This is a genomic window from Pseudomonas sp. IT-232MI5 (assembly GCF_949767845.1).
Classification (GTDB): domain Bacteria; phylum Pseudomonadota; class Gammaproteobacteria; order Pseudomonadales; family Pseudomonadaceae; genus Aquipseudomonas.
Map to the genome: position 1 here is coordinate 1 of NZ_CATKQE010000002.1, position 56918 is coordinate 56918.

Sequence of the window (56918 nt, forward strand, 5' to 3'; positions counted from 1 at the left end):
GCCGTTGCCTGTCAGGACGTTGTTGAGGTCGTTGCCTTCGAGGTTGATTGCGGCATTGCCGAGTAGCGAAGCATCCTCAATGTTCGCGCTCAGTGCGTAACTCACCGAAGACCGGACGACATCGTAGCCCTCGTTGGCCAGCTCCACGACCAGATCGCTGGCATCGTCGACGATATAGGTGTCGTTGCCCACGCCACCGATCAGCGTGTCCGCGCCGTAACCACCATCAAGTATGTTGTTGCCGATGTTGCCGGTAATGCGGTTATCGCTGTAGTTGCCTGTACCGTTCAGGTCACTCGAATCCATGAGGAAAAGGGCTTCGAGGTTAACGTCGAGCGTGAAGTTGGCCGATGAGTAGACCTGGTCATAATCGTTGGTCCAGCCTTCGACGACGACGTCGGCGGAATTGTCGACCATGTAGATGTCGTTGCCATCGCCACCGATCAGGGTGTCGGCACCCACGCCCCCGTCGAGGATGTTGTCGCCGGTATTGCCTGTCAGCACGTTATTGAGTTCGTTGCCGCTGAGATTGATGGCGGCATCGCCCAGCAGTTGACCGTCTTCCAGGTTGGCACCCAGCGTATAGGTGACATAACTGCGTACCTGGTCGCGGCCATCGTAGGCCAGTTCAACCAGCGTATCTTCCAGACCGTTGATCACGTAGGTGTCATTGCCTGCGCCGCCCGTCAGGGTGTTGGCAAATGCATTGCCGGTCAGCACGTTGTCCCGGGCGTTGCCCTGGATGTCGAACGCCCCGTTACCGTTCACGGTGACGTTTTCAAAGTTGCCCAGCGCGCTGCTGTTCAAATTGATGAGGGTGTTGCTCTGCACGCTGTAATTGAGGATCAGCGTGTCATTGCCTTCGTTCGCATTTTCTTTGGCCAGGTCCAGTTCGCCGGCCTGGTCGATGATATAGGCATCGTTACCGGCGCCGCCGATCAGGGTATCCAGGCCCGCCAGGCCATCGAGTACGTTATCACTGGCGTTGCCGGTCAGAACGTTGTCAAGGCTGTTACCCGTGGCGTTGACGTTGCCACTGCCGAGGAGTTCGAGGTTTTCCAGATTGTTGCCCAGGCCCCAGCTTACCGAGGCGCGCACAGTGTCGATCTCGCTGGCCAGGGTGCTGCTCTCGAGAATGATGTCGCCGGCGTTGTCGACCACATAGATGTCGTTACCGGTCCCGCCAATCAGCGTGTCGGCGCCACCATAACCGTCGAGCAGGTTATTGCCGGCATTACCGGTGATGACGTTTTTTCCGTCGTTGCCATAGCCATTGATGCTGGCATTGGTCAGCAGTGTGAGGTTTTCGACGTTGGTGTTGATGTAGAGGCTATAGCTGGTCGTGGAGAAAACCGAATCGACCTCACTGGCCGAGGTACCGGTTTCGTAGATCCGGTCATCCCGGTTGTCGACGTAGTAGGTGTCGTTGCCGGCACCGCCGTACATCGTGTCGACACCTGTGCCACCGTCGAGAACGTTGTCCAGGTCGTTGCCGCGCAGGATGTCGTTGAAATTCGAACCGATGGCATTTTCGATCTTGGCGCCATAGGCGATGCCCAGGCCGCTGTTGAAGACAGAGCCACCGGTGAGATTGGGCAACCCGATGGTGCTGTAGGTGCCTTCATTGAGGTTGATATCGACCTTCGCGGCCTGAGAGCTGGCATCGATCGTGTCGTTGCCGCCAGCGTCCCAGATGGTTTCGAAGACCGGTTCGTAAGCTTTCCACTTGTAGACGTTGTCGCCAGTCTGCCAACTCATGTTGGCGCCGTACAACGCCTGTATGGCGAGGATGTCCAGCACCATCGGCGTCATGGGTTGATAGGAGTAGGAGTTGTTGTAGCTCATGACCGTGAACTGGACGTCGTCCAGTGCCGGGTTGAGGATCGTCGGGTTCCCCAAGGTTCCGGAAAATGGATGCTTGAGGCCCAGTGCATGACCTATTTCGTGGATGAAGGTCATGTAGTCATAAGTACCCTTGGTGGCGTACTCGGTAGTCGGATCACCGATCCATACGTCACCGCCGCGCGGGACACTGGAGGGGGTGTACGCCCAGGCAGCTGCCTCGTTGCCCATCAAGCCATAACCACCGAACCGCAGATCGCCAACGTTGGAGATATCGTCGGTAGTCTGGGTAAAGGTGATGTTGGCGACGGCGCTCCAGGTGGCCAGCGCATTGATGATGCCGCTTTTCTGACTGTCGGACAGCTTGTAGATGGCGTTGTATTCGTTATCGGCACTGTAGTTGGTGGCGAAGTACGAAGTGCCTGGTTCGATAAAGCTGTAGGTCAGTTGGGTCGGGCCATCGAATGGCCAATTCACGCCTGCCCAATAGGTTCCTGAAAGCAAGCTGTCGAGCGCATTGACGCCTGTCAATTTGGACGAAAGGCTGAAGGTAATTCCGGTTGGGCTCGGCATGCGATTTTCCTGAGTGCTATGCGGCCCTTCCCGAATGCGACCGCTACAAGTGCGCGATTTTGCATCAGAAACGTTACGAGTGACATCACTTGGCCAGTATTTTCCGATTGGTGGCGTCATCCCCGTGACCCACGAACCCATGTGTCGGCGGGTGACGTAGAATCCTGAGTCAAACTATCTGCGCTTGCCACGCTTGTCCGTTTACCGATTCAGGATTTCGACATGACTGTTTCAGCTCCCGCCTTGATCCGCGAAACCTTCCCCGTCGGCCCTTTGCAGTGCAACTGCACCATCATTGGCGACCCGTTGACCAAGAAAGCCATCGTCGTCGACCCCGGCGGCAACCCTGATCTGATCATGGCGCGCCTTGATGCGCTGGGCCTGAAAGTCGTCAGCATCATTCACACCCACGCGCATCTGGATCACTTTCTCGCTTCCGGGCAAATGAAGGAAAAAACCGGCGCGACCCTGCACCTGCACAAGGAAGATCAATTCCTGTGGGACAACCTGGAAATGCAATGCCAGATGTTCGGTGTGCCGTATGTGCCCGTGCCGTCACCGGATCGCTGGCTGAGCGACGACGAAGAACTGGCCTGCGGCTGCGGCGTGGCGCTGCATACGCCAGGTCATACACCCGGTTCCATGAGCTTTTGGTTTTCCGAGGCTAAGCTGTTGATTGCCGGCGACACGTTGTTTCGTCGCGGCGTAGGGCGTACGGATTTGTGGGGCGGCGATCAGGCGACCATCGTGCGTTCGATCAAACAGCGGCTATATACCTTGGACGAGGACGCAATCGTGGTGACCGGACATGGGCCGGATACGCGTCTGGGGGACGAGATGCGCGAAAACCCGTTTGTGCGCGCCTAAATATTTTGTCACGAGTGCCCGGCGGAATTTTTGTGCATTGTCATGATCAAACGCCCGCGCAGGTCCATTAACCCAGTGGCCGCTGCACCACAGAATGCGAAAAACCAGGAGCTCTCCATGTTCACCAAGCGTCGTTTGATTATTGTCGCTACTGCCGTGGCCTTGCTGTCCGGCTGTGCCTCGCCTAACCCGTATGACAATCAGGGCCAGGCTGACGGTGGCTCGCAAGGCATGAGCAAAACCGCCAAGTACGGTGGCCTCGGTGCTCTGGCCGGTGCGCTCGCCGGTGCCGCCATCGACCACAACAACCGCGGCAAAGGTGCCCTGATCGGTGCGGCTGTGGTGGGTGCCTCCGCAGCCGGTTACGGTTACTACGCCGACCAGCAGGAAAAGAAACTGCGCGCGAGTATGGCCAACACCGGTGTTGAAGTGCAGCGTCAGGGCGATCAGATCAAGCTGATCATGCCGGGCAATATCACCTTCGCTACCGACTCGGCGAACATCGCTTCCAGCTTCTACCAGCCGCTGAACAACCTGGCCAACTCGTTGAAAGAATTCAACCAGAACCAGATCGAAATTGTTGGCTACACCGACAGCACCGGCAGCCGCCAGCACAACATGGACCTGTCGCAGCGTCGTGCGCAGAGCGTGGCGACCTATCTGACCTCGCAAGGTGTCAGCGGTGCCAACCTCTCGGCCCGTGGCGCCGGTCCGGATAACCCGATTGCCAGCAACGGTGATGTGAATGGCCGGGCGCAGAACCGTCGGGTTGAAGTCAACCTGAAGGCGATCCCGGGTCAGCAGTATGGTGGTCAGCAGCAACAGCAGCCGGGTACGGTTCAGCAGTATCCGTAAGCGCTAGCCTGAATGAAAAAATGCCCGGTCCAGTGATCGGACATTTTTTTGTCTGGCCTGTTATGGCCTCATGGCGAGCAGGCTCACTCCCACAGGAATTGATGATGTACACAAAAGTTGTGTTCCACACCTAACCCTGTGGGAGCGAGCTTGCTCGCGAAGGGGGCATAACAATCAGGCACAAATCATCGGATACAAAAAAGCCCCCGGACACATCGCTGTCCGGGGGCTTTTTGTTTGTCAGCGAAGGCTGATTACTTCTTCAAACCATAATGCTCATCGAGCATGCCCGGTGAGTTCGGGGTCTTCGGTGCGTAATCACGTGGTGGCTCCTGATCGCGCGGTGGCGTCAGGCGTTCACGTGGTGCGACTGCCGCATCAGCGTGCAGGGCGGCGATCAGGCGCTGGCGGGTCTGCTCGTCCAGGGCCAGACGATTGGCGCCCTCGGCGAGATGATCCTGCACTTCCTGATAGCTCTGGGTCAGCTTCTTGACCAGCATCGCGGTGCTGTTGAAGTGGGTGACCACCTCGTTTTGATAACTGTCGAAACGCTCCTGGATATCATCCAGTTGACGCTGCGTACGGCTCGGCGCGGCGTTCGGCGCAACGCGCGCGATCAGGAATCCAATGGCGACACCCACAACCAGGGCAAGAGTCGGTAACAACCAAACTAAGAGCGAGTGTTCCACGAGTCCTTCCTCTATAAACGGCTTTGCTTTACGTTAACGGCTCGAACCTGCGCTGTATACCGCGATTCACTCGCAATAGATTGGCACAGACAATTTGCTAGACGAGTCGACCTGATTCGAGGTCACGGAGTTCCTTCCTTGCTGATGCGTGAAACCCCTGTAGTGATTGACGGCCCGGTGGGTCAACTTGAGTCTCTGTACCTGGATAACGAGCAGCCAATCGGCATCGCGCTGATCTGCCATCCGAACCCGGTGCAGGGCGGCACCATGCTCAACAAGGTCGTCTCGACCCTGCAGCGCACCGCGCGCGATGCGGGCCTGATCACCTTGCGCTTCAACTATCGTGGCGTTGGTGCCAGCGAAGGTTCGCACGACATGGGCACCGGCGAGGTCGACGATGCTCAGGCTGCCGCTGCATGGCTGCGAGAAAAACACCCGGATCTGCCGCTGACCCTGTTCGGTTTTTCCTTCGGCGGATTTGTTGCAGCAAGTCTCGGCGGTCGTCTCGAAGCCCAAGGCGTGCAGCTCAAGCACCTGTTCATGGTCGCGCCGGCAGTGATGCGTCTGGGCGAGCAGGATCAACTGCCCCGGCACGGCGAACTCACCGTGATCCAGCCGGAAACCGACGAAGTCATCGATCCGCAACTGGTTTACGACTGGTCGGAAAAACTCCAGCGCCCCCATGAGCTGCTGAAAGTGGCAGAATGCGGACACTTTTTTCATGGCAAGCTGACCGATCTCAAGGATCTGATCCTGCCGCGTCTCTCGAATTGATTGCAGTCTGACAAGCGATTACCCATGACGAACCGTACCCGTATCCTCACCGGCATCACCACCACCGGCACGCCGCACCTGGGCAACTACGCCGGCGCCATCCGCCCGGCGATCCTCGCCAGCCGCGACAGCAATGCCGATTCGTTCTACTTCCTGGCCGACTACCACGCCCTGATCAAATGCGATGACCCGCTGCGCATCCAGCGCTCGCGTCTGGAAATCGCCGCGACCTGGCTGGCCGGTGGCCTCGATGTCGACCGCGTGACGTTCTACCGTCAGTCCGACATTCCGGAAATCCCTGAGCTGACCTGGCTGCTGACCTGCGTTGCCGCCAAGGGCCTGCTCAACCGTGCGCACGCTTACAAGGCGTCGGTGGACAAGAACATCGAAACCGGTGAAGACCCGGACGCCGGCATCACCATGGGCCTCTACAGCTACCCGGTGCTGATGGCGGCGGACATCCTGATGTTCAATGCGCACAAAGTACCGGTCGGTCGTGACCAGATCCAGCACGTGGAAATGGCCCGCGACATCGGTCAGCGCTTCAACCACCTGTTCGGTCAGGGCAAAGAATTCTTCACCATGCCTGAAGCGCTGATCGAAGAAAGCGTAGCGACGTTGCCGGGCCTCGACGGTCGCAAGATGTCGAAGAGCTACGACAACACCATCCCGTTGTTCTCCAGCGCCAAAGAGATGAAGGACGCGATCTCCCGCATCGTCACCGACTCCAAAGCGCCAGGCGAAGCCAAGGATCCTGACAACTCGCACCTGTTCACCCTGTTCCAGGCCTTTGCCACGCCAGCGCAGGCTGACGAATTCCGCAGCGAATTGCTCGGCGGTCTGGGTTGGGGCGAGGCGAAGAACCGTCTGTTCCAGTTGCTCGACAACGATCTCGGCGACGCGCGCGACAAGTATCACCAGTTGATCGAGCGCCCGGCGGATCTGGAAGACATTCTGCAGATCGGCGCCAAGAAAGCCCGTGCCGTGGCAACGCCGTTCCTCAACGAACTGCGCGAAGCCGTTGGCCTGCGTTCCTTCGTCAATCAGGTTCAGGTTGCCGCGACGACCAAGAAGAAAGCCGCAAAAGCCGCACGTTTCGTCAGTTTCCGCGAAGACGACGGCAGCTTCCGTTTCCGTCTGCTGGCGGCCGATGGCGAGCAACTGCTGTTGTCGCGCAACTTCGCCGACGGCAAAACCGCCGGGCAGGTGACCAAGCAACTGCAATCCGGCCAGCCGCTGGACGTGCGCAGCGAAGACCTGAGCTTCAGCGTGTGGCTGGAAGGCGAGTGCGTTGGCGACAGCCCGGCATTCGCCGACGCTGCGGCGCGGGACGCGGCCATCGAGGCTTTGCGCGTCGCGCTGACCCCGGTTCAGGACTAATCGGCGGCACGGTCCGACCAAGGGCCGATTGCCATTCCCACGGGCCGTCGCTACAGTGACGGCCCGTTTTTGTTGCCTTGCTAACGAATTATGACGCCCCTAGAACGATACCAAGCTGATCTGAAACGCCCGGACTTCTTCCATGACGCCGCGCAGGAAACTGCTGTGCGTCATCTGCAGCGTCTGTACGAGGATCTGATCGCCGCCGATCAGAACAAACCGGGTCTGCTGAGCAAACTGTTCGGCAAAAAAGATCAGACGCCGGTCAAGGGCCTGTATTTCTGGGGCGGCGTAGGTCGCGGCAAAACTTATCTGGTCGACACCTTCTTCGAAGCGCTGCCGTTCAAGGAAAAGACCCGCACCCACTTTCACCGCTTCATGAAGCGTGTGCACGAAGAGATGAAAACCCTCGGCGGCGAGAAAAACCCGCTGACCATCATCGCCAAGCGCTTCGCGACCGAGTCGCGGGTGATCTGCTTCGATGAATTCTTCGTCTCCGACATCACCGACGCGATGATCCTCGGCACGCTGATGGAAGAGTTGTTCAAGAATGGCGTGACCCTGGTCGCGACCTCGAACATCGTGCCGGACGGTCTGTACAAGGACGGCCTGCAACGTGCGCGCTTCCTGCCAGCCATCGCCCTGATCAAGCAGAACACCGAGATCGTCAACGTCGACAGCGGTGTCGACTACCGTCTGCGTCACCTCGAACAAGCGGAGCTGTTCCACTATCCGCTCGACGAAGCCGCTCACGAAAGCCTGCGCAAGAGCTTCAAGGCTCTGACGCCAGAGTGCACCGCAGCGGTCGAGAACGACGTGTTGATGATCGAAAACCGCGAGATCCGTGCGCTGCGCACGTGTGACGACGTGGCCTGGTTCGACTTCCGCGAACTGTGCGACGGCCCACGTAGCCAGAACGACTACATCGAACTGGGCAAGATTTTCCACGCCGTGCTGCTCAGCGGTGTCGAGCAGATGAGCGTCACCACCGATGACATCGCCCGCCGTTTCATCAACATGGTTGACGAGTTCTATGACCGCAACGTCAAGCTGATCATCTCCGCTGAAGTCGAGCTGAAGGATCTGTACACCGGCGGCCGCTTGAATTTCGAATTCCAGCGCACGCTGAGCCGTCTGCTGGAGATGCAATCGCACGAATTCCTGTCGCGGGCGCACAAGCCTTAAACAGAATCGCGAAACAAAAAAGGGCCTGCAATTGCAGGCCCTTTTTTATGTCCAGAATTCACCGCAATACCCTGTAGGAGTGAGCCTGCTCGCGATAGCGGTGGATCAGTCACATAAATGCTGCATGGACGGACGCAATCGCGAGCAGGCTCACTCCTACATGGGGTTGTGTATGGGCAGAGGGCTACGCCGCCTGCTGAAACTGCTGCCGATACTGGTTCGGCGACAGTTCAGTGTGCTGACGGAACAGCCGCGCAAAGAAGCTCGCGTCGTCGTAACCGACTTCATAACTGATGGTTTTGATGCTCTTGCGGCTCCCGGACAGCAAACCCTTGGCGGTCTCGATACGCAGCCGTTGCAAGTAATGCAGTGGCTTGTCACCGGTGGCCGTCTGGAAGCGTCGCATGAAATTGCGGATGCTCATGCCATGCTCGCGGGCCACGTCTTCGAAGCGGAACTTGTCGGCGAAATGCTCTTCGAGCCAATGCTGAATCTGCAGGATGATTACGTCCTGATGCAGTTTCTGCCCGCCAAAACCGATGCGTCCCGGCGCATAGCTGCGCTGCACCTCATAGAGAATGTCGCGGGCCACGGCTTGCGCGACGTTGGCCCCGCAAAAGCGCTCGATCAAGTAAATGTAGAGATCGCAGGCTGAGGTGGTGCCGCCGGCGCAGTACAGGTTGTCGGCATCGGTCAGGTGCTTGTCCTGATTGAGATAGACCTTGGGAAACCGCTCGGCGAAGGCATTGAAGAAGCGCCAGTAAGTGGTCGCTTCCTTGCCGTTGAGCAGGCCGGCCTCGGCCAGCCAGAACACCCCGGTGGCTTCGCCGCACAACACCGCGCCACGGGCGTGCTGTTCACGCAGCCAGGGCAACACTTGGGGATAACGGCCGCACAGCGTGCCGAAATCGTCCCAGAACGCCGGGAGGATAATGACATCGGCGTTTTCCAGGCCACCATCGACCGGCATTACCACGTCACTGAAGCTGTTCACCGGTTTGCCGTCGGGGCTGACCAGGCGTGTTTCAAACGCCGGTGTCAGGCCGTGGCCCAGTTGTTTGCCATAACGCAGGCTGGCCAGATGGAAGAAATCCTTGGCTTGCATGAGAGTGGAAGCGAAAACCCGGTCGATTGCCAGGATGCTGACGCGCCGCAAGGGCGTGGAGACTTGCTTGGACATAATTCAACTTTTGTTTTGTTTTTATAAGGGAAAGTGGTCACCAGACGGCTGGATCGTCTTATTTTTTGTCGGATGTGTCCAGTGTCCTGTGTCAGAGGGGAGGCTTAGTCTCTGAAGGTCATCTCCCTCCAACAACAAAGAAAGGTGCCGCATGATCCCCAGAACCTTGTTTAGCCCCGAGCACGAATTGTTTCGCGACAGCGTCCGCACTTTCCTCGAAAAAGAGGCCGTGCCGTTTCATGCGCAATGGGAGAAGCAAGGCTATATCGACCGCAAACTCTGGAACAAGGCAGGGGAGGCGGGGATGCTCTGCTCGCACCTGCCGGAAGAGTATGGCGGGCTGGGAGCGGACTTTCTTTACAGCGCGGTGGTGATCGAGGAGGTCGGTCGACTGGGCCTGACCGGCATCGGTTTCTCGCTGCATTCGGACATTGTCGCGCCGTACATCCTGCATTACGGCAGCGAAGCGCTGAAGCACAAATACCTGCCGAAACTGGTTTCGGGCGAGATGGTCACTGCTATCGCGATGACCGAGCCGGGCGCCGGTTCCGATCTGCAAGGCGTGAAGACCACGGCCGTGCTGGACGGTGACGAATATGTGATCAACGGTTCGAAAACCTTTATCACCAACGGCTTTCTGGCGGACTTGGTGATCGTAGTCGCGAAGACCGATCCGAAGGCCGGCGCCAAGGGCACCAGCCTGTTTCTGGTGGAAGCGAATACGCCGGGCTTCGACAAGGGCAAGCGCCTGGAGAAGGTCGGCATGAAGGCGCAGGACACCTCGGAATTGTTCTTTCAGGATGTGCGCGTGCCGAAGGAAAACCTGCTGGGGCAGGCTGGGGCAGGGTTTGCTTATCTGATGCAGGAGTTGCCGCAAGAGCGTCTGACGGTAGCGATTGGTGGCCTGGCTTCAGCTGAAGCGGCGTTGCAATGGACGCTTGATTACACCCGTGATCGCAAGGCCTTTGGCAAGGCGATTGCCGACTTCCAGAACACCCGCTTCAAGCTGGCGGAGATGGCGACTGAAATCCAGATCGGTCGAGTGTTCGTCGATAAATGTCTGGAGCTGCATCTGCAAGGCAAGCTGGATGTGCCGACAGCGGCGATGGCCAAATACTGGGGCACCGATCTGCAATGCAAGGTACTCGACGAATGCGTGCAGTTGCATGGCGGCTACGGTTTCATGTGGGAATACCCGGTAGCCCGGGCGTGGGCGGATGCGCGGGTGCAACGGATTTATGCCGGCACCAATGAAATCATGAAGGAGATCATTGCGCGTTCGCTTTGATGATCGTTCCCACGCTCTGCGTGGGAATGCCGCCGGGGACGCTCCGCGTTCCGCTTTGGTGATGATCTGATCGGCCTCTTCGCGAGCAGGCTCGCTCCCACAGGGGATCACCGTGCCTGTGGGAGCGAGCCTGCTCGCGAAGCTTTTAGCGTTCAATCAAGGCGCAGGATTCGGATGATCCTTGTGAATCGCTTCGATCCCTGCCAGCACTTCGTCGGAAAGCTTCAGATCAAAACTGGCAATGTTGCTGTCCAGTTGCTCAAGCGTCGTCGCACCAATGATGTTGCTGGTGACGAACGGTTGCTGCGTGACAAACGCCAGCGCCATCTGCGCAGGATCCAGACCGTGCTCACGGGCCAGCGCCACATAGCGGCTGCACGCTGCTTCCGACTGCGCGTTGAAATAGCGGCTGAAGCGACTGTAGAGGCTCAGACGACCTTTCGGCGGCCGGGCGCCACCTTCGTACTTGCCTGACAGAAAACCAAACGCCAGCGGCGAATAGGCCAGCAGACCGCATTGCTCGCGAATGGCGATTTCTGCCAGACCGACTTCAAAGCTGCGGTTGAGCAGGTTGTACGGGTTTTGAATCGACACCGCACGCGGCCAGCCACGGGCCTCAGCCAATGCCAGAAAACGCATGGTGCCCCACGGCGTTTCGTTGGACAGGCCGATGTGGCGGATCTTGCCGGCCTTCACCTGTTCGTCGAGCGCTTCGAGGGTGTCTTCGAGCGGCGTCAGGTTGGCTTCGATCTTGTGTTTGTAGCCCAGCTGTCCGAAAAAGTTGGTGCTGCGTTCCGGCCAGTGCAATTGGTACAGGTCGATGTAATCGGTCTGCAGGCGCTCGAGGCTGGCGTCCACCGCTGCGGTGATGTGCTGGCGGTTGTGGCGCAGGTTTTTGTCGCGGATGTAGTCAATGGTGTTGCCCGGGCCGGCGATCTTGCTGGCGAGAATCCAGTCGGCGCGATCACCGCGACTTTTGAAGTAATTGCCGATGTAGCGCTCGGTGGTGGCGTAGGTTTCGGCTTTCGGCGGCACCGGATACATCTCGGCGGTGTCGATGAAATTGATCCCGGCTTCCTTGGCCCTTTCGATCTGCGCGAAGGCTTCAGCTTCAGTGTTTTGCTCGCCCCAGGTCATGGTGCCGAGGCAGATTGCACTCACGTTCAGGTCGGTACGGCCTAGCTGGCGATAGTCCATCGGGTGCTCCTTGGGCAAAACAATCATAAAAGCAGGTTGAAATATTTTTCGCAATCTGCATAATTGCCGACCTCTTTCTGCAGTGGAAGTGATGCGCCGCCGCCGAAGAATCTTGCCGTTGAACGGACGCGCCGACCCGAGCCCCCGAAAGCGTCTGTATCCGGCTGCCTTTGACTTGTCAAAGTACGCACTATTCAGTAAGATCCGCCGTCTAATTTACAGGGCGGCCCCTGAGGCTATAAAGAATGAAAACTTTTACTGCTAAACCGGAAACAGTAAAGCGCGACTGGTTTGTCGTCGACGCTGCTGGTCAGACCCTGGGTCGTCTGGCCACCGAAATCGCGAGCCGTCTGCGTGGCAAGCACAAGCCTGAGTACACTCCTCACGTTGACACCGGCGACTACATCGTCGTAATCAACGCTGAGCAGATTCGTGTTACCGGTGCTAAAACCACTGACAAAATGTACTACTCCCACTCCGGTTTCCCGGGCGGCATCAAGTCGATCAACTTTGAAAAGCTGATCGCTAAAGCCCCTGAGCGCGTGATCGAGACCGCGGTTAAAGGCATGCTGCCTAAAAACCCACTGGGTCGCGACATGTACCGTAAGCTGAAAGTCTATGCGGGCGCTGCACACCCACATACTGCTCAGCAGCCCCAAGAACTGAAGTTTTAACGGAATAGTACATTATGTCGGCGACTCAAAATTACGGCACTGGCCGTCGCAAGACCGCAACCGCACGCGTTTTCCTGCGTCCGGGTACTGGTAACATCTCCATCAACAACCGTTCGCTGGATAACTTCTTCGGCCGCGAAACTGCCCGCATGGTAGTTCGTCAGCCGCTGGAGCTGACCGAGACTGTCGAGAAGTTCGATATCTACGTCACCGTGATCGGTGGTGGTGTAAGTGGTCAAGCTGGCGCAATCCGCCACGGCATCACTCGCGCTCTGATGGACTACGACGAAACCCTGCGTGGCGCTCTGCGCAAAGCTGGCTTCGTTACTCGCGACGCCCGTGAAGTTGAACGTAAGAAAGTTGGTCTGCGTAAAGCGCGTAAGCGTCCGCAGTACTCGAAGCGTTAATTCCGCTTCCGCGTTCAAAAAGAACGCCCGCCTCCTCACGGAAGCGGGCGTTTTTTTATGCCTGTGATTTATCAAAGAATTGCGCTGCGACAACTTGCCACTTCCGTAGACCCCCTATACTGCAAGGCTTGAGGGTAAGAGCTCGGGGTAATTCCCTTGTCAGAATTGGGGCTTTTCATTACCATCTCGGCAAAATTTTTATAAGTAACATTGATTTATTTAGTAGACGCCTGATTTAACAGGCCACAAAAGCTGATGGGAGAGGACTGAATGAGCAATGACGGCGTGAATGCAGGCCGGCGTCGCTTCTTGGTAGCAGCCACATCCGTGGTGGGTGCTGCAGGAGCGGTGGGGGCTGCGGTCCCGTTCGTGGGGTCATGGTTTCCCAGTGCCAAGGCGAAAGCCGCCGGTGCACCGGTGAAAGTGAATGTCAGCAAAATCGAGCCAGGACAGCAGATGATTGCTGAATGGCGCGGCCAGCCGGTGTTCATTGTCCGCCGTACCGAGGAAATCCTGGGGAATCTCAAGAAGATCGAGGGCCAGCTCTCCGATCCAACCTCCAAAAACTCCACGCAACCCACCTATGTCGACCCTGAAGTGCGCTCGATCAAGCCGGAAATTCTGCTGCTGATCGGGATCTGCACACACCTGGGTTGCTCACCAACCTTCCGTCCCGAAGTGGCACCTGCGGATCTCGGTAAAGACTGGGTCGGTGGCTATTTCTGCCCTTGCCACGGTTCCCACTACGATCTGGCTGGCCGCGTCTACAAGTCGCAACCTGCGCCTTTGAACCTGCCAGTTCCCCCGCATTCCTATGAGACCGATGACCTGATTGTCATTGGCGTCGATACGGAGAAAGCGTGATGAGCAAGTTCATGGATTGGGTTGATGCGCGCTTTCCCGCGACCAAAATGTGGGAAGACCATCTCAGCAAGTATTACGCTCCAAAAAACTTCAACTTCTTCTATTTCTTCGGCTCCCTGGCGCTGCTGGTGCTGGTGAATCAGATCGTTACCGGTGTCTGGCTGACGATGAGTTACACGCCGTCGGCAGAAGAAGCCTTCGCTTCCGTTGAATACATCATGCGCGACGTCGAGTACGGCTCGATCCTGCGTCTGCTGCACTCGACCGGCGCTTCGGCGTTTTTCATCGTGGTTTATCTGCACATGTTCCGTGGCCTGCTCTACGGTTCGTACCAGAAACCGCGCGAGCTGGTCTGGGTCTTCGGCATGCTGATTTACCTGGCGCTGATGGCCGAAGCCTTCATGGGTTATCTGCTGCCTTGGGGTCAGATGTCCTACTGGGGTGCCCAGGTGATCATCTCGCTGTTCGGTGCGATTCCGGTGATCGGAAACGACCTGACGCAGTGGATTCGTGGTGACTACCTGATCTCCGGGATCACCCTGAACCGCTTCTTCGCCTTGCATGTGGTGGCTCTGCCAATCGTGATTCTCGGTCTGGTCGTGCTGCACATTCTGGCCTTGCACGAAGTAGGCTCGAATAACCCGGACGGCGTCGACATCAAGAAGCACAAAGACGAAAACGGCATCCCGCTGGACGGCATTGCCTTCCACCCGTACTACACCGTGAAAGACATAGTCGGTGTCGTGGTGTTCCTGTTTATCTTCTGTTTTATTGTGTTCTTCTTCCCGGAAATGGGCGGCTACTTCCTCGAAAAACCAAACTTCGAGCAGGCTAACCCGTTCAAGACACCAGAGCACATTGCCCCGGTCTGGTACTTCACGCCGTTCTACGCAATCTTGCGGGCGATCCCCGACAAACTCATGGGTGTGATTGCCATGGGCGCGGCGATTGCGGTGCTGTTCGTGCTGCCATGGCTGGACCGCAGTCCGGTCAAATCGATGCGCTATAAGGGCTGGATGAGCAAAATCTGGCTGCTGGTGTTCTGCATTTCGTTCGTGATTCTGGGCATTCTCGGTGTTCTTGCGCCGACGCCGGAGCGAACCTTGCTGTCGCAGGTCTGCACCTTCCTGTACTTCGCCTACTTCATTCTGATGCCGTTCTACACCAGGCTCGAGAAGACCAAACCGGTTCCGGAAAGGGTGACTGGCTGATGAAAAAGTTATTTTTCGCTCTGATTTTTGCTGCTTTGCCTGTCCTGTCTTTCGCTGCTGAGCACGGAGGTCCTGAGCTGGAGAAAGTCGACATCGACGTTTCCGACAAGGCCGCCCTGCAGGATGGCGCACGTACTTTTGCCAACTATTGCATGGGTTGCCACAGTGCCAAGTTCCAGCGTTACGAGCGGGTTGCCGATGATCTGGGCATTCCTCACGAAATGATGCTGGAGAAGCTGGTGTTCACCGGCGCCAAGATCGGCGATCACATGAACATCGGCATGCAGCCGGCGGACGCCAAGACCTGGTTCGGCGCGGCACCACCGGATCTGACCCTGGTGGCGCGCGTGCGTGGTACTGACTGGCTTTACGGTTACCTGCGCTCGTTCTACGAAGATCCGGCACGTCCTTGGGGTGTAAACAACAAGGTCTTCCCGAACGTCGGCATGCCTAACGTGCTGGTCGGCCTGCAAGGTCGCCAGGTCGTGGGCTGCAAACAGGTGCAGATCGTCGAAGACGGCAAGAAGCAATATGATCCGTTGACCGGCACGCCTCTGACGCATGAAGCGTGCGATCAACTGACCATCGTGCCGAAATCCGGTGCTCTGAACGAAGAGCAGTTCGATGAGAAGGTCAAGAATCTGGTAACCTTCCTGGCTTACTCGGCTAACCCGGTTAAGCTGCAACATCAGCGCATCGGTACTTATGTCTTGCTGTACCTGGCGTTCTTCTTTGTGTTCGCCTACCTGCTCAAGCGTGAATACTGGAAAGACGTGCACTGATACGCTTCAAGCATTGCTGTTAATCGCGCGCGCCCAAGGGCGCCTCCAATAACGCAACGTCTGGTTCGCCAAGCGTTGCGGGAGGCGCCCTCTGGGCGCGCGCGTTTTTCCGGTTCCGACAAATTCAACAAGCGAGGAGGATCGCCATGGGCGTGACCAATCGGTTGGCCTGTTACTCCGACCCCGCCGACCACTATTCCCACCGAGTGCGCATTGTGCTTGCAGAGAAGGGTGTCAGCGCCGAGATCATTTATGTGGAAGCTGGTCGCCAGCCGCCTAAACTGATTGAGGTCAACCCTTACGGCAGTCTGCCGACGCTGGTCGATCGTGACCTGGCGTTGTGGGAGTCGACCGTGGTGATGGAATATCTGGATGAGCGTTACCCGCACCCGCCGTTGATGCCGGTTTACCCGGTGGCGCGTGCCAACAGCCGCCTGCTGATTCATCGTATTCAGCGCGACTGGTGTGGTCTGGTGGATCTGATTCTGGATCCCAAGTCCAAGGAGGCCGCGCGTGTCGTGGCGCGCAAGGAATTGCGTGAAAGCCTGACGGGCGTGTCGCCGCTGTTTGCCGACAAGCCGTTTTTCCTCAGTGAGGAACAAAGTCTGGTGGATTGCTGCCTATTGCCAATACTCTGGCGTTTGCCGATTCTGGGTATTGAACTGCCGCGGCCAGCCAAGCCGTTGCTTGATTATATGGAGCGCTCGTTTGCGCGTGAGGCTTTCCAGGCGAGTCTGTCTGGTGTCGAACGCGATATGCGCTAAGGCTTAAGGAGCCGCTATGAACTCCAGTCGACCTTATCTGGTCCGCGCGCTCTACGAGTGGATTGTTGATAACGATTGCACCCCGCACATGCTGGTCAATTCCGAATACCCGGCGGTGCAGGTGCCGCAGGGTTTCGCCAGTGACGGGCAGATTGTCCTGAACATCTCGCCAAGTGCCGTGCGTCATCTGCACATGGACAACGACGTGGTGACCTTCGAAGGTCGCTTCGGTGGTGTCCCGCACAGCTTGTACGTGCCGATCAGCGCGATCCTGGGGATCTACGCCCGGGAGAACGGTCAGGGCATGGTGTTCGATCTCGAGTCGCCGATGGATGACGAGGAAGAGATCGAGTCGGATGACGACTTGCCACCACCGGACAGCGAGCCGCCGCGCCCTAGCGGCCGGCCTAGTTTGAAAGTGGTGAAATAAAAAAAGGCGATCCGGATGGATCGCCTTTTTTATGCGCATCTCAAAACTTCACATACATCTCAAATCTGCATACACATCTCAAAACTGTAGGAGCTGCCGAAGGCTGCGATCTTTTGATCCTGATCTTTAAAGCAAGATCAAAAGATCGCAGCCTTCGGCAGCTCCTACACAGGGTTCTGTGTCAGTCGATGTATTCGAAGAGTTTGACGATCTTCTGCACGCCGGAAACGCCCTGAACCAGATTGGTCGCCTGGGTGGCTTCCTGTTTGGTCAGCAGGCCCAGCAGATAGACAATACCGTTCTCGGTCACGACCTTGATGCGCGAGCCAGGGATGCTGGCGTCGGTGAGCATCTGGGTCTTGATCTTGGAGGTCAGCCAGGTGTCGTTCTGGCGAGCCAGGAAGCCGGACGGCGGTATGACCTGCAGTTCGTTGTGAACGGTTTTTACCCGTTGCACGGCGGCTGCTGCCTGCTCAGCCTTGGCTTTCAAGTCTGCGCGAGGGGTTTGACCGGCCAGCAAGACAACACCGTTGAAACTGGTGACGACGATGTGCGAATCGTTGTCCAGGGCCGGGTCGGCCTTGGCCACGTTCACACCGACTTTGGTTTCGATCAACGAGTCGTCGATCTTGCTACCGAAGGTGCGCGTGCCACGGTCGTCGTCGATCGGTGCTTCACGGCTGGCGTTCACCACCGAGGTGCAGCCGCTGATGCCGAGGCACAGGGTCAAGGCCAGAAGGCCAAGGCGATTAGGGGTCATTCTTCACTCCCGAACAGTTGGCTGTCGATCAGATCGCAAAGGCAATGGATCGCCAGCAAGTGGACTTCTTGAATACGTGCGGTGACATTGGCCGGTACGCGAATCTCGACGTCTTCGGGCAGCAGCAGCGACGCCATGCCGCCGCCATCGCGTCCGGTCATAGCTACGACAATCATTTCGCGATCATGTGCGGCCTGGATCGCTTGAATAATGTTCGCCGAGTTGCCGCTGGTCGAAATAGCCAGCAGGACATCGCCTGGCTGACCGAGCGCGCGGATCTGTTTGGAGAACACTTCGTTGTAGCTGTAGTCATTGGCGATCGAAGTGATCGTCGAGGTATCGGTGGTCAGGGCGATAGCTGGCAGGCTCGGACGCTCGCGCTCGAAGCGGTTGAGCAACTCGGAGGAGAAGTGCTGGGCATCGCCGGCTGAGCCGCCATTGCCGCACGAAAGCATTTTGCCTTCGTTGAGCAGGGCGTTGACCATGATCTGGCTGGCTTGCTCGATGTGCGGTGCAAGTACGTCCATCGCCTGTTGCTTGGTGTCGATACTGGCCTGGAAAAGCTGGCGAATTCGGGATTGCATGTCCATCTGTGTGACCTTAAGTAGCGCGGCTGTCCGGCACATGAATGTGCAGCCCGCAAAGCAAAGAGCAAAATTTGTCGGTGGGATTGTCCGGGTCGCAACGCCTGCGATCAACTGTCGAAAGCATTCTGCAACCAGTTCAGCTGATCCGGATGGCTGTCGATAGCCACCACGTCGAAGCGGCAAGGGGAATTGGCCCAACGCGACTCGCGCTGAAGAAAATACTGTGCAGCGAAAATCAGTTTCTGCTGCTTGCGCCCATCGATGCTAGCGAGCGCGCCACCCCATTGAGTGTTTTTTCTGTAGCGAACTTCAACGAATACTACTGTATCGCCATCAAGCATGACCAGATCAAGCTCGCCGCGTTTGCATAACCAGTTCTGCGCCAGCAGGCGCAGACCGTGTTGTTGCAGATGCTCGAGCGCCTGGCGCTCGGCATCCTTACCGCTTTGCGAGCGTGACCTGTCGGGCATCAGCGCGGGGTGTCCGGCAGGCGCTGCACCTGGCCGCTGACGAACTGTGCCCAAGGCAATTGACGCACGACGCGTTGGGTCTGGGTCATGCCGAGGCTGCCCGACTCACCGTCGATGCGGCTGTCCGGCAGCGCTTTGAGCTGGCCCAGGCGCGGAGCCAAGCGATAGGCATCGACACCCATCGCGTACAGGCGGCCGAGGCTGCCGGCGGCTTGCGGCCACTGCGCAACCACTTGCTGACGCAATGGGTCACTGCTGTCCAGCAGCCATGGGGTTTCGCAGAAGCGAATGCCGTTCATGTCGTTGTACTGGTTGACGTCGCCACTGGCGCTGTAAACGTGCGAGGTCGCGTAAACCGGAACGTCTCCGGCGTACTGGAAATTCAGGGTCGGCTTGATCTGCTGCGCCTGTTGTGGCGTGGCAGCAAGGAAGATGAACTCGATGTCCTGACGACGCGACGGCTGCGCTGCGACGTTAGTGCCGGCGGCATTTTGCAGGCTCTTGGCGCGGGCTTCGCTCTGACGCAGCTGGAACATGTCAGCGATCTGCTGAGCCAGTTGCACCGGCTGATCAACGCGTTCAGTGGCTACGATGCTGCCGCCGTTAGCCTGCCAGTCCTGGCTGAACGCACGCAGTACGCGGTCGCCCCATTCGCCTTTCGGCACCATAATGGCGGCGCGGTGCAGGCCATCGGCACGGGCGCGGCGCGAGACTTCGCGGGCTTCGTCTTCCGCGGCCAGACCGAACTGGAACAGTTGCGCAGGACCTTGATCGCCTTCGCTATAGTTCAGGGCGAGGGTGGTGATCGGCAGTTGCGGGCGGGTGCTCAGTTGTTTGACCAGTGGTTTTTCCAGCGGGCCGACGACCAGTTGCACGCCATCAGCCTGAGCCTTGCGGTAGAACTCGTCCATCGAGGTCAGCTTCGAGCTGTCGTAGAACTCGATCGCTGGTGGCTTCTGTCCAGCCTGTTGAGCCTGGTAGTGCGCGGCCATGAAGCCTTCACGCAGTGCCTTGCCGACGGCAGCCAATTGACCGTCCTGCGGCAGCAGCAGGGCGATTTTGCTCAGCGGCTGGCTGGCCAGTTCCTTGAGCTTGGTCAGCGGCAGCGGCAGGTTGATCGCAGCCGGGTGTTTTGGATTCTGCGCACGCCAGGTGTCGATCGCGGCTTGCTGCTGTTCCAGGGTGCCCGCGGATTTTACCGCCATGGCCAGGCCCATCCAGCCGCCGAGATCGTCGGTGCTGTTCGGTTGCAGTTGATCAGTTGGCAGCGAGCCGATCAGGGTCCAGATCGCTTCGTGGTTCTTGCTCGCGGCTTCGCCTTGCAGCATCGGAGCGATAAACACGCGCTCGCGGGCGGCAGCCAGAGTCTGGCCATCGGCTTCAAGGGCGCGGGCGTGAACGGTGCCGGTGCGCACTTGCTGCTCTTCAGGCATCTCACCCAAATGTTGCAGGCTTGGATGGCTCAGGGCCGTCAGCGCAGCTTTCGGCTGATTGCGGGTCATGGCCAGCTCAGCATTCAGCGTGCTGGCGAAAATCTGCTGGCCTGGCTTCAGTTGCTCCATCGGCACTTGTTGCAGGATCTGCGCAGACTGGCCGGCGTTACCCTGACGGTAAGCCAGATCCGCAGCACTCAGGCGCAGCAGGGCGGCTTTTTCCGGGGTTTTCGCCTGGCTAGCCTGTTCGAGCAGTTGCTCGATGCTGGCATCCGGGGTCCGTGGAAGTTCGCCAAGGCTGGAGGAAGGGGAGCTGGCGCAAGCCGCCAACAGGGCAGCGAGGCAGAGGGCAGTGAACAGCCGCAGGCAAGCGATCATGTAAGTGTTCCTGATACTCGATCAAATTAGCGTCGAATTGTACCCAAGCACTGGCCGGGGCGCGATGTTACTGGCGTGAATCGGACGATTTAGCTGGAGTAAATGTTGCGGCGGCGCACAACTGCGCGCAAAACCATGGTGGGTCGAGGCGCGTCGCAAGCCTCGTGTCGCGCTACAATGGCCGCTTTTACCGATCACGAGGTGTGCGCTTTGACTGCTCCAGGTTCCCTGAATTCCGCTGCTGGCTCGCTTTATGTGGTGGCGACGCCCATCGGCAACCTGGACGACATCAGCGCCCGGGCATTGAAGATCCTCCGTGAAGTCGCCTTGATCGCCGCCGAGGATACCCGTCACTCGGCGCGCCTCATGCAGCACTTCGGGATCGGCACGCCGCTGGCTGCGTGTCACGAACACAATGAACGAGATGAAGGTAGCCGCTTTATTACCCGCTTGCTGGCCGGTGACAACGTCGCGCTGATTTCCGATGCCGGGACGCCGCTGATTTCCGATCCGGGTTATCACTTGGTGCGTCAGGCTCGCGCAGCCGGAATCAATGTGGTGCCGGTGCCGGGTGCTTGTGCGCTTATCGCCGCGCTGTCGGCGGCGGGGCTGCCATCCGATCGTTTTATCTTTGAAGGTTTTCTGCCGGCCAAGTCGGTCGGGCGCAAGGCGCGACTGGAAGCCGTTAAAGAAGAGCCGCGCACGCTGATCTTTTACGAAGCTCCGCACCGCATTCTTGAATGTCTGCAGGATATGGAAGCAGTGTTTGGTGGAGAGCGTCAGGCATTGCTCGCTCGTGAAATCACCAAAACCTTTGAAACGCTTAAAGGTCTGCCATTGGCTGAGTTGCGTGCATTCGTCGAATCCGACAGCAATCAGCAACGCGGCGAATGCGTGGTGCTGGTCGCCGGCTGGACCGCGCCGGAGTCTGAAGACGCAGTGAGTAGCGAAGCGATGCGCATCCTCGATCTGCTCCTCGAAGAAATGCCGCTCAAGCGTGCCGCCGCGCTGGCAGCGCAGATCACCGGCGAGCGCAAAAACGTGTTGTATCAGGTCGCGCTGGATAAACAGAAAGGCGTGTAAGCCGTCGCCCATAGCGGTCTTGAGGCTTTTAGCGCTTGTTCTTCGGGCGCTCTGCCGTTAACCTTCGCGGCGGAGAGTCGATCGGACAGTCGCTGCCCTCTATGAAAATTAGGGGGGGGAGGAAAGTCCGGGCTCCATAGGGCGAAGTGCCAGGTAATGCCTGGGAGGCGTGAGCCTACGGAAAGTGCCACAGAAAATAACCGCCTAAGCGCTTCGGCGCCGGTAAGGGTGAAAAGGTGCGGTAAGAGCGCACCGCACGTCTGGCAACAGTTCGTGGCTAGGTAAACCCCACTTGGAGCAAGACCAAATAGGGTCCCAAGGCGTGGCCCGCGCTGGGACCGGGTAGGTTGCTAAAGATGTCCAGTGATGGCCATCGTAGACGAATGACTGTTCAAGACAGAACCCGGCTTACAGATCGACTCTCCACCTTTTTCTTTCCCTGCTTGAATCAATGGCAACAGGGCTGTGTAATATCAGCATGCCTGGGCTGAAAGTTCGGCAGCGGCAAACGCAGTAATAGCCATTTCCCACCTTGCTTCAATCAACAGCAGAAGCGCTTTTGTAATACCGAAAAAATCTTACTCTTAACAAATTACTTTAACTTTCGAGCGCAGCTATCAGTGCTGCATCAGGTTATGGGTCAAAAGTCTGCGCCAGATTGTCGTTACTCCTCCTTTTATGCTCCTAAATCTCCGTTCTGTAAGGGTTTTCCTTTAATCCGCGCCTTGACGGTGTGGTGGGCGCATTCCTATAGTGTGCGCAAGTGGCGGAAAGTGGCATGAAGTGGGTTTTTTGAGCTCAAAACGATAAAAATTGGAGAAGCGCAGACGTGTTTCGCGGAGCTAACGCTATCAGTCTCGACGCAAAGGGCCGTCTCGCTATGCCGAGCCGGTACCGTGACGAGCTCGATTCGCGCAGTTCCGGCCAATTGATCGTGACCATTGATGCCGTTGATCCGTGTCTGTGTGTCTATCCGCTCGACGAGTGGGAAATTATTGAAACCAAGTTGCGCGCACTCCCTTCGCTTCGCGAAGAGAACCGTCGCTTGCAGCGTTTATTGATTGGCAACGCCGTCGACCTCGAGCTCGATGGCAGTGGTCGTTTTCTGGTTCCACCGCGTCTGCGCGAATACGCCAAGTTGGATAAGCGCGCGATGCTGGTAGGCCAACTGAACAAGTTCCAATTGTGGGACGAGGATGCATGGAACGCGGTATCTGCCGCTGACCTTGCTGCCATTCAACAACCGGGCGCGATGCCTGATGAACTGCGTGATTTGATCCTGTGACTATTGATAGCGGCTTTAACCACATCACCGTACTGCTTGACGAAGCCGTCGAGGCTCTCGCCGTACGTCCTGATGGCTGCTATCTGGACGGCACGTTCGGGCGCGGCGGCCACAGCCGGCTGATCCTCAGCCAGCTCGGCACGGACGGTCGGCTCATCGGATTCGACAAAGATCCACAAGCGATTGCCACCGGGCAAACGCTAGCGGCCGAAGACGGCCGCTTTGTCGTTGTGCAGCGCAGCTTTGCCGAGCTCGGTTCGGTGGTTGCCGAACAGGGTCTGAGCGGCAAGGTCAGCGGTATTCTGCTCGACCTCGGCGTGTCTTCGCCGCAGCTCGACGACGCCGAGCGCGGCTTCAGTTTCCTCAACGACGGCCCGCTCGACATGCGCATGGACCCGTCCCGTGGCATCAGCGCTGCCGAGTTTGTCAACACCGCACCGGCTGAGGAAATCGCCCGGGTGTTCAAGGAATACGGCGAAGAGCGATTCTCCGGTCGCATGGCTCGCGCGGTCGCCGAACGTCGCGATATCAAGCCGTTCGAGCGCACCGCCGATCTGGCTGAAGTGTTGAAAGTCGCCAACCCGGCGTGGGAAAAGGGCAAGAACCCGGCCACCCGTGCATTCCAGGGTTTGCGCATTCACGTCAACAACGAACTGGGTGATCTGGAAGCCGGCCTCGAAGCCGCACTGGACGCTCTGGAAGTTGGCGGCCGTCTGGTCGTGATCAGCTTCCACTCGCTGGAAGACCGCATCGTCAAACTGTTCATGCGCAAGCTGGTGAAAGGCGAAGCCGACAACCTGCCGCGCAACCTGCCGGTTCGCCATGTCGCGTTCGAACCGAAAATCAAAATCCATGGCAAAGCGCAGACGGCCTCCGACGCCGAACTCAAAGCCAACCCACGTTCCCGTAGCGCCGTCATGCGCGTCGCGGAGAAGTTGCGGTGAGCAAGCTTTTCGCCAAGCCACTGCCCGGCGGCAGCTTTCTGATGCTGCTGCTGTTTATCGGCGTGCTCGTGTCGGCCATCGCCGTGTCGTACAGCGCGCACTGGAACCGGCAGTTGCTCAACACCCTTTACAACGAACTCAGCGTGCGCGACAAGGCGCAGGCCGAGTGGGGCCGTCTGATTCTTGAGCAGAGCACCTGGACCGCGCACAGCCGCATCGAAGTGCTGGCCACCGAACAATTGAAAATGCACATCCCCGGCGCGGCTGACGTGAAGATGGTGGCGCCATGATGAAACTCGAAGGCGCACTGTTCCCATGGCGCTTCCGCCTGATGGTGGCGCTGCTTGGCATCATGGTCGCGGCGATCTGCTGGCGCATCATCGACCTGCAAGTGGTTGACCGTGACTTCCTCAAAGGTCAGGGCGATGCGCGCAGCCTGCGTCACATTCCGATTCCTGCTCACCGTGGTCTGATCACCGACCGTAACGGCGAGCCTTTGGCCGTGAGTACTCCGGTGACCACGCTGTGGGCCAACGCCAAGGAAATGCAAACGGCGAAAGAGAAGTGGCCGGCACTCGCCGCCGCGCTGGGTCAGGACCCGAAAGCCCTGACTGAACGCCTCGAAGCCCAGGCCAACAAAGAATTCATTTATCTGGTGCGCGGGCTGACCCCCGAGCAAGGCCAGGCTGTGCTCGACCTGAAAGTGCCGGGCGTTTATGGCATCGAAGAATTCCGCCGGTTCTATCCGGCCGGTGAAGTCACCGCACACATGGTCGGGTTTACCGACATCGACGACCACGGTCGCGAAGGTGTCGAACTGGCTTATGACGAATGGCTCGCCGGGGTGCCGGGCAAACGACAGGTCATCAAGGATCGGCGCGGACGGCTGATCAAGGATGTCCAGGTCACCAAAAACGCCAAGGCCGGCAAGCCCTTGGCGTTGTCCATTGACCTGCGCCTGCAATATCTGGCCAACCGCGAGCTGCGTAACGCGATCATCGAGAACGGCGCCAAGGCCGGCAGTCTGGTGATCATGGACGTCAAGACCGGTGAGATTCTGGCCATGGTCAACCAGCCGACCTACAACCCGAACAACCGCCGTAATCTGCAACCGGCAATGATGCGTAATCGCGCGATGATCGACGTGTTCGAACCGGGTTCGACCATGAAAGCCATCTCGATGGCCGCCGCGATCGAAACCGGTCGCTGGAAACCGAGCGACACCGTCGAGGTGTATCCGGGCTCCCTGCAGATCGGCAAGTACACCATCAAGGACGTTTCCAAGAGCGAAGGTCCGGTGCTCGACCTGACCGGCATTCTGATCAATTCCAGTAACGTCGGCATGAGTAAGGTCGCGTTCGATATCGGCGGCGAAACGATTTTCCGCCTCGCGCAGAAAGTCGGCCTCGGCCAGGACACCGGCCTTGGCTTCCCGGGCGAACGTGTCGGCAACCTGCCGAACTACCGCGATTGGCGCAAGGCTGAAACCGCAACCTTGTCTTACGGCTACGGTATTTCCGTGACCGCGATTCAGTTGGTGCACGCGTTCTCGGCGCTGGCCAACAACGGTCGTCTCGCGCCGCTGACGCTGATCAAAACCGACAAGCCGCCGCAGACCACGCAGGTGCTGCCGGAAGCCGTCGCGAAAACCCTGCAAGGCATGCTTACTCAGGTGATCGAAGCGCCGCGCGGCGTGTTCCGTGCGCAGGTGCCGGCGTATCACGTGGCGGGCAAGTCGGGTACTGCGCGTAAGACCTCGGTGGGCACCAAGGGCTATGCGGAAAACTCTTACCGCTCGCTGTTCGCCGGTTTCGGTCCGATGAGCGATCCGCGTTACGCGATCGTTGTGGTGATCGATGAACCGAGCAAGGCCGGCTACTTCGGTGGTCTGGTTTCCGCGCCGGTGTTCAGCCGTGTGATGTCCGGCACCCTGCGTCTGATGAACGTAACACCGGACAACCTGCCGACGACGCAACAAGCCAACGCTACCCCGGTCGTTCCGCTGAAAGCCAATGGAGGGCGCGGCTGATGTCATTAAGTCTGAACAAGATATTCCCCCACGCCGGCCACGATCTGTTGATCCGTGAATTGGCGCTGGACAGCCGCAACGTACGCGCGGGCGATTTGTTCCTCGCCGTGCCCGGCGGCAAATTCGATGGCCGTGCGCACATCGCCGATGCCTTGCAACGCGGCGCGGCGGCTGTAGCGTATGAAGTTGAAGGTGCCACCGTGCTGCCGATCACCGACGTGCCGCTGATTCCGGTCAAAGGTCTGGCGGCGCAGCTGTCGGACATCGCCGGGCGTTTTTACGGTGAGCCAAGTCATCACCTGAACTTGATCGGCGTGACCGGCACCAACGGCAAAACCAGCGTGACCCAATTGGTTGCGCAGGCGCTGGATCTGCTCGGTCAGCATTGCGGCATCGTTGGGACCTTGGGTTCCGGCTTCTATGGCGCACTGCAAAGCGGTCTGCACACCACGCCGAATCCGATCGCCGTGCAAGCAACGTTGGGCGACCTGAAAAAGGCCGGCGCCAAAGCCGTGGCCATGGAAGTCTCGTCCCACGGTCTGGATCAGGGCCGCGTCACTGCGCTGGCGTTCGACGTCGCGGTGATGACCAACCTGTCCCGCGACCACCTGGACTATCACGGCACCATGCAGGCGTACGCCGAGGCCAAGGCCAAGCTGTTCGCCTGGAATGATCTGAAGTGCCGCGTGGTCAACCTCGACGACGATTTCGGCCGGCAACTGGCCGCTGAAAAACGCGAATCGCGCCTGATCACCTACAGCCTGCTCGACAGCAGCGCCTATCTATATTGCCGCGAAGCGCAGTTCGATGACCACGGCGTGCGCGCCACACTGGTGACGCCGCAGGGCGAACATCATCTGCGCAGCACGTTGCTCGGCCGGTTCAACCTGAGCAACGTATTGGCTGCGGTCGGTGCCTTGCTCGGTCTGGATTACGCGCTCGACGAAATTCTCAAAGTACTGCCGAAGCTCGAAGGCCCGGCCGGGCGCATGCAGCGTCTGGGTGGCGGTACGCAGCCTTTGGTGGTGGTCGATTACGCCCACACCCCGGATGCGCTGGAAAAAGTCCTCACTGCATTGCGCCCGCACGTCAAAGGTCAACTGCTGTGCCTGTTCGGCTGCGGCGGTGACCGTGATCGCGGCAAGCGTCCGTTGATGGCTGAAGTGGTCGAGCGTCTGGCCGATCAGGTGCTGGTCACCGACGACAACCCGCGTACTGAAGATCCGGCAGTGATTTTCGATGACATCCGCGCCGGTTTCACGGCTGTGGATAAAGTCACCTTCGTCGCTGGCCGTGGTCAGGCGATTGCGCAACTGATTGCCGGCGCTTCGGCGGATGACGTGATTGTTCTGGCCGGTAAAGGTCACGAGGACTATCAGGAAATCAACGGCGAGCGCCACGCTTTCTCCGATCTGGTCGAGGCTGATCACGCCCTGACGGCGTGGGAGGTGGCCCATGCTTAAGGCCTTGAAACTCAGCGAACTGACCAACGCACTCGATGCGCGTTTGATCGCTGCTGATGCCAGTTTCGACGGCGTCAGCATCGACAGTCGCGCGATCCAGCCTGGGCAACTGTTTATTGCGTTGACCGGTCCGCGTTTCGACGGTCATGACTATTTGAACGATGTCGCCGCCAAAGGCGCCGTGGCTGCGCTGGTCGAGCGTGAAGTCGCCGACAGCACGCTGCCGCAACTGCTGGTCAAAGACACCCGTCAGGCCCTCGGCCAGTTGGGCGCGCTGAACCGTGCCGCGTTCACTCAGCCAGTCGCAGCGATCACCGGTTCCAGCGGCAAGACCACGGTGAAGGAAATGCTCGCGAGCATCCTGCGCACGCGCGGTCCGGTACTGGCGACCCGTGGCAATCTGAACAACGACCTCGGCGCACCGCTGACCCTGCTCGAACTGGCCCCGGAACACACTTCGGCGGTGATCGAACTGGGCGCCTCGCGTCTGGGTGAAATCGCTTATACCGTCGGCCTGACCAAGCCGCACGTGGCGATCCTGAATAACGCCGGCACCGCGCACGTCGGTGAGTTTGGCGGGCCGGAAAAAATCGTCGAAGCCAAAGGCGAAATCATCGACGGGCTGGCGGCCGACGGCGTCGCCGTGCTCAATCTCGATGACAAGGCCTTCGGTATCTGGAAGACCCGTGCGGGCGCGCGCAAAGTGCTGACTTTTGCCTTGAGCAACACGCACGCGGACTTTTACGCCAGCGATCTGAGCACCGATGCCCGTGGTTGCCCGGCCTTCAATCTGCACACACCTGAAGGTGTCGAGCGCGTTCAACTGAACCTGCTCGGCACGCATAACGTCGCCAACTCCATGGCCGCCGCCGCTGCCGCTCACGCCTTGGGCGTGTCGCTGTTCGGCATCGCCACCGGGCTTGGCGCCGTGCAACCGGTCAAGGGTCGCACCGTCGCGCAACTGGCGAAAAACGGTATGCGCGTGATCGATGACACTTACAACGCAAACCCCACCTCGATGTGCGCGGCCGTTGATATACTCGCCGGCTTTTCCGGCCGCACCGTCCTGGTGCTCGGAGATATCGGCGAGTTGGGCGATTGGGCGGAGCAGGGGCACCGCGACGTGGGCGAGTACGCCCGGGGCAAGGTTTCCGCGCTTTACGCAGTCGGGCCAAACATGGTTCACGCCGTAAACGCTTTCGGTGAACAGGCGCATCACTTCGGCACGCAAGCCGAACTGATTCAGGCCCTCGACGCCGAGCAGGACACAAACACCACCATTTTGATCAAGGGTTCGCGCAGTGCAGCGATGGAAAACATCGTTGCGGCTCTGTGCGGGTCCAGTCTGGAGAAACATTAATGCTGCTGCTGCTAGCGGAGTATCTGCAACAGTTCTACAAAGGCTTCGCGGTCTTTCAGTACCTGACCCTGCGCGGGATTCTCGGTGTGCTGACCGCGCTGGTTTTGTCGCTGTGCTATGGCCCGTGGATGATCCGCACTTTGCAGAACCGTCAGATCGGTCAGTCCGTTCGTAATGATGGCCCGCAATCGCACCTGTCCAAGTCGGGTACACCGACCATGGGCGGCGCACTGATTCTGTCTTCGATCGGCGTCAGCACTCTGCTTTGGGCTGACCTGAGCAACCGTTACGTCTGGACTGTTTTGTTGGTGACTCTGTTGTTCGGCGCCATCGGCTGGGTCGACGATTACCGCAAAGTCATCGAGAAGAACTCGCGTGGTCTGCCGAGCCGCTGGAAGTATTTCTGGCAGTCGGTGTTTGGCCTCGGCGCGGCGATCTTCCTTTATATGACTGCGTCCACCCCGGTGGAAACCACGCTGATTCTGCCGATGCTCAAGGACTACAGCATTCCGCTGGGCCTCGGTTTCATCGTGCTGACCTACTTTGTGATCGTCGGCTCGAGCAACGCGGTCAACCTGACTGACGGCCTCGATGGCCTGGCAATCATGCCGACCGTGATGGTCGGTGGTGGCCTCGGCATCTTCTGCTACCTGTCGGGTAACGTGAAATTTGCTGAATACCTGTTGATCCCTTACGTGCCGGGCGCGGGCGAACTAATCGTGTTCTGCGGCGCGCTGATCGGTGCCGGTCTCGGCTTCCTGTGGTTCAACACCTATCCGGCGCAAGTGTTCATGGGCGACGTCGGTGCCCTGGCACTCGGCGCGGCGCTGGGCACCATCGCGGTGATCGTCCGTCAGGAAATCGTCCTGTTCATCATGGGCGGCGTGTTCGTGATGGAAACCCTGTCAGTCGTCATTCAGGTTGCGTCCTTTAAGCTGACCGGTCGCCGTGTGTTCCGCATGGCACCGATCCACCACCATTTTGAACTCAAGGGCTGGCCCGAGCCGCGCGTGATCGTCCGTTTCTGGATCATCACCGTGATTCTCGTGCTGATCGGCCTTGCCACCCTGAAGCTGAGGTAGAACGAGTGTCTCTGATCGCTTCTGACCACTTCCGCATCGTTGTCGGCCTCGGCAAGAGCGGCATGTCCCTGGTTCGCTTTCTGGCGAACCGGGGCACGTCGTTTGCCGTGGCGGACACGCGGGAAAATCCACCGGAACTGGCCACGCTCAAGCGTGACTATCCGCACGTGGAAGTGCGTTGTGGCGAGCTGGACGTCGAATTCCTGTGCCGTGCCGACGAGCTCTACGTGAGCCCCGGCCTGGCGCTGGCGACCCCGGCCCTGCAAGCCGCTGCGGCCCGTGGCGTGAAACTGTCCGGCGACATCGAGCTGTTCGCGCGTAACGCGCGGGCGCCGATCGTGGCCATCAGCGGTTCCAACGCGAAAAGCACCGTCACCACTCTGGTTGGCGAGATGGCGGCTGCGGCCGGCAAGCGCGTCGCCGTCGGCGGCAACCTTGGCACTCCGGCGCTGGATCTGCTCAGCGACGACGTCGAGCTGTACGTGATGGAACTGTCGAGTTTCCAACTGGAAACCACCGACCAGCTCAATGCCGAAGTGGCCACCGTGCTGAACATCAGCGAAGACCACATGGATCGCTACAGCGGTCTACCGGCGTACCACTTGGCCAAGCACCGGATTTTCCGTGGTGCCAAGCAGTTCGTGGTCAACCGTCAGGATGCGCTGACTCGTCCGTTGATGGGTGAGGGCCAGCCGTGCTGGACCTTCGGTCTGAGCAAACCGGATTTCAAGGCATTCGGTATCCGCGAAGAAGATGGCGAGAAGTACCTGGCCTTCGAATTCCAGAATCTGATGCCAGTGCGTGAATTGAAGATTCGCGGTGCACACAACCAGTCCAACGCCCTCGCGGCGCTGGCGCTCGGTCACGCCGTGGGCTTGCCGTTCGACGCCATGCTCTCGGCGCTGCGCACCTTCGCCGGCCTCGAACATCGCTGCCAGTGGGTGCGTGATCTCGATGGCGTGGCGTATTACAACGATTCCAAAGCGACCAACGTTGGCGCCGCACTGGCGGCCATCGAAGGCCTCGGCACGGACATCAACGGTAAGGTCATCCTGATCGCCGGTGGTGATGGCAAGGGTGCCGAATTCAACGATCTGCGTGATCCGGTGGCGGCCAACTGCCGCGCCGTGATCCTGATGGGCCGCGACTCCGACAAGATCGGCGAGGCCATCGGCGACGCCGTGCCATTGATTCGCGCGACCTCACTGGTCGACGCCGTTGCGCAATGCCGCGCCGCCGCCCGGCCGGGTGACGTCGTGCTGCTGTCGCCGGCCTGTGCCAGTTTCGACATGTTCAAGAATTACGAAGACCGTGGTCACCAGTTCGTCCGCGCTGTGGAGGATCTGGCATGAGCCTGCGCAATATCATCAAACCGTATCCGTCGCCGATCATCACCGGGCGCGGTATCGACCTCGATTTCCCGATGCTCGCCGGTTGCCTGGCGCTGCTCGGTCTCGGTTTGATCATGATCGCCTCGGCGTCCACCGAAGTGGCAGCCGCGCAGTCGGGCAGTCCGCTGTATTACATGATTCGCCACCTTATTTATGTGGTGCTGGGTCTGGGCGCGTGCATCGTCACCATGATGATTCCGATCGCCACCTGGCAACGTCTCGGCTGGCTGATGCTGATCGGTGCGTTCGGCTTGCTGGTGATGGTGATCATTCCCGGCATCGGTCGCGAAGTGAACGGTTCGATGCGCTGGATCGGTTTCAGCTTCTTCAACGTGCAGCCGTCGGAAATCGCCAAAGTGTTCGTGGTGATCTACCTCGCCGGTTATCTGGTACGTCGCCAGAAAGAGGTGCGTGAAAGCTGGATGGGCTTCTTCAAGCCGTTCATCGTGCTGCTGCCGATGGCCGGTCTGTTGCTGATGGAACCGGACTTCGGGGCCACCGTAGTAATGATGGGTGCTGCGGCGGCCATGCTGTTCCTCGGCGGGGTCGGACTGTTCCGCTTCTCGCTGATGGTGGTGTTGGCGGTCGGGGCCGTGGTCTTGCTGATTCAGATGCAGCCATATCGTATGGCGCGTCTGACCAACTTCGCCGACCCGTGGGCTGACCAGTTCGGCGCCGGCTATCAGTTGTCGCAAGCCCTGATCGCCTTCGGTCGCGGTGAATGGCTGGGCGTCGGTCTGGGCAACAGCGTGCAGAAGCAGTTCTACCTGCCGGAAGCGCACACTGACTTCGTGTTCTCGGTACTGGCTGAAGAGCTCGGCGCCGTGGGTTCGCTATGCACCGTCGCGCTGTTCGTGTTCGTGTGTATTCGCGGCATGTACATCGGCTTGTGGGCGGAGAAAGCCAAGCAGTTCTTTGCCGCGTATGTGGCTTACGGTCTGTCGTTCCTGTGGATTGGTCAGTTCCTGATCAACATCGGTGTGAACGTCGGCCTGCTGCCAACCAAGGGTCTGACCCTGCCGTTCCTCAGTTATGGCGGCAGCTCGTTGGTGATCTGCTGTGCCTGTCTCGGCTTGTTGCTGAGGATCGAGTGGGAGAGTCGAACCCATCTGGGCAGTGAAGAGATGGAGTTCCATGAGAGCGACTTCGCCGAGGAGCCGAATCATGGGCGCTAACGTATTGATCATGGCCGGCGGCACCGGCGGCCACGTATTCCCGGCGCTGGCCTGTGCCCGCGAGTTTCAGGCGCGCGGCTACACCGTGCACTGGCTCGGCACGCCACGCGGCATCGAGAATGAACTGGTGCCGGCGGCAGGTCTTGAACTGCACCGCATCAACGCTACCGGCCTGCGCGGCAAGGGCAAGCTGTCGCTGCTCAAGGCGCCGTTCATGCTGCTCAAATCGGTGTGGCAGGCGCGGGCGATCATTCGTCGCTTGAAGCCGGTGTGTGTGGTCGGCTTCGGTGGTTATGTGACCGGTCCCGGTGGCCTCGCCGCGAAACTGGCCGGTGTGCCGGTGATCGTTCACGAGCAGAACGCCGTGGCCGGCACCGCCAATCGGTTGCTGGTGCCGTTCGCCGCCCGGGTGTGTGAAGCGTTCCCCGACACCTTTACTCTGTCGGACACCCGCCGTACCACCGGAAACCCGGTGCGCAGCGAGCTGTTCCTCGATACATCGCGACCTGCCCTGGCCGGTCGCAAAGCGCGTTTGCTGATCCTCGGCGGAAGCCTGGGTGCAGAGCCGTTGAACAAGTTGCTGCCTGAAGCCCTGGCCCAAGTCGCTGCCGATTTGCGCCCGGAAGTGTTTCATCAGGCTGGCAAAAACCACGATGAAGTGACTGCAGAGCGTTACCGCGCCGCCGGCGTGGAAGCGCAGGTGCAGCCGTTCATCAAAGACATGGCCCAGGCCTATGGCTGGGCTGACCTGGTGGTGTGCCGTGCAGGCGCGTTGACCATCAGTGAGCTGGCTGCCGCCGGTCTGCCCTCGATGCTGGTGCCTTTGCCCCACGCGATCGACGATCACCAGACCCGCAACGCCGATTATTTGGCCCGCGAAGGCGCTGCCTTCCTGATGCCGCAAAGAACGACTGGTGCCGCGGACCTTGCCGCGCGCCTGACAGAGGTCTTGATGCAACCGCAACGACTCGAAGATATGGCCCAAGCGGCCCGCCGTCTGGCGAAACCCGATGCCACCCGTAGCGTGGTCGATACCTGTCTGGAGGTGGCCCATGGTTGAGAATCAGAAAGCCATGCCGCAACCGGAAATGCGCCGCATCCGTCGCATCCACTTCGTCGGCATCGGCGGCGTGGGCATGTGCGGTATTGCCGAAGTGTTGTTGAACCTGGGCTACCAAGTGTCCGGTTCCGACCTGAAAGCTTCGCCGGTGACCGAGCGTCTGGAATCGTTCGGCGCGCAGATTTTCATTGGCCACCGTGCCGAGAACGCTGCGACCGCCGATGTGCTGGTGGTGTCTAGCGCGGTAAATACCTCGAACCCGGAAGTCGCGACTGCGCTTGAGCGCCGCATTCCGGTTGTACCGCGTGCCGAAATGCTTGCGGAACTGATGCGCTATCGCCACGGCATCGCTGTCGCCGGTACGCACGGCAAAACCACCACCACCAGCCTGATCGCTTCGGTGTTCGCTGCGGGTGGTCTGGACCCGACGTTCGTCATCGGTGGTCGTCTGAATGCCGCGGGCACCAATGCCCAGCTCGGCACCAGCCGTTACCTGATCGCCGAAGCCGATGAAAGCGATGCGAGTTTTCTGCATCTGCAACCGCTGGTGGCCGTGGTCACCAACATCGACGCCGACCACATGGCGACCTACGACGGTGACTTCAACAAACTGAAGAAAACCTTCGTCGAGTTCCTGCACAACCTGCCGTTCTACGGCTTGGCAGTGATGTGCCTGGACGATCCGGTGGTGCGCGAAATCCTGCCGCTGGTGAAACGTCCGACCGTGACCTACGGCTTCAGCGAAGACGCTGACGTGCGCGCGATCAATATTCGCCAGCAAGGCATGCAGACGTTCTTCACCGTGCTGCGCCCGGATCGTGAACCGCTGGACGTGTCGGTGAACATGCCCGGTAACCACAACGTCCTCAACTCGCTGGCGACCATTTGCATCGCCACCGACGAAGGCGTCAGCGATGAAGCCATCGTTCAGGGCCTTTCGGGCTTCCAGGGCGTGGGCCGACGCTTCCAGGTCTACGGCGAACTGCCGGTGGACGGCGGCAACGTGATGCTGGTCGACGACTACGGTCACCACCCGACCGAAGTCGCCGCGGTGATCAAAGCCGTGCGCGGTGGCTGGCCGGAGCGCCGTCTGGTGATGGTGTATCAGCCGCACCGTTACAGCCGCACCCGCGACCTGTACGACGACTTCGTCAATGTACTGGCCGACGCCAACGTGCTGCTGCTGATGGAAGTTTATCCGGCCGGCGAAGAGCCGATCCCGGGCGCTGACAGCCGCAAGCTGTGCAACAGCATCCGCCAGCGCGGTCAGCTCGACCCGATCTACATCGAGCGTGGCGTCGATCTGGCGCCGCTGGTCAAGCCGCTGCTGCGTGCCGGCGACATCCTGCTGTGCCAGGGCGCCGGTGATATCGGCGGTCTCGCGCCGAAGCTGTTGAAAAGTGAATTGTTCGCTGGCGCCGTGGCGGCGTCGGTCGAGGGGAAGTTGAAATGACTGCTGCCTACGCCAACCTGTTCTCCACCATCGCGCCAAAAGACTTCGGCCGCGTCGCCGTGCTCTTCGGCGGGCTGAGTGCCGAGCGTGAGGTTTCGCTGAAATCCGGTAACGCCGTACTTGAAGCGCTGCAAAGTGCTGGCGTGGACGCGTTCGGCATCGACGTTGGCGACGACATTCTGCAACGTCTGCTCAGCGAAAAGATCGACCGCGCCTTCATCATTCTTCACGGCCGTGGCGGTGAAGACGGCTCCATGCAGGGCCTGCTCGAAGTGGCGGGCATTCCGTACACCGGCAGCGGCATTCTGGCCTCGGCACTGGCGATGGACAAACTGCGCACCAAGCAGGTCTGGCACAGCCTCGGCATTCCGACGCCACGTCACGCCGTGCTGTGCAGCGAAGCCGATTGTATTTCGGCGGCGACGGAACTGGGCTTCCCTTTGATCGTCAAACCGGCGCATGAAGGTTCAAGTATCGGGATGGCCAAAGTGAGTTCTGCGTCCGAGTTGATCGACGCATGGAAAGCGGCCAGTACCTACGATTCGCAAGTCTTGGTTGAGCAATGGATTCAAGGTCCGGAGTTCACCATCGCCACCCTGCGTGACCAGGTGTTGCCTCCTATTGCCCTGGGTACACCGCACACGTTCTACGACTACGACGCCAAGTACATCGCCAACGATACCCAGTACCGCATTCCATGCGGGCTGGATGCCGTCAAGGAGCAAGAACTCATGGATCTCACGGCCAAGGCCTGTGAGGCGCTGGGTATTGCCGGCTGGGGCAGGGCGGACGTGATGCAGGACGCCGACGGGCAGTTCTGGTTCCTGGAAGTGAACACCGCACCGGGCATGACCGATCACAGTCTGGTGCCGATGGCGGCCCGTGCGGCTGGCCTGGATTTCCAGCAACTGGTTCTGGCCATTCTGGCCGCCAGTGTTGAAGACGCTCGAGGTTAAGACGATGCAAGGCGCTCAGCTCCGACATCAGCCTCCCGCACCCGGCCGCAAGCCGGTGCCACGGGGTGCCAGCCGAATGGTGGCGAAAGAGCCGATGTCCGCGCGCCTGCCGAAAGCCAATTTCAGCTTTCTGAAAAGTCTGTTCTGGCCGGTGCTGTTGGTGGTGCTGGGCTTTGGCACTTACGAAGGCGCGACGCGTTTGCTGCCGTACGCCGACCGGCCGATCACCAAGATCGCCGTGCAGGGCGACCTGAGCTACATCAGCCAGCAAGCGGTGCAGCAGCGGATCGCCCCGTATGTGGCGTCGAGCTTCTTCACCATCGACCTGGCCGGTATGCGCACCGAGCTTGAGCAGATGCCGTGGATCGCCCACGCCGAAGTCCGTCGTGTGTGGCCGGACCAGGTGGTGATCCGCCTCGAAGAACAATTGCCGGTGGCGCGTTGGGGCGACGAGTCGTTGCTGAACAACCAGGGCCAGGCGTTTACGCCCAAGGAACTGGCGAATTACGAACACCTGCCACAGCTGTTCGGCCCACAACGGGCTCAGCAGCAAGTCATGCAGCAGTATCAGGTGCTGAGCCAGATGCTGCGGCCGTTGGGCTTCTCGATTGCGCGCCTGGAATTGCGTGAACGCGGGAGTTGGTTCCTGACCACCGGTGCCGGCAGTTCCGGCCCCGGCATCGAGTTGCTGCTGGGACGCGGCAACCTGGTGGAAAAGATGCGCCGCTTTATCGCCATCTATGACAAGACGCTTAAAGACCAGATTACGAACATTGCGCGCATCGATCTGCGCTACGCCAACGGCCTCGCTGTTGGCTGGCGGGAACCAGTAGCGCCGACGACAGCCCAACCCGCTGTCGCAAAGAATTAAGAAGAGGCAGGACCCATGGCAAACGTGCAAAGCGGCAAAATGATCGTCGGTCTCGATATCGGCACCTCCAAGGTGGTGGCGCTGGTCGGCGAGGTCTCCGACGACGGCTCGCTGGAAATCGTCGGGATCGGTACCCATCCGTCCCGTGGCCTGAAGAAGGGCGTGGTGGTCAACATTGAGTCCACCGTGCAATCGATCCAGCGCGCGATCGAAGAGGCCCAACTGATGGCGGGCTGCCGCATTCACTCGGCGTTCGTCGGCGTGGCGGGCAATCACATCCGCAGCCTGAACTCCCACGGCATCGTCGCGATCCGTGATCGTGAAGTCAGCTCGGCTGACCTTGAGCGCGTGCTCGACGCCGCTCAGGCTGTAGCTATCCCGGCTGACCAGCGCGTGCTGCACACCTTGCCGCAGGATTACGTGATCGATAACCAGGAAGGCGTACGCGAGCCTCTGGGCATGTCCGGCGTGCGTCTGGAAGCCAAGGTTCACGTGGTCACCTGCGCCGTCAACGCTGCACAAAACATTGAAAAATGCGTGCGTCGCTGCGGTCTGGAAATCGACGACATCATTCTCGAGCAACTGGCCTCGGCCTACTCGGTGCTGACCGACGACGAGAAAGAACTCGGCGTGTGCCTGGTCGACATCGGCGGCGGCACCACTGACATCGCGATCTTTACTGAAGGCGCGATCCGCCACACCGCAGTGATCCCGATTGCCGGTGATCAGGTGACCAACGACATCGCCATGGCGTTGCGCACCCCGACCCAGTACGCCGAAGAGATCAAGATCCGCTACGCCTGCGCCCTGGCCAAACTGGCCGGTGCCGGTGAAACCATCAAGGTGCCGAGTGTTGGCGATCGTCCACCGCGCGAACTGTCGCGTCAGGCCCTGGCCGAAGTGGTCGAGCCGCGTTACGACGAACTGTTCACCCTGATCCAGGCCGAGCTGCGTCGCAGCGGCTACGAAGACCTGATCCCGGCCGGCATCGTCCTCACCGGCGGTACGTCGAAGATGGAAGGCGCCACTGAACTGGCCGAAGAAATCTTCCACATGCCGGTCCGCCTCGGCGTACCGCATGGCGTGAAAGGTCTGGATGACGTGGTGCGCAACCCGATTTATTCCACTGGCGTTGGTTTGTTGATGTACGGCCTGCAAAAGCAGTCCGACGGGGTTTCGTTCTCCGGCATCGGCAGCCGCGACAGCTACAGCAACGAAGAGCCACAGGCGCCGTTGCTGGACCGATTGAAGAAGTGGGTTCAAGGCAACTTCTAAAGCTTTACCGCAACACCGCAACAAAAATGCAGTAGGCGAAAAAACTAGAGAATGTAAGGAGAGGGAAAATGTTCGAACTCGTAGACAACATCCCCGCAAGCCCGGTAATCAAAGTTATCGGTGTTGGCGGTGGCGGCGGCAACGCTGTCAATCACATGGTCAAGAGCAACATCGAAGGCGTTGAGTTCATCTGCGCCAACACTGATGCTCAAGCGCTGAAAAACATCGGCGCGCGCACCATTCTGCAACTGGGCACGGGCGTGACCAAAGGTCTGGGCGCCGGCGCCAACCCTGAAGTAGGTCGTCAGGCCGCTCTCGAAGACCGTGAGCGCATTGCCGAAGTCCTGCAGGGCACCAACATGGTGTTCATCACCACTGGCATGGGCGGCGGTACCGGTACCGGTGCTGCGCCGATCATCGCCGAAGTGGCCAAGGAAATGGGCATTCTGACCGTTGCGGTAGTAACGCGTCCGTTCCCGTTCGAAGGCCGCAAGCGTATGCAGATCGCCGATGAAGGCATCCGCATGCTTTCGGAAAGCGTCGACTCGTTGATCACCATCCCTAACGAGAAGCTGCTGACCATCCTCGGTAAAGACGCCAGCTTGCTGTCGGCTTTCGCCAAGGCTGACGATGTACTGGCCGGTGCCGTTCGCGGTATCTCCGACATCATCAAGCGTCCGGGCATGATCAACGTCGACTTCGCCGACGTGCGTACCGTAATGAGCGAAATGGGCATGGCGATGATGGGCACTGGCTGCGCCAGCGGTCCGAACCGTGCACGTGAAGCCACTGAAGCGGCCATCCGCAACCCGCTGCTGGAAGACGTGAACCTGCAAGGCGCACGCGGCATCCTGGTGAACATCACCGCCGGTCCTGACCTGTCCCTGGGTGAGTACTCCGACGTGGGTAGCATCATCGAAGCCTTCGCTTCCGAGCACGCGATGGTCAAGGTCGGTACCGTTATCGATCCGGACATGCGCGACGAACTGCACGTGACTGTGGTTGCCACCGGTCTGGGCGCGAAAATCGAGAAGCCTGTAAAGGTCATCGACAACACCGTTCACACCTCCATGGCTTCTGCCCAGGTGCAACAACCGGCTGCGGCCCGTCAGGAAGCGCCAGCGGTGAACTACCGTGATCTGGACCGTCCGACCGTCATGCGCAACCAGGCTCAGGCCGGTGCTGCGGCTGCCGCGAAGATGAATCCGCAAGATGATCTGGACTACCTGGACATCCCGGCGTTCCTGCGTCGTCAGGCCGATTGATGGAATGTATCAGGGCTATGAAGGTGATTGGTGTTCAGCAAAGGCATGGTCTGCTATCATCGCCAGCCTTTGTTGATACCAGTTCGCAATTTGCGCTGAAGCGGCCCAAGCCATGATTAAACAACGCACACTGAAAAATATTATCCGTGCCACAGGTGTAGGCCTGCACTCCGGTGAGAAGGTCTATCTGACCCTCAAGCCTGCGCCTGTCGACACTGGCATTGTGTTTTGTCGCGCTGACCTCGACCCTGTGGTGCAGATTCCTGCCCGCGCGGAAAACGTCGGTGAAACCACTATGTCGACGACGCTGATCAACGGCGACGTGAAAGTGGACACGGTAGAGCACTTGCTCTCGGCCATGGCTGGCCTGGGCATCGATAACGCCTACGTCGAGCTCTCCGCGTCCGAAGTCCCGATCATGGATGGCAGCGCTGGACCCTTCGTATTCCTGATTCAATCGGCAGGCCTGGAAGAACAGGACGCCGCCAAGAAATTCATCCGCATCCTGCGTGAAGTGACAGTGGAAGACGGCGACAAGCGCGCCACTTTCGTCCCTTTCGAAGGGTTCAAGGTGAGCTTCGAGATCGATTTCGATCACCCGGTATTCCGGGACCGCACCCAAAGTGCAAGCGTGGATTTTTCCAGCACTTCGTTCGTAAAAGAAGTCAGCCGCGCCCGTACCTTTGGTTTCATGAGTGATATCGAGTACCTGCGCAAGCACAACCTCGCACTCGGCGGCAGCGTTGAAAACGCAATCGTGGTCGATGCCGATGGCGTGTTGAACGAAGACGGCCTTCGCTATGAAGACGAATTCGTGAAGCACAAGATCCTCGATGCCATTGGCGACCTGTACCTGCTGGGTAACAGCCTGATTGGTGAGTTCAAAGGCTTCAAGTCCGGTCATGCACTGAACAACCAGCTGCTGCGCAAGTTGATTGAGCAGACAGATGCTTGGGAAGTGGTGACGTTCGAAGACGCCAGCACCGCACCAATCTCTTACATGCGCCCGGTTGCGGCGGTGTAAGTAAAAAACCTCTCTAGTTTTTTGAAGGCCATCCTCGGATGGCCTTTTTTTATGCCTGCAATTTCTCTAGTGCCTGATCTGGCCCTATCGCTGGCAAGCCAGCTCCCACAGGTTTCTTTGTGAATCACAAATCTGCAGCACATCACAAATCCCTGTGGGAGCTGGCTTGCCAGCGATAGGGCCGGTGAAGCCAATACATCTATCAGGCAGCCACCACCACCCGGTTACGCCCACCTTCCTTGGCCTGATACAACGCCTTGTCCGCCGCAAACAGCAACTGCTCCAGCGTCATCTCGCTCGCCGCCGTCCATGTCGCGATGCCAATACTCACGGTCATCGGCCGCTCAGCCCCATCGACCAATGGCAATTGCTCCACCGCCTGACGAATATGCTCGGCAATCTGCTGCGCGCCATGACCGTCGGTCTCGGCGAGAATCACCGAAAACTCTTCACCGCCATAACGCGCGACCAGATCCGCCGGTCGCCGCACATTGTCCGTGATGACCTTGGCCAGCGTCTTCAACGCCTGATCCCCGGCCTGATGCCCATGTCGATCATTGAATGCCTTGAAGTGATCAGCATCAATCATCATCACCGACATCGGTTTGCCCGAGCGCTGGGCGCGGAACCACTCATGACGCAGTGCCTGATCGAGCATTCGCCGATTGGCCACGCCCGTCAGCGCATCGGTAGCAGCCAGTTGCGCCAGCTCGCGCTCGGCACGCTGGCGCAAGCGTAATTCGCGGGCCAACAGCCAGGTCAGCCACAACAGACCCACGCACAACACGCCCGTGGCACCGCTGATCAGAATCGCGGTGCGCCGCCAGGTGCCGAACACTTGATCGCTGGACAGCGCAACCATCACCGTCAACGGCAAATTGCCAACCCGCGAATAGGTATAGAGGCGCTGCTGATGATCCATGCTCGAGGTGCTGGTGAAACTGCCGCTGCCGTCCTTGTCGCCGAGGATGCGCACGACATTCGGCCGGTTGCCGAAGCTTTTGCCGATGGAATCACTTTGCAGATAAGGCTTCTGTGCGAGCAGGACGCCGTCACTGTTGATGATGTTCAGCGTGCTGTCTTTGCCAATGTCGAGGCTGTTGAACAATTGGTCGAAGTAGTCGAGTTTCATCGACGCCACGGCCACACCAGCGAACTCACCGGTTTGCGAGGAGATCCGGCGACTGAAACTGATTCGCCACTGATTGGCCTCGTCGCAGTCGCAACGGGTCTTGAACGGACGGCTGATGAACATGCCGATGTCGCGATTGAAGGCGTGGGCGAGGAAGTAATCGCGGTCGGCAAAATTACCCGGTTTTGGCTCGATTCGCGAAGAATCGGCAATCACATTCCCGTGTTTGTCGAGCAACAGAATGTCGCCCTTGAAGCGTGCCGTGGTCGAGCGGTCGAACAGCGCCAGATGGCGGATCTGCGGTGAGACATCTTGCAGGTCATCGCGCTGGGCGGCGGCGATCAGGCCTTGCAGGGTCAAGTCGTACAGCTCGACGGTGCGCAGCACATCGGCGTCGATCAGTTGCGCAATGGTGGTGGCACTGCGGGTCGCCGATTCCCGAGCATTGGCGTGCTCGCGGATCAGCAGGAACGTGACGATGCACAGAATCGCGATCACTGTCAGCAAACTGCCGCAGATCAGCAGCAGCTCGGGGCGTCCGGTCTTGCCCGCAACGGGTGGGGTACGGCTCGCGATCATGATTGGGCTGTCGGTTGGGGGAAGGTCTTATAAGCGTAGTAGGCCAAACACCACAGCCGAAGCCAGAAACCATTCCTAATGTGGGAGCGAGCCTGGACTTCAAGACTGTGCTGTGGCGCCGATCTTAGAAGACGTTGATCGGGTAGTCGATGATCACGCGGTATTCATCTGTATCCGAATCAATCACGCCGTAACCGTTGCCGCCACGGTTGGTCGCCCATTGCAGGTGCACCGCCAGATCCTTGGCCTGACCGCTCTGCACCACGTACTTCAAGTCGAGATCGCGTTCCCAATGCTTGGCGTTGCGGCCATCGGCGCTGTACCAGTTGGAATAACCTTTGCTGTCGGGGTCAACTTTGGTCAGGTCGACAGTGCCGCGCGAGTAGGACACAGACGAGGTCAGACCCGGCACGCCGACACCGGCGAAGTCATAGGCGTACTTGAGCTTCCACGAGCGCTCGTTCGGACCGTTGAAGTCGGAGTACTGTTGCGAGTTATCCAGATAAACGCTGTCACCCTGGCTGATGTAGTCGAACGGCGTGTTGCCGTTGACCCGCTGATACGCGGCGGTAACGCTGTGATTACCGACGCCAACGGTGAAATGCAGGCTGTAGGTGTTGTTGTCGATGTTGCCCAGCAGCGCATCACCGGTGTCTTGCGTGTGATAGAAATGCAGGCCAGGGTTGAGGCTGACCAGATCGTTCAACTGCCAGGTGTAATCCAGGTCGTAGTAGTACTGGTTCCAGATGTCCTTCAGCTCGGAGGCATAAAGACTGCTGGTCAGGCCTTCGACACCGCTCCACGCCACGCCGGCCCAGTTCAGGTGCTGGCTCTCATCGCCGTCGGCAAGGGTGCCGTAGGAAGTGCCGATGCGCGTGTGACCGCTTTGGTTGTACGGCTTGGTGAAACTGGCCTGGCCGCCTTCGATCAGCCAGCCGTCGAGGCTGTGGTTGGTCAGGCTCACACCACGGAAAGTCTGCGGCAGCATGCGCGTTTCACCGCCAGCGATGACCGGGTTGGTGAGGAACAGGTCTCCGGCCTTCAATTCGGTATCGAACGCACGCATTTTCAACGTGCCGCCCGCCGTGGAGAACGCTCCCGGTGCTTTGCCGCCATTCTCTCGGACCGGCAGGATGCTCGACCCGTCCGTGCCGCCACCGCCATCCAGCTTCAACCCGAGCATGGCGTGGGCGTCAATGCCGAAACCGACCGTGCCTTCGGTGTAACCCGATTTGAACACCCCAAGAAAGCCTTGGCCCCACTCGATGTTGTCGTCCGCTTTCTGCAAGCGGTTGCGATTCATGTAGTAGTTGCGGGCGTTGAGGTTGAGGCTCGAACCCTCGACAAAGCCTTCTTTGGCAGGCTCGTCGGCGTGGGCGGCAGGGGCAATCGTTGCGGCAATTGCAATGAACAGCGGGGTGAAGCGGACTGGGTAACGCACGTGCAATGGAGCTCCTTGGGTCAACTGGCGCCTCTATATTTTGAGGCGCTCGATGTTTCTTGTTGTTACAGACGAACCAAACGGCTTTCAGACCACAACGAAAAAAGGCCGCTGAAAGGCAGCGGCCTGGAATGACGACGGTTGAACGGGAAGAGCCAAACAACCGCGTCGAGGGAAACGTTGGCGCGAAGCGCGCCTCAGCTGTCTTTCTCGCTTGCTTGAGTCTGGGAAGTGGCAGCCTGCGGGGCTTGCGAGGCGTCCTGAGCCTTGGCCATCACTTCGGCCTGATGCTGATCGAAGGCCTGAGCGCGAGCGACATTGTGCGCCACGAACGACTGCGATTCTTCAGCCATCGCCATCGGCGACAGGATCAATGAGGACAAAACGAAAGCGCTGGCAATACCCATACTGTTGGACATCTTGAAAACCTTCTCGCTTGGCGAGTGCTGTTTGGTGCGGGCAAAGATAAGGTTGCCGGGCGTTGGGAAACAGCGTGATTTTCATAAATGACTGTTGCGCGGGAGGTAAAAGTCGAAGATCGCGGCGCGGCCAAGGGCAACCCCCTCAGCCCAGCCCTCTCCCCCAAGGGGGCGAGGGGGAAAGGGAGCAGATCCGGGGCTTTTCAGAATCCGAGTTCGACTGGATATTTCAGGTCGGCGTACTTCGAGAGAACAACTCGCTCAGTCCCATTTCCCCCAGGGGGGCGAGGGGGAAAGGGAGCCGATAGGGGGCTTTTCAAAGCCTGAGTTCGACTCGAGCTTTCAGGTCGGCGTACTTCGAAAGAACACCACGGTCAGTCCCCTCTCCCTCCGGGAGAGGGTTAGGGTGAGGGGCTTTTCAAACCGGCAAATAAATCCCGAAAGTATTCATCCCCCGATCACTGCGCACAAACACATCCCCACCATGCATCAGCGCAATCGCCTTGACGATCGCCAGCCCCAACCCATGGTTATTGCCACTGTTACTGCGCGACGCATCGACCCGATAAAAGCGCTCGAACAGCCGTGGCAAATGCTCACTGGCAATCGGCGAACCGGGGTTGGCCACGCCGATACTCACCTGATGTTCCTCAACCTCGATGCGCACCTCAATCACCTGACCCGCGCCGGTGTGCTGCACCGCATTGCTCAACAGATTGATCAACGCCCGGCGCAAATGCGCGACCTCGATCTGCACCAGTGCATCACCGCTGACCTGCACTTCAACCTGCGCATCTTCAAGGATGAAATCCAGATACTCCAGCGTCGTCGCCACCTCATCTGCCAGCGACGTCGAGGTCAGTTTGGTCGCCTTGTTGCCCTGATCGGCACTGGCCAGAAACAGCATGTCATTGATGATCGAACGCAGCCGTTCCAGCTCTTCAAGATTGGATTGCAGCACTTCGAAATAGTGTTCGGCAGAGCGCCCACGGGTCAGCGCCACTTGCGTCTGGCCAATCAAATTGGTCAGCGGTGAACGCAGTTCATGGGCGACGTCGGCGTTGAACGATTCCAGCCGCGAGTAGGCCTGCTCGACCCGTTCCAGCGTCGAGTTGAACGAGTCGACAAACTGCTCCAGCTCCGGTGGCAAAGGCGACAAACGCAAGCGCCCGGCTCTGAGCGGTGGCGCCAGTCGTTGAGCCTCATGGGACAGTTTGATCAACGGCTTCAAACCAATCCGCGCGACCCAATAACCCAGCGCCGAAGCCATCAGTACACCGACAATCGCCAGCCCGATGAGCGCGATCAACAGGTTGTGCTGAGTTTCATGGAAAGTCTCGGTATCAATGCCGATCATGAACCGCAGCGGCGGCCGCTGATCCTTGGCCGGCAACTCGGTCAGCAACACTTTCAGCGGATAAGGATGGTCGGGCAACTGCAGGTCATGCATGCCTAGCGGCCCTTGGGCGAACGCGCGAATCGCCGCATCGGGCTGACCGTATTCGTAACCCGGATCGCCACTCACCACCCAGAAACTAATACGTTTGTCTTCTTCGCCGAGCAGCTTCAACTTGGCGTTGATCTTCACCCAGTGCTCCGGTGTACCGAAGCGATTGAGCGCCGATTCGAGCACGCTGTAGCGCGCATCCAGCTCGGCTTCCGGGAGCAATCCCAGGCCTTTGTCGACCTGCTGATACAACGCGCCGCCGATCAACAGAAACACCAGCAGCGCCACCAGCGTGAACATCCCGCTCAGGCGCAGGGCAATCGAATTACTGGACACCACGGCTCTCCAGCACATAACCCATGCCGCGAATGGTGTGCAGCAGTTTCTCGTCGAACGGCCCGTCGAGCTTGGCGCGCAGACGTTTGATCGCGACTTCGACGACGTTGGCATCGCTGTCGAAATTGATGTCCCAGACCATCTCGGCGATGGCGGTTTTCGAAAGGATTTCACCTTGGCGGCGGGCGAGAACGCTGAGCAGCGAGAACTCTTTGGCGGTCAGGTCCAGGCGCGTGCCGGCGCGGGTCGCCTTGCGGCTGATCAGATCTATCCACAGGTCGGCGATGCTCACTTGCACCGGTTCGTGGCCGCCGCTGCGCCGGGTCAGCGCTTGCAGGCGCGCGACCAGTTCAAGGAAGGAAAACGGTTTGCCGAGGTAATCGTCGGCGCCGTCGCGCAGGCCTTTGATGCGGTCTTCGACGCGCTCGCGGGCGGTGAGCATGATCACTGGGGTCTGCTTGCGCGCACGCAATGCGCGCAGCACGCCGAAGCCATCGAGGCCCGGCAACATGACGTCGAGGACGATCACCGCGTAGTCGCTTTCCAGCGCCAGATGCAGCCCCTCGACGCCGTCGCGGGCCAGATCCACGGTGTAACCCTGTTCCGTCAGACCGCGGTGCAGATAGTCCGCGGTTTTTTCCTCGTCTTCGATAATCAGAACGCGCATGACCCTGCCTCAGTCTGTGGTCGCCAATGCCGGTGAGGGCATCGGTTTGGGCCGGTGGAACAGCCGCTCAAGCCACAAGTATATGACCGGAGTGGTAAACAACGTCAGCATCTGGCTGACCAGCAAACCGCCGACCACCGCGATCCCCAACGGCTGGCGCAGTTCGGCGCCGGTGCCGTAACCGAGCATCAGCGGCAGCGCGCCAAGCAGGGCGGCGAGGGTGGTCATGATGATCGGCCGGAACCGCGTGATGCACGCTTCGAAAATCGCCTCCTGCGGCGACAGACCTCGGTGGCGCTGCGCTTCGAGCGCGAAGTCGATCATCAGGATGCCGTTCTTCTTGACGATACCGATCAGTAACACCAGGCCGATCAACGCCATGATCGAAAAGTCCTGGCCGCAGATCCATAGCATGATCACTGCGCCCAAACCCGCCGCCGGCAATGTCGAAATGATCGTCAGCGGGTGCACGAAGCTTTCATAAAGCACTCCGAGAATGATGTACACCGCCACCAGCGCCGCGAGAATCAGCCACGGCTGACTGGCCAGCGAACTCTGGAACGCCTGCGCCGCACCCTGGAAATTGCCGCTGATCGCCGTCGGCATGCCGATCTCGGCCTTGGCCTGATTGAGCAGAATCACCGCATCACCCAACGCTACGCCGGGCGCGAGGTTGAACGACAGGTTGGCGGCCGGGAACATGCCGTCATGGGCGATCGACAGTGGGCCAATGGTTGGCGCATCGAATTTGGCCAGCGCTGACAGCGGCACCATCTCGCCACTCAGCGGTGAGCGCAGGTAGAAATAGTTGAGGCTTTCGGCCTTGCCGCGTTGTTTGGTGTCCAGCTCCAGAATCACGTTGTACTGGTTGACCTGAGTCTGGAATTCATTGATCTGCCGTTGCCCGAAGGCATCGTACAGCGCCTCGTCGACATCGCTGGCGGTCAGGCCGAAACGGGCGGCGGCGCTGCGGTCGATGCTGATGTGGGTGATGCTGCCGCCCAGTTGCAGGTCGTTGGAGATGTCGCGGAACGCCGGGTTGCTGCGCAGTTTTTCCGTGAGGCGTTGCGTCCATGTCGCGAGGGTCGCGCCGTCGTTGCTCTTCAGCACGTACTGATATTGCGCGCGGCTCGGGCCGGAGCTGAGGTTGATGTCCTGGCCAGCGCGCAGATAGAGAACGATGCCGGGGACTTTCATCAGTTGCGGGCGGATACGGTCGATGAACTGGCTGGCGCTGACGTCACGGTCGCCGCGTTTTTTCAGGGCGATCCAGAAGCGGCCGTTGGCGATGGTCTGGTTACTGCCGGACACGCCGACCGAGTGGGAAAACGCTTGCACCGCCGGATCGGCGGCGACGATTTCGGCCATCGCCAGATGTTTTTTCACCATGTCGCCGTAGGAAATATCCGCAGCGGCTTCGGTGGTGCCGAGGACGAAACCGGTGTCCTGCACCGGGAAGAAACCTTTCGGGATAAAGATGTAACCGCCGATGGCCAGCGCCAGCGACAGACCGAACACGCCAATCATCAATTTCTGATGGGCGAGGGCGCGGCGCAGACCTTTCTCGTACCAGCCGAGCAGACGTTCGCTGAAGCCCGGTTTGGCGTGGGCGTGGTGCACCGGTTTGCGCATGAACAGCGCGGCCAACGTTGGAGCCAGAGTCAGCGAGACCACCACGGAAATCATGATGGTCGAGGTCGCCGTCAGGGCGAATTCCTTGAACAGCCGCCCGACCACACCGCCCATGAACAGCAACGGAATAAACGCCGCCACCAGCGAGAAACTGATCGAGACCACGGTGAAGCCGATCTCGCCGGCGCCCTTGATCGCCGCTTCGCGCATATCGTCGCCGGCCTCCAGATGGCGGTGGATGTTTTCCACCACCACGATGGCATCGTCGACCACAAATCCCACGGCCACCACGATCGCCACCAGCGTCAGGTTGTTCAGGCTGAATCCGAGGATGTACATCAGGGCGAAACTGGCGATCAACGACACGCCGAGTACTGCCGAAACAATCAGGGTTGCCGACAACTGACGCAGGAACAGTGCCATCACCGCGACCACCAGCAGGATCGCGATCAACAGGGTGATCTCGACCTCATGCAGCGAGGCACGAATGGTCTGGGTGCGGTCGATCAGGGTTTTCACCTGCACCGAGGCCGGCAGCATCGCTTCGAGGCCGGGCAGGGCGGCTTGAATGCGGTCGACGGTTTCAACGATGTTCGCGCCCGGTTGACGCGAGATCACCAAGTTCACCCCGGGTTGATCACCGGCCCACGCTTGCACGTAGGCATCTTCCGAACCGTTGACGACTTTGGCGACATCACGCAGGTGAACCGGGGCGCCGTCCTTGTAGGAAACGATGAGTTGGCTGTAGTCCTCGGGATGGAACAACTGGTCGTTGGTCGACAACGTCGAGATACTCGATTCACCGTACAGCGCACCTTTGGCGAGGTTGAGGCTGGTCTGCTGAATCGCCAGTCGAATGTCGGCGAGGGTCAGGCCGATCGCCGCCAGTTTGTCCGCCGAGGCTTGTACGCGAATCGCCGGACGTTGCTGACCGGTGATGTTGATTTGGCCTACGCCGTCGATCTGACTGATCTGACGCGAGAGCAGGGTTTCCACCAGATCGCTGAGTTCGGTGCCGGGCATTTGCGTCGAACTGACGCTGAGGATCAGTACCGGGCTGTCGGCCGGGTTGACCTTCTTCCAAGTCGGCAGGGTCGGCATGTCCTTGGGCAGTTTGCCGGCGGCGGTGTTGATCGCCGCTTGGACTTCCTGGGCGGCGGTGTCGATGCTTTTATCGAGGGTGAACTGCAGGGTCAGCAGGCTGGAGCCGAGCGCACTGCTGGAGGTCATCTGGGTCATGCCGGGGATGGCGCTGAATTGCACCTCCAGCGGCGTGGCCACGGACGAGGCCATGGTGTCGGGGCTGGCGCCGGGCAACTGCGCGGACACCTGAATCGTCGGAAATTCCGCTTCCGGCAGTGGGGCAATCGGTAAACGCGGGAAGGCAATCAAACCGACCAGCACCAGCGCGATGGTCAGCAGAATGGTTGCGACCGGGTGATCGATGCACCACGTCGAGACGCCTTTGTGCGCCTTCATGGTTTCGGCTCCGCTTGCACCACCTGCGCCGGCTCGCTCATGACTTGCACCGTTGAACCCGGTTTAAGCCGCGACTGGCCATCGGTGACCAGCACGTCACCGGCCTTCACGCCTTTGATGATGTCCTGACCGCTGCCTTGATAAACCATCTGCACTTGCACGGCTTCGACCTTGTCGCCGTTGACCCGGTAAACGAAGTGTTGGTCGAGGCCACGTTGTACAACGGTGGGCGGGACGACCAGCGCATCTTTGTCGAGGGCTGTCTGGATTTTTACCGTGACCAGCAGGCCGGGCCAGAGCTTCTGGCTGGCGTTGTCGAATTCGGCTTTGGCGCGGATGGTGCCGGTGTTGGCGTTGATCTGGTTGTCGATCAGGGTCAGGTGACCTTCGCCGAGCAGGTTGCCGGTTTCGCCATCGGTGTCGGCGCCGATGTAGGCCTTGACCGGTGCGCGCTGCGGATCGTTGATCAGGCCTTGCAGGGTCGGCAGCATTTGCTGCGGCAGGGAGAATTCGACGGCGATCGGGTCGATCTGGGTGACGGTGAACAGGCCGGCGGTGTCGGTCATGCGCAGGAAGTTGCCTTCGTCGACTGTGCGAATACCGACGCGGCCGGTGACCGGGGAGCGGATTTGCGTGTAGGAAAGTTGTACTTGCGCGGCGTCGATCGAGGCTTGGTTGCCTTGGGCGGTGGCCTTCAACTGGTTGACCAGGGCTTGTTGCTGGTCGTAGGTCTGTTTCGAGATGCCGTCGTCGACGGTGAGCAGTTTGTAGCGTTTGAGGTTGACCAGGGCGACTTGCAGTTGCGCCTGGCTTTCGCCCAGTTGGGCGCGGGCCTGGTCGAGGCTGGCGCGGATGGAGCGGTCGTCGATGGTGGCCAGCAGGTCGCCTGCTTTGACGAGTTGGCCTTCTTTTACGAGGATTTTGGTGAGGATGCCGTCGATCTGGGGGCGCACGACGACGCTGTGTAATGAGAGTACGGAGCCGATGCCGCTGGTGTAGCGGGGGACGTCTTTTTCGCTGACCGCTATGACTCGCACGGGGATTGCGGTGGGGGTGGCGAGTTTGGTCGGGGCGGGTTTCAGGGCGTACCACAGACCTGCGCCTGCGAGGACGATCAATAGGGTGGCGAGCAGGGCTTTGTTCTTTTGGATTCGCATGCGGGGTGGGCGCCGGAGGTTTGGAGTTTGGGCAGGTTGGGTAGTTATAAACTTGTTTGGGGGTCAGGAGGGTGACGGCTAGCTGTCGGCGCTGTCAGTTTCGTTGTGTACATATCCGTTGTTGCGGGTGTTGCTGATTACGGTTCCGCCCTTACGGCGGGTCACTTTTTCCAGACGCCGAAAAAGTAACCAAAAAGGCTTGCTCCTACGTGCGGCCCGCTCGCTGGGGCTCGGGGTTCCTTCGCTGCGGGATCGATCCGGGCGCAGCGCCTACGGTTTGCTTCGCTGCACCTCCTCTCGCTGTGTTTGGCTGCGCCAAACGGTCGCTGCGCTCCCACGCCCGGATCAATCCCTCCACTCAGCCTTCCGACGTCGCCCGTGGGTCAAGATCAAGAGCAGGCGAGCTGACACTCGGCCTATTGAGTGGTGAAGAGCGGGGCGTGGTCGGCTTTGGATTTGTGGTGGATTTGCCCCTCACCCCAGCCCTCTCCCGAGGGAGAGGGAGCCGATTTTCGGGCGTTTCAAAACCTGAGTTCAACGCGGTATTTCACGTCGGTGTACCTCTCCCAAACACCTCGGTCAGTCCCCTCTCCCTCTGGGAGAGGGCTAGGGTGAGGGTTGGCTTTTGGCTGTTTAAATTTGTGTCAAATAACCAGAACCTTCCCACAAGGTTTTCAGGTTGTCCGTCGGACGTGCGCTCTCTAGTCTTGGGTTGTCGCCGAAAACTCGGCGATCGGGTGTGAGAGCCCGTAGGAACTGTTAATCCAACACCAGTACCACCATAATTGCCGCCGGCTATTTGCTGCCCTGCAATTTTTATGGCGGCTGTGTGCGGGCGAACTTCGGTTCGGCCGGGCTTGTTCCTACCGGTTTCTCACTCCGCACATAGCTGCCACCACTCCGCCGCGTGAGAAACGGCATGTGTTGGCTTTGATTAGGAACATTCCATGACTAAGCCCGTACCCGATCCACCCATCGATCCCACCACCCCACTCGAAGACGCCATCCGCGCCGACGACCAGCTCAAAACCCGCGAAGCCATCAAACGCGCTCTCGATTTCTACCTCTGTCCCGAACCGGTCAAACCGCGTCAGCCCAGTACGATGTTCCTCATCCACCCGGACATCGACACTGAAAGCCTGCTCGCCCACGCCTGTGAATCGCTGGCTTCAGCCAATGTCATGGCCGGTGATCTGGCTGATCAGCTCAGTCGCCCGCAGCGCAGTACGGCGCTGGCGATCCAGCAGATCGTCATGCTCGCCGAGTTGGCGGTAACCCGGGCGCTGGATCGGGTTGATCCGCAAACGTAATCCGTCTGAGCACCGCATCATCGTTCTTCGCGAGCAGGCTCGCTCCTACAAGGGGATCGCATCCAAATGTAGGTGTGAGCCTGTTTGCGATGGCGATTGTTCTGTGGCCGCTGTCTCTGGAAATATTCGCAAGGTTGATAAGTCCCAAAAAGGGACCTATCGTTCCCTTTTTGGGACTCTTTGGCCTTCACAGTGGAAACTATCTCTCTAAGCGAAGCGCTGTTTACCACCACTCAACAAAAAGTGTTGGGTCTGCTGTTCGGTAAGCCTGACCAGACTTTCTATGCCAATGAGATCGCGCGCTGGGCGCGTGTTGGCAAAGGCAGTCTCATGCGTGAACTCGACCGTCTGCAGCGAGCCGGTGTGTTGCGCATGAAAAGGGTGGGTAATCAGAACCATTACCAGGCCAATCCCACCTGTCCCATCTATGCCGAACTACTGGGCATCGCCCGCAAGACGTTTGGCATCGCCGAGCCTCTGCGTCAGGCATTGCAGCCATTTACCGAGCAGATCACCTGGGCGTTTGTCTATGGCTCCGTCGCCAAGGACACAGCAAACACACTCAGTGACATTGATCTCATGCTGATTGGCGAAGGCCTGCACTACAGTGACGTCATGGAACTGCTCATGCCTATGGAGGAGCAATTGGGTCGTCCCATCAACCCCACGCTTTACACCCCGCAAGACTGGACGGCGAAACTGGCTGCGCAAAACAGCTTTGTCGTGCGGGTAGTGCAGCAGGAAAAAATCGATCTGTTAGGGGCAAACCCTTTGGAGTCCAAGGATGGGCAGCAACGAGAGTCTGGAGAATCTTCTACGTAGCGGTGGGCTGAAAGCGGAGCCGCCGGATCGCAAGGAGTGTGAGGGCTTGATGCGCTCGGCCGTGGACCGGCTCAAGGATGCGCAAACTTCTACGTTGTCTTTTTCCAGCCGTTTCGACTTGGCTTATAACGCAGCGCACGCGTTGGCGCTGACGGCGCTTCGATTGAGTGGCTATCGATCAGATAAACGCTATCTGGTCTTTCAGTGCCTGGTGCATACGGCGCATATCAGCAAGGTTCAGGTGCGATTGTTCGCGCTGTGTCATGAGCGGCGCAATCTCGCGGAATACGAAGGGTATATGGATGAGGATGACGCGCTTCTGGCGCAGTTGTTGGAAAGCACCTCGCAATTGTTGAGTAACGTCCAGCAACGAATGAACTGACATTCGGCACGGCTTGCGATCCTGACTAATCTCTTAAAGATCCGCCTCTATGAGCGGATACAGCTTGTATGGCTCAGGCCGCGCACGGCCCAAATCTCTCTGGGCCGTCCACCCCGGGAGTGTCTTGAAATGAAGCTGAAAACCGCTCTGCCATCTGTGCTCCTCTTGCTTCCACTCACTACGTTTGCAGCGCCTGCCAGCCAATCCGGTGAGATCCGCTTTACCGGGCAAATCGTTGATTCTGGCTGTCAGGTCGGACCGGTCGGGGCGTTTGCGTCTCGTGAGTCTCGCCAGATCGAAATCAAGCCCGGCGTGAAAGTCGATGTCGACACTGAGCGCAACGTCTGCAGTCATCAGGCGCTGCCGATTTCCATGCGCTACGAAACGCTGAAGACCTCGACTGACAAAGGCATTGTCATCATCAGTTACCTGTAAACCGTTCGGCGTGCGTTGCAAATCTTCAGGTGCCGAGCGATGGCGCACAGGTATACTGCGCGCCTTCGCGGCTCACTGATCGGGCCCGACTTTTTGCTTTCCGGAGCTTTTATGACTTCCCCGACCCTGCCGCCGGTTGACGACGCTGTGAGCGATGTCCCGGCTGAACTGGCCGACACCAGCGATACCAAAGCCGAAATCCCGGCGTTCAAATTTCCATTCAAGCCGGGCGAGCTGGCCTCTGCCAAAGGCTCGAACCAGCCGTGGTACAAGAACGGCGCCAAGAATGGCCACACCAAGACCCCGGGCATGGCGCCGCCGGGTACCCGTCGTTCGATGGGCAAGCGCTGAGTTTTAATCCCGCCTGCGTTCAACGCGGCGACTGATACTGCCCGTGCCGGACCTTTCGCTGGCAAGCCAGCTCCCACAGGGTTCTGTGTCGTACACAAATTATGTGAACGCCCGAGATACCTGTGGGAGCTAGCGTGCTAAAGATGAGGCCGGTTCGATCGCTGCAAAACCCCGATCAAGCCGCCCGCAGCGAGATAAACGCATACGTCTGCGCCGGTTCAGTCACCACCTGTGCCCCGGCCGCCAACACTTGCCCGGCCACATCATCCCCGGACAAATGAAATACCCACTCACTCGGAGTCGTCGTCAGCGGTTGCGCGGTGACCTGATCAATCACCGAAGCAAAAGCGCTCATATTCGGCAAATACGCTGTAAACCCGTCACCCTTCAACGCCGTGGTGCGAATCCCGAGCATCGCGCAAATCGCATCCTTGATGCCGATGTCATCCCGATCCGCCTGGCGCGAGCGTTGAATCAACTCCACCAGTTCCTGATCCACCAACTCGCCACCGGCAATCAACACTGGCCCCTGTTGCCAGGACTCCGGCGGGCAATCCTTGGCGGCAGGGTTGAGCGGGATATGCGGGTTGATTTCCGCCGGATAGATGCGACACACCAGTGGCCGCCGCTCGTAGATCCGGCACAACTTGTCTTCGTCAAGATTCCGGCAAGGGCCGACGTTGTACGCGGCGAAGGTAATCGCCACGTGGGCATTCGTGACACCGCTGCGCACCACCGCCGAACGCCGTTCAGCGTGCTCACGCTGTTGCGCTGGCAAGCCCAGACCATTGCCGAGAAAAGCCTCCACCAGCACGATCACCTGGCCGCCATCCGCCGCCCACATGCGGGCTTCGGCCAAGGTCAGGGGGACATGGTGATCGGTGCAGCATTTGCCGCAGCCTACGCAGGAAAACGTCGTATTCATTGAGCGATCTGTCTTCAATCAGGGTGTGAAACGGTGGCGGAAAACCACCGCACAGGCCTGGATCGAAGCAAGTTATGCGCCATTCACTGGGTTTTGCCGGTCGGACGGATCGAGTCCCACTCGGTGACGAAAGCAGTTTTCGATTTTTTGTTGTACAGGCACAGCTCGGTGCCTTGCTGGCCTTTCATGTGTTTTTGCGGGTATTGGCCTTGCAGCAAAACGGCGGTGTAGCCGACGCGGTCATCGAATTGCGCGGGCGTGCCGACGGGTTTGGCGTTTTTCAGGCCGCTGGCTTTGCTGCAACTGGCGAGCACGGTTTTGTCGTAGGCGGCCCAGGCATCGGGGCTGGAGGCGTGGGCCTGGGACGCGAGGGCGGTGAGGCAGAGCAGGCTGAGGGTGAGCGCTTTCATGGGGGGCATCCTTGGTCGTGGGTGGCCAAGGTTGGAGTGTGCCTAAAGAGTTTTGTTGCCTGGGACACCGTTAAAAGATCGCAGCCTTCGGCAGCTCCTACATGGATATGCGGTTCCCTGTAGGAGCTGCCGAAGGCTGCGATCTTTTGACTTTAATCAGTCCGGCACCAGTTCCCGGCGGACCACATACATCCCGGCACTTTCATATAAACGCTGCGCGCGATGGTTGTCCTCCAGCACCTTCAGATCTACAAACCCTTCGCGCCGTTGCTGAAACACCTTGAATGCATGGAGCAACAACGCCCGACCCAGTCCTCGGCCCTGCATGCGCGGATGCACCACCAGATTCTTGATATAGGCGCTGGTCCAGCATTGCGCCACACCGACCACGCCGTCGCCATCGTGGGCAATAAAGCACAACGACGGATCGTATTCAGGATTGCTCTCGAATTGCTGCTGCCAAGCGTCCAGCGCCGGCACTCGGCCGCCGCCTTCGCGGTAGCCCAGTTGCATCAAATGATGCACGTCCGCCGCCAGTTCGACGGAGTACGTGCGCAGTTCAATGTCCTGTGGCCAAGGCGCATCCGGCGCGTCCTTACCGAGGTCGCGCCGCATCAAAAAACAATACGTCTCGACCAAGACTCAGTGCCCGTGTGCCGCGACGTGTTTGGCCGCTTCGATCAGGCAGTGGGTCAGTTCCGGCGAGGAGAACTTGGTCAGCACGCCGTTCGCCCCGGCCAGGCGCGCTTTCTCGCTGTTCATTGCGCTGTCGAGCGAGGTGTGCAGCAGCACGTACAGATGGGCGAAGTCCGGCGTTTCACGCAGAGTGCGGGTGAAGGCGTAGCCGTCCATCTCGGACATTTCGATGTCGGAGACGATCAGGTTGATTTGCTGCGCGGTGCCTTGCAGGTCGAGCAGGCAGTCAATGGCTTCCTTGGCACTGCGTGCGGTGTGGCATTGCAGGCCGAGGTTGCGCAGGGTGTGCACCGATTGCTGCAGCGCCACCTGGCTGTCGTCGACCACCAGAATCCGCGCATTGCCGAGCACTTCGGCGTCTTCCATGGTCAGGTCGGTCGGGGCCATTTCGATCTGTGCCGGGGCGATGCTGTGGATAACCTTTTCGATGTCGAGCACCTGCACCAGCGTGCCGTCCACCGAGGTCACGCCGGTGATGTAGGCGCGCGAACCGCCGGAACCGAACGGCGGCGGTTTGATGTCGGTGGTCAGGCAATGAACGATTTTGCTCACAGCCTGGACGTGCAGGCCCTGCTTCGAACGGCTGACGTCGGTGACGATCAGGCAACCGCCGTTGGGGTCTTCCAGCGGGCGCTCGCCGATGGCGCGGCTGAGGTCGATGACCGACAGCGAGGCGCCGCGCAACGTGGCGATGCCTTTCACATGCGGGTGCGATTCCGGCAGCTTGGTCAGCGGCGGGCAGGGGATGATTTCACTGACTTTCAGCAGGTTGATCGCCATCAGCTTGCCGCTGCGCAAGGTAAACAGCAGAAGCGAAAGTGAATCTGCGCGGGCTTTGGTGGAGGACATATGAACCTTCTGTGGAAAGGTGGTGGGCGAGGGTGGAAATCGCCAGAAACTATTGATGCCGGGTTATCGGCGTCAAAAGGTTGGGCTTTAGGTTAGTTGTCGGGTGGCGTTTCAATCAAAAGCCAAAGCCCCTCATCGGAACG

54 protein-coding genes and 1 other RNA gene are annotated in these 56918 nt (G+C 59.4%); 36 read left to right on the plus strand and 19 right to left on the minus strand.

Annotated features, from left to right (window positions below; genetic code table 11):
• Positions 1-2319 (minus strand): M10 family metallopeptidase C-terminal domain-containing protein (locus tag ACM6JQ_RS01415; protein ID WP_414893115.1); only part of this gene is annotated, 2319 nt, incomplete at its 3' end.
• Positions 2320-2637: 318 nt separating this feature from the next.
• Between ACM6JQ_RS01415 and ACM6JQ_RS01420 the strand changes: the two genes are divergently transcribed.
• Positions 2638-3282 carry an MBL fold metallo-hydrolase gene (locus tag ACM6JQ_RS01420; protein WP_095112416.1) on the plus strand — a complete coding sequence of 215 codons (645 nt, stop codon included), beginning with the start codon at positions 2638-2640 and terminating at the stop codon, positions 3280-3282.
• A gap of 117 nt (positions 3283-3399) precedes the next feature.
• Positions 3400-4137 (plus strand): OmpA family lipoprotein, encoded by a 738-nt coding sequence (locus ACM6JQ_RS01425; protein ID WP_007917058.1) that lies wholly within the window; start codon positions 3400-3402, stop codon positions 4135-4137.
• Between the two features lie 254 nt (positions 4138-4391).
• Here ACM6JQ_RS01425 and ACM6JQ_RS01430 read toward each other — a convergent pair whose 3' ends face one another.
• The gene (locus ACM6JQ_RS01430) at positions 4392-4826 is read right to left on the minus strand and encodes a YhcB family protein (RefSeq protein ID WP_007917055.1); all 435 of its coding nucleotides are present in this window, start codon (positions 4824-4826) and stop codon (positions 4392-4394) included.
• Between the two features lie 144 nt (positions 4827-4970).
• On the opposite strand from ACM6JQ_RS01430, the gene ACM6JQ_RS01435 reads away from it, so the two are divergent.
• The 3 genes from ACM6JQ_RS01435 (at position 4971) to zapE (ending at position 8165) form a co-directional block, all read left to right on the plus strand.
• Positions 4971-5600, plus strand: coding sequence for an alpha/beta hydrolase (locus tag ACM6JQ_RS01435; protein ID WP_414893116.1), 630 nt, complete (start codon positions 4971-4973; stop codon positions 5598-5600).
• Between the two features lie 24 nt (positions 5601-5624).
• A complete protein-coding gene (locus ACM6JQ_RS01440; RefSeq protein ID WP_123376560.1) occupies positions 5625-6980 on the plus strand; it encodes a tryptophan--tRNA ligase in 1356 nt (451 codons plus the stop codon).
• A 90-nt stretch (positions 6981-7070) separates the two neighbouring features.
• Positions 7071-8165: a cell division protein ZapE gene (gene zapE, locus ACM6JQ_RS01445; RefSeq protein ID WP_034156483.1), complete on the plus strand. Its 1095-nt coding sequence runs from the start codon at positions 7071-7073 to the stop codon at positions 8163-8165.
• Between the two features lie 184 nt (positions 8166-8349).
• On the opposite strand, the gene ACM6JQ_RS01450 is transcribed toward zapE, so the two are convergent.
• On the minus strand, positions 8350-9246 hold the full coding sequence (locus ACM6JQ_RS01450) for a GlxA family transcriptional regulator (RefSeq protein WP_414893179.1): 897 nt from the start codon (positions 9244-9246) through the stop codon (positions 8350-8352).
• A 250-nt stretch (positions 9247-9496) separates the two neighbouring features.
• Between ACM6JQ_RS01450 and ACM6JQ_RS01455 the strand changes: the two genes are divergently transcribed.
• The gene (locus ACM6JQ_RS01455; RefSeq protein ID WP_095112414.1) at positions 9497-10633 is read left to right on the plus strand and encodes an acyl-CoA dehydrogenase family protein; all 1137 of its coding nucleotides are present in this window, start codon (positions 9497-9499) and stop codon (positions 10631-10633) included.
• Positions 10634-10789: 156 nt separating this feature from the next.
• On the opposite strand, the gene ACM6JQ_RS01460 is transcribed toward ACM6JQ_RS01455, so the two are convergent.
• The gene (locus ACM6JQ_RS01460; RefSeq protein WP_007917033.1) at positions 10790-11830 is read right to left on the minus strand and encodes an NADP(H)-dependent aldo-keto reductase; all 1041 of its coding nucleotides are present in this window, start codon (positions 11828-11830) and stop codon (positions 10790-10792) included.
• 245 nt (positions 11831-12075) lie between these two features.
• On the opposite strand from ACM6JQ_RS01460, the gene rplM reads away from it, so the two are divergent.
• The 7 genes from rplM (at position 12076) to ACM6JQ_RS01495 (ending at position 16962) form a co-directional block, all read left to right on the plus strand.
• Positions 12076-12504, plus strand: coding sequence for a 50S ribosomal protein L13 (rplM, locus tag ACM6JQ_RS01465; protein WP_007917032.1), 429 nt, complete (start codon positions 12076-12078; stop codon positions 12502-12504).
• A gap of 14 nt (positions 12505-12518) precedes the next feature.
• Positions 12519-12911 (plus strand): 30S ribosomal protein S9, encoded by a 393-nt coding sequence (gene rpsI, locus ACM6JQ_RS01470; protein WP_003205364.1) that lies wholly within the window; start codon positions 12519-12521, stop codon positions 12909-12911.
• Positions 12912-13181: 270 nt separating this feature from the next.
• Positions 13182-13775, plus strand: coding sequence for a ubiquinol-cytochrome c reductase iron-sulfur subunit (gene petA, locus ACM6JQ_RS01475; protein ID WP_007917031.1), 594 nt, complete (start codon positions 13182-13184; stop codon positions 13773-13775).
• Entirely contained in the window at positions 13775-14986 is a 1212-nt protein-coding gene (locus ACM6JQ_RS01480) for a cytochrome b (protein WP_007917029.1), read from the plus strand. Before petA ends, ACM6JQ_RS01480 begins: the two co-directional genes overlap by 1 nt.
• A complete protein-coding gene (locus ACM6JQ_RS01485; protein WP_007917027.1) occupies positions 14986-15768 on the plus strand; it encodes a cytochrome c1 in 783 nt (260 codons plus the stop codon). Before ACM6JQ_RS01480 ends, ACM6JQ_RS01485 begins: the two co-directional genes overlap by 1 nt.
• A 146-nt stretch (positions 15769-15914) precedes the next feature.
• Positions 15915-16532 (plus strand): glutathione S-transferase N-terminal domain-containing protein, encoded by a 618-nt coding sequence (locus ACM6JQ_RS01490; protein WP_007917025.1) that lies wholly within the window; start codon positions 15915-15917, stop codon positions 16530-16532.
• A gap of 16 nt (positions 16533-16548) precedes the next feature.
• A complete protein-coding gene (locus ACM6JQ_RS01495; RefSeq protein ID WP_007917024.1) occupies positions 16549-16962 on the plus strand; it encodes a ClpXP protease specificity-enhancing factor in 414 nt (137 codons plus the stop codon).
• A 181-nt stretch (positions 16963-17143) separates the two neighbouring features.
• On the opposite strand, the gene ACM6JQ_RS01500 is transcribed toward ACM6JQ_RS01495, so the two are convergent.
• From ACM6JQ_RS01500 to ACM6JQ_RS01515, 4 genes are all read right to left on the minus strand, one after another.
• Positions 17144-17722 carry a BON domain-containing protein gene (locus ACM6JQ_RS01500; RefSeq protein WP_007917023.1) on the minus strand — a complete coding sequence of 193 codons (579 nt, stop codon included), beginning with the start codon at positions 17720-17722 and terminating at the stop codon, positions 17144-17146.
• Positions 17719-18312 carry a phosphoheptose isomerase gene (locus tag ACM6JQ_RS01505; RefSeq protein WP_007917022.1) on the minus strand — a complete coding sequence of 198 codons (594 nt, stop codon included), beginning with the start codon at positions 18310-18312 and terminating at the stop codon, positions 17719-17721. The genes ACM6JQ_RS01500 and ACM6JQ_RS01505 overlap by 4 nt, the downstream gene beginning before the upstream one ends.
• Before the next feature lie 104 nt (positions 18313-18416).
• The gene (locus ACM6JQ_RS01510; protein ID WP_007917019.1) at positions 18417-18779 is read right to left on the minus strand and encodes a YraN family protein; all 363 of its coding nucleotides are present in this window, start codon (positions 18777-18779) and stop codon (positions 18417-18419) included.
• Positions 18779-20590, minus strand: coding sequence for a penicillin-binding protein activator (locus tag ACM6JQ_RS01515; RefSeq protein ID WP_007917016.1), 1812 nt, complete (start codon positions 20588-20590; stop codon positions 18779-18781). The genes ACM6JQ_RS01510 and ACM6JQ_RS01515 overlap by 1 nt, the downstream gene beginning before the upstream one ends.
• A 177-nt stretch (positions 20591-20767) precedes the next feature.
• Here ACM6JQ_RS01515 and rsmI point away from each other — a divergent pair, with 177 nt between their 5' ends.
• From rsmI to lpxC, 18 genes are all read left to right on the plus strand, one after another.
• Positions 20768-21673 (plus strand): 16S rRNA (cytidine(1402)-2'-O)-methyltransferase, encoded by a 906-nt coding sequence (gene rsmI / locus ACM6JQ_RS01520; protein WP_034156477.1) that lies wholly within the window; start codon positions 20768-20770, stop codon positions 21671-21673.
• A 73-nt stretch (positions 21674-21746) separates the two neighbouring features.
• An RNA gene (gene rnpB, locus ACM6JQ_RS01525) (RNase P RNA component class A) lies at positions 21747-22100 on the plus strand.
• A 402-nt stretch (positions 22101-22502) separates the two neighbouring features.
• A complete protein-coding gene (mraZ, locus tag ACM6JQ_RS01530) occupies positions 22503-22958 on the plus strand; it encodes a division/cell wall cluster transcriptional repressor MraZ (RefSeq protein ID WP_007917012.1) in 456 nt (151 codons plus the stop codon).
• On the plus strand, positions 22955-23902 hold the full coding sequence (rsmH, locus tag ACM6JQ_RS01535; RefSeq protein WP_163019685.1) for a 16S rRNA (cytosine(1402)-N(4))-methyltransferase RsmH: 948 nt from the start codon (positions 22955-22957) through the stop codon (positions 23900-23902). Before mraZ ends, rsmH begins: the two co-directional genes overlap by 4 nt.
• On the plus strand, positions 23899-24192 hold the full coding sequence (ftsL, locus tag ACM6JQ_RS01540) for a cell division protein FtsL (protein ID WP_007917008.1): 294 nt from the start codon (positions 23899-23901) through the stop codon (positions 24190-24192). The genes rsmH and ftsL overlap by 4 nt, the downstream gene beginning before the upstream one ends.
• A complete protein-coding gene (locus ACM6JQ_RS01545; protein WP_174245137.1) occupies positions 24192-25931 on the plus strand; it encodes a peptidoglycan D,D-transpeptidase FtsI family protein in 1740 nt (579 codons plus the stop codon). The genes ftsL and ACM6JQ_RS01545 overlap by 1 nt, the downstream gene beginning before the upstream one ends.
• Positions 25931-27394 carry a UDP-N-acetylmuramoyl-L-alanyl-D-glutamate--2,6-diaminopimelate ligase gene (locus ACM6JQ_RS01550; protein WP_007917005.1) on the plus strand — a complete coding sequence of 488 codons (1464 nt, stop codon included), beginning with the start codon at positions 25931-25933 and terminating at the stop codon, positions 27392-27394. The genes ACM6JQ_RS01545 and ACM6JQ_RS01550 overlap by 1 nt, the downstream gene beginning before the upstream one ends.
• Positions 27387-28754, plus strand: a complete 1368-nt coding sequence (locus ACM6JQ_RS01555; protein WP_414893117.1) for a UDP-N-acetylmuramoyl-tripeptide--D-alanyl-D-alanine ligase — start codon at positions 27387-27389, stop codon at positions 28752-28754. Before ACM6JQ_RS01550 ends, ACM6JQ_RS01555 begins: the two co-directional genes overlap by 8 nt.
• On the plus strand, positions 28754-29836 hold the full coding sequence (gene mraY / locus ACM6JQ_RS01560; RefSeq protein ID WP_007917000.1) for a phospho-N-acetylmuramoyl-pentapeptide-transferase: 1083 nt from the start codon (positions 28754-28756) through the stop codon (positions 29834-29836). The genes ACM6JQ_RS01555 and mraY overlap by 1 nt, the downstream gene beginning before the upstream one ends.
• A 5-nt stretch (positions 29837-29841) precedes the next feature.
• Complete coding sequence (gene murD, locus ACM6JQ_RS01565) at positions 29842-31188, plus strand: UDP-N-acetylmuramoyl-L-alanine--D-glutamate ligase (protein WP_095112409.1); 1347 nt, start codon at positions 29842-29844, stop codon at positions 31186-31188.
• Positions 31185-32402 (plus strand): putative lipid II flippase FtsW, encoded by a 1218-nt coding sequence (ftsW, locus tag ACM6JQ_RS01570; RefSeq protein ID WP_007916996.1) that lies wholly within the window; start codon positions 31185-31187, stop codon positions 32400-32402. The genes murD and ftsW overlap by 4 nt, the downstream gene beginning before the upstream one ends.
• The gene (gene murG / locus ACM6JQ_RS01575; RefSeq protein WP_007916994.1) at positions 32392-33462 is read left to right on the plus strand and encodes an undecaprenyldiphospho-muramoylpentapeptide beta-N-acetylglucosaminyltransferase; all 1071 of its coding nucleotides are present in this window, start codon (positions 32392-32394) and stop codon (positions 33460-33462) included. The genes ftsW and murG overlap by 11 nt, the downstream gene beginning before the upstream one ends.
• Entirely contained in the window at positions 33455-34915 is a 1461-nt protein-coding gene (murC, locus tag ACM6JQ_RS01580) for a UDP-N-acetylmuramate--L-alanine ligase (protein ID WP_007916992.1), read from the plus strand. Before murG ends, murC begins: the two co-directional genes overlap by 8 nt.
• Complete coding sequence (locus ACM6JQ_RS01585) at positions 34912-35871, plus strand: D-alanine--D-alanine ligase (RefSeq protein ID WP_007916991.1); 960 nt, start codon at positions 34912-34914, stop codon at positions 35869-35871. Before murC ends, ACM6JQ_RS01585 begins: the two co-directional genes overlap by 4 nt.
• A gap of 4 nt (positions 35872-35875) precedes the next feature.
• The gene (locus tag ACM6JQ_RS01590) at positions 35876-36742 is read left to right on the plus strand and encodes a cell division protein FtsQ/DivIB (protein WP_007916989.1); all 867 of its coding nucleotides are present in this window, start codon (positions 35876-35878) and stop codon (positions 36740-36742) included.
• A 15-nt stretch (positions 36743-36757) separates the two neighbouring features.
• A complete protein-coding gene (ftsA, locus tag ACM6JQ_RS01595; RefSeq protein ID WP_007916987.1) occupies positions 36758-38017 on the plus strand; it encodes a cell division protein FtsA in 1260 nt (419 codons plus the stop codon).
• 68 nt (positions 38018-38085) lie between these two features.
• On the plus strand, positions 38086-39282 hold the full coding sequence (gene ftsZ, locus ACM6JQ_RS01600) for a cell division protein FtsZ (protein WP_007916986.1): 1197 nt from the start codon (positions 38086-38088) through the stop codon (positions 39280-39282).
• Between the two features lie 112 nt (positions 39283-39394).
• Positions 39395-40306, plus strand: coding sequence for a UDP-3-O-acyl-N-acetylglucosamine deacetylase (lpxC, locus tag ACM6JQ_RS01605; RefSeq protein WP_007916984.1), 912 nt, complete (start codon positions 39395-39397; stop codon positions 40304-40306).
• 202 nt (positions 40307-40508) lie between these two features.
• On the opposite strand, the gene ACM6JQ_RS01610 is transcribed toward lpxC, so the two are convergent.
• The 7 genes from ACM6JQ_RS01610 to ACM6JQ_RS01640 form a co-directional block, all read right to left on the minus strand.
• Positions 40509-42017, minus strand: a complete 1509-nt coding sequence (locus tag ACM6JQ_RS01610; RefSeq protein WP_414893118.1) for a sensor domain-containing diguanylate cyclase — start codon at positions 42015-42017, stop codon at positions 40509-40511.
• 124 nt (positions 42018-42141) lie between these two features.
• A complete protein-coding gene (locus ACM6JQ_RS01615) occupies positions 42142-43458 on the minus strand; it encodes an OprD family porin (protein WP_414893119.1) in 1317 nt (438 codons plus the stop codon).
• Positions 43459-43655: 197 nt separating this feature from the next.
• Positions 43656-43877 carry a hypothetical protein gene (locus ACM6JQ_RS01620; RefSeq protein ID WP_007916980.1) on the minus strand — a complete coding sequence of 74 codons (222 nt, stop codon included), beginning with the start codon at positions 43875-43877 and terminating at the stop codon, positions 43656-43658.
• Positions 43878-44295: 418 nt separating this feature from the next.
• Positions 44296-45660: a heavy metal sensor histidine kinase gene (locus tag ACM6JQ_RS01625; RefSeq protein WP_414893120.1), complete on the minus strand. Its 1365-nt coding sequence runs from the start codon at positions 45658-45660 to the stop codon at positions 44296-44298.
• Positions 45650-46327: a heavy metal response regulator transcription factor gene (locus ACM6JQ_RS01630; protein ID WP_007916978.1), complete on the minus strand. Its 678-nt coding sequence runs from the start codon at positions 46325-46327 to the stop codon at positions 45650-45652. Before ACM6JQ_RS01630 ends, ACM6JQ_RS01625 begins: the two co-directional genes overlap by 11 nt.
• Before the next feature lie 9 nt (positions 46328-46336).
• Positions 46337-49438, minus strand: a complete 3102-nt coding sequence (locus tag ACM6JQ_RS01635; RefSeq protein WP_414893121.1) for a multidrug efflux RND transporter permease subunit — start codon at positions 49436-49438, stop codon at positions 46337-46339.
• Positions 49435-50595 carry an efflux RND transporter periplasmic adaptor subunit gene (locus ACM6JQ_RS01640; protein WP_007916974.1) on the minus strand — a complete coding sequence of 387 codons (1161 nt, stop codon included), beginning with the start codon at positions 50593-50595 and terminating at the stop codon, positions 49435-49437. The genes ACM6JQ_RS01635 and ACM6JQ_RS01640 overlap by 4 nt, the downstream gene beginning before the upstream one ends.
• A gap of 947 nt (positions 50596-51542) precedes the next feature.
• Here ACM6JQ_RS01640 and ACM6JQ_RS01645 point away from each other — a divergent pair.
• The 5 genes from ACM6JQ_RS01645 to ACM6JQ_RS01665 all read left to right on the plus strand — a co-directional run bounded on the left by ACM6JQ_RS01645 (position 51543) and on the right by ACM6JQ_RS01665 (position 53895).
• A complete protein-coding gene (locus tag ACM6JQ_RS01645; RefSeq protein WP_095112405.1) occupies positions 51543-51905 on the plus strand; it encodes a DUF6124 family protein in 363 nt (120 codons plus the stop codon).
• 192 nt (positions 51906-52097) lie between these two features.
• On the plus strand, positions 52098-52727 hold the full coding sequence (locus ACM6JQ_RS01650) for a nucleotidyltransferase domain-containing protein (RefSeq protein ID WP_007916969.1): 630 nt from the start codon (positions 52098-52100) through the stop codon (positions 52725-52727).
• The gene (locus ACM6JQ_RS01655) at positions 52690-53109 is read left to right on the plus strand and encodes a hypothetical protein (protein ID WP_007916967.1); all 420 of its coding nucleotides are present in this window, start codon (positions 52690-52692) and stop codon (positions 53107-53109) included. Before ACM6JQ_RS01650 ends, ACM6JQ_RS01655 begins: the two co-directional genes overlap by 38 nt.
• A 129-nt stretch (positions 53110-53238) precedes the next feature.
• Positions 53239-53544: a type 1 fimbrial protein gene (locus ACM6JQ_RS01660; protein ID WP_414893122.1), complete on the plus strand. Its 306-nt coding sequence runs from the start codon at positions 53239-53241 to the stop codon at positions 53542-53544.
• A gap of 111 nt (positions 53545-53655) precedes the next feature.
• Positions 53656-53895: a hypothetical protein gene (locus tag ACM6JQ_RS01665; RefSeq protein ID WP_007916963.1), complete on the plus strand. Its 240-nt coding sequence runs from the start codon at positions 53656-53658 to the stop codon at positions 53893-53895.
• Between the two features lie 175 nt (positions 53896-54070).
• Here the strand turns inward: ACM6JQ_RS01665 and ACM6JQ_RS01670 are convergent, their stop codons facing one another.
• The 4 genes from ACM6JQ_RS01670 to ACM6JQ_RS01685 all read right to left on the minus strand — a co-directional run bounded on the left by ACM6JQ_RS01670 (position 54071) and on the right by ACM6JQ_RS01685 (position 56775).
• Positions 54071-54820 carry a YkgJ family cysteine cluster protein gene (locus ACM6JQ_RS01670; RefSeq protein ID WP_414893123.1) on the minus strand — a complete coding sequence of 250 codons (750 nt, stop codon included), beginning with the start codon at positions 54818-54820 and terminating at the stop codon, positions 54071-54073.
• Between the two features lie 83 nt (positions 54821-54903).
• Positions 54904-55230 carry a hypothetical protein gene (locus ACM6JQ_RS01675; protein WP_414893124.1) on the minus strand — a complete coding sequence of 109 codons (327 nt, stop codon included), beginning with the start codon at positions 55228-55230 and terminating at the stop codon, positions 54904-54906.
• A 156-nt stretch (positions 55231-55386) separates the two neighbouring features.
• Positions 55387-55845 carry a GNAT family N-acetyltransferase gene (locus ACM6JQ_RS01680; RefSeq protein ID WP_414893125.1) on the minus strand — a complete coding sequence of 153 codons (459 nt, stop codon included), beginning with the start codon at positions 55843-55845 and terminating at the stop codon, positions 55387-55389.
• Between the two features lie 27 nt (positions 55846-55872).
• Positions 55873-56775, minus strand: a complete 903-nt coding sequence (locus ACM6JQ_RS01685; protein ID WP_008084803.1) for a chemotaxis protein CheV — start codon at positions 56773-56775, stop codon at positions 55873-55875.
• Between the last annotated feature and the right edge of the window lie 143 nt (positions 56776-56918).

Coding starts and splice junctions, on each gene's coding strand:
- ACM6JQ_RS01490 (WP_007917025.1), top strand. CDS start 15,915: ATGGGCGTGACCAATCGGTTGGCCTGTTACTCCGACCCCGCCGACCAC.
- ACM6JQ_RS01685 (WP_008084803.1), bottom strand. CDS start 56,775: ATGTCCTCCACCAAAGCCCGCGCAGATTCACTTTCGCTTCTGCTGTTT.
- ACM6JQ_RS01640 (WP_007916974.1), bottom strand. CDS start 50,595: ATGCGAATCCAAAAGAACAAAGCCCTGCTCGCCACCCTATTGATCGTC.
- ACM6JQ_RS01585 (WP_007916991.1), top strand. CDS start 34,912: ATGACTGCTGCCTACGCCAACCTGTTCTCCACCATCGCGCCAAAAGAC.
- mraY (WP_007917000.1), top strand. CDS start 28,754: ATGCTGCTGCTGCTAGCGGAGTATCTGCAACAGTTCTACAAAGGCTTC.
- ACM6JQ_RS01495 (WP_007917024.1), top strand. CDS start 16,549: ATGAACTCCAGTCGACCTTATCTGGTCCGCGCGCTCTACGAGTGGATT.
- petA (WP_007917031.1), top strand. CDS start 13,182: ATGAGCAATGACGGCGTGAATGCAGGCCGGCGTCGCTTCTTGGTAGCA.
- rpsI (WP_003205364.1), top strand. CDS start 12,519: ATGTCGGCGACTCAAAATTACGGCACTGGCCGTCGCAAGACCGCAACC.
- ACM6JQ_RS01610 (WP_414893118.1), bottom strand. CDS start 42,017: ATGATCGCGAGCCGTACCCCACCCGTTGCGGGCAAGACCGGACGCCCC.
- ACM6JQ_RS01630 (WP_007916978.1), bottom strand. CDS start 46,327: ATGCGCGTTCTGATTATCGAAGACGAGGAAAAAACCGCGGACTATCTG.
- ACM6JQ_RS01660 (WP_414893122.1), top strand. CDS start 53,239: ATGAAGCTGAAAACCGCTCTGCCATCTGTGCTCCTCTTGCTTCCACTC.
- ACM6JQ_RS01420 (WP_095112416.1), top strand. CDS start 2,638: ATGACTGTTTCAGCTCCCGCCTTGATCCGCGAAACCTTCCCCGTCGGC.
- ACM6JQ_RS01505 (WP_007917022.1), bottom strand. CDS start 18,312: ATGGACATGCAATCCCGAATTCGCCAGCTTTTCCAGGCCAGTATCGAC.
- ACM6JQ_RS01480 (WP_007917029.1), top strand. CDS start 13,775: ATGAGCAAGTTCATGGATTGGGTTGATGCGCGCTTTCCCGCGACCAAA.
- ACM6JQ_RS01425 (WP_007917058.1), top strand. CDS start 3,400: ATGTTCACCAAGCGTCGTTTGATTATTGTCGCTACTGCCGTGGCCTTG.
- ftsZ (WP_007916986.1), top strand. CDS start 38,086: ATGTTCGAACTCGTAGACAACATCCCCGCAAGCCCGGTAATCAAAGTT.
- ACM6JQ_RS01460 (WP_007917033.1), bottom strand. CDS start 11,830: ATGGACTATCGCCAGCTAGGCCGTACCGACCTGAACGTGAGTGCAATC.
- ACM6JQ_RS01435 (WP_414893116.1), top strand. CDS start 4,971: ATGCGTGAAACCCCTGTAGTGATTGACGGCCCGGTGGGTCAACTTGAG.
- ACM6JQ_RS01555 (WP_414893117.1), top strand. CDS start 27,387: ATGCTTAAGGCCTTGAAACTCAGCGAACTGACCAACGCACTCGATGCG.
- zapE (WP_034156483.1), top strand. CDS start 7,071: ATGACGCCCCTAGAACGATACCAAGCTGATCTGAAACGCCCGGACTTC.
- ACM6JQ_RS01455 (WP_095112414.1), top strand. CDS start 9,497: ATGATCCCCAGAACCTTGTTTAGCCCCGAGCACGAATTGTTTCGCGAC.
- ACM6JQ_RS01510 (WP_007917019.1), bottom strand. CDS start 18,779: ATGCCCGACAGGTCACGCTCGCAAAGCGGTAAGGATGCCGAGCGCCAG.
- lpxC (WP_007916984.1), top strand. CDS start 39,395: ATGATTAAACAACGCACACTGAAAAATATTATCCGTGCCACAGGTGTA.
- ACM6JQ_RS01485 (WP_007917027.1), top strand. CDS start 14,986: ATGAAAAAGTTATTTTTCGCTCTGATTTTTGCTGCTTTGCCTGTCCTG.
- murC (WP_007916992.1), top strand. CDS start 33,455: ATGGTTGAGAATCAGAAAGCCATGCCGCAACCGGAAATGCGCCGCATC.
- ACM6JQ_RS01590 (WP_007916989.1), top strand. CDS start 35,876: ATGCAAGGCGCTCAGCTCCGACATCAGCCTCCCGCACCCGGCCGCAAG.
- ACM6JQ_RS01635 (WP_414893121.1), bottom strand. CDS start 49,438: ATGAAGGCGCACAAAGGCGTCTCGACGTGGTGCATCGATCACCCGGTC.
- ACM6JQ_RS01620 (WP_007916980.1), bottom strand. CDS start 43,877: ATGTCCAACAGTATGGGTATTGCCAGCGCTTTCGTTTTGTCCTCATTG.
- ACM6JQ_RS01500 (WP_007917023.1), bottom strand. CDS start 17,722: ATGACCCCTAATCGCCTTGGCCTTCTGGCCTTGACCCTGTGCCTCGGC.
- rplM (WP_007917032.1), top strand. CDS start 12,076: ATGAAAACTTTTACTGCTAAACCGGAAACAGTAAAGCGCGACTGGTTT.
- rsmI (WP_034156477.1), top strand. CDS start 20,768: ATGGCCGCTTTTACCGATCACGAGGTGTGCGCTTTGACTGCTCCAGGT.
- ACM6JQ_RS01675 (WP_414893124.1), bottom strand. CDS start 55,230: ATGAAAGCGCTCACCCTCAGCCTGCTCTGCCTCACCGCCCTCGCGTCC.
- murG (WP_007916994.1), top strand. CDS start 32,392: ATGGGCGCTAACGTATTGATCATGGCCGGCGGCACCGGCGGCCACGTA.
- ACM6JQ_RS01680 (WP_414893125.1), bottom strand. CDS start 55,845: ATGCGGCGCGACCTCGGTAAGGACGCGCCGGATGCGCCTTGGCCACAG.
- ftsA (WP_007916987.1), top strand. CDS start 36,758: ATGGCAAACGTGCAAAGCGGCAAAATGATCGTCGGTCTCGATATCGGC.
- ACM6JQ_RS01545 (WP_174245137.1), top strand. CDS start 24,192: ATGAAACTCGAAGGCGCACTGTTCCCATGGCGCTTCCGCCTGATGGTG.
- ACM6JQ_RS01440 (WP_123376560.1), top strand. CDS start 5,625: ATGACGAACCGTACCCGTATCCTCACCGGCATCACCACCACCGGCACG.
- ACM6JQ_RS01515 (WP_007917016.1), bottom strand. CDS start 20,590: ATGATCGCTTGCCTGCGGCTGTTCACTGCCCTCTGCCTCGCTGCCCTG.
- ACM6JQ_RS01550 (WP_007917005.1), top strand. CDS start 25,931: ATGTCATTAAGTCTGAACAAGATATTCCCCCACGCCGGCCACGATCTG.
- ACM6JQ_RS01665 (WP_007916963.1), top strand. CDS start 53,656: ATGACTTCCCCGACCCTGCCGCCGGTTGACGACGCTGTGAGCGATGTC.
- ACM6JQ_RS01655 (WP_007916967.1), top strand. CDS start 52,690: ATGGGCAGCAACGAGAGTCTGGAGAATCTTCTACGTAGCGGTGGGCTG.
- ACM6JQ_RS01670 (WP_414893123.1), bottom strand. CDS start 54,820: ATGAATACGACGTTTTCCTGCGTAGGCTGCGGCAAATGCTGCACCGAT.
- ACM6JQ_RS01645 (WP_095112405.1), top strand. CDS start 51,543: ATGACTAAGCCCGTACCCGATCCACCCATCGATCCCACCACCCCACTC.
- ftsW (WP_007916996.1), top strand. CDS start 31,185: ATGAGCCTGCGCAATATCATCAAACCGTATCCGTCGCCGATCATCACC.